The 57,671-nt window shown below is 63.3% G+C and carries 53 protein-coding genes and 1 tRNA gene (2 of these 54 running past the window's edge); 17 read left to right on the top strand and 37 right to left on the bottom strand.

Translation table 11 applies throughout. From position 1 onward, the window contains the following. The 7 genes from F8R15_RS11080 to F8R15_RS11050 all read left to right on the top strand — a co-directional run. Nucleotides 1-165, top strand: partial view of a 3-deoxy-manno-octulosonate cytidylyltransferase gene (locus F8R15_RS11080; protein ID WP_152844608.1) — the end only. It extends 636 nt beyond the left edge of the window; 165 of the gene's 801 nt are visible here — the last part of the coding sequence; its start codon lies beyond the left edge, outside the window; it ends in the stop codon at nt 163-165. 194 nt (nt 166-359) lie between these two features. Then, complete coding sequence (gene galU / locus F8R15_RS11075) at nt 360-1,253, top strand: UTP--glucose-1-phosphate uridylyltransferase GalU (RefSeq protein ID WP_078522198.1); 894 nt, start codon at nt 360-362, stop codon at nt 1,251-1,253. 3 nt (nt 1,254-1,256) lie between these two features. Further along, nucleotides 1,257-2,240 (top strand): UDP-glucose 4-epimerase GalE, encoded by a 984-nt coding sequence (gene galE, locus F8R15_RS11070; protein WP_152844607.1) that lies wholly within the window; start codon nt 1,257-1,259, stop codon nt 2,238-2,240. Nucleotides 2,241-2,265: 25 nt separating this feature from the next. Continuing rightward, entirely contained in the window at nt 2,266-3,288 is a 1,023-nt protein-coding gene (locus tag F8R15_RS11065) for a glycosyltransferase family 2 protein (protein ID WP_152844606.1), read from the top strand. A 212-nt stretch (nt 3,289-3,500) separates the two neighbouring features. Beyond that, the gene (locus tag F8R15_RS11060) at nt 3,501-4,511 is read left to right on the top strand and encodes a glycosyltransferase family 2 protein (protein WP_152844605.1); all 1,011 of its coding nucleotides are present in this window, start codon (nt 3,501-3,503) and stop codon (nt 4,509-4,511) included. A gap of 13 nt (nt 4,512-4,524) precedes the next feature. Next, complete coding sequence (locus F8R15_RS11055; RefSeq protein ID WP_368731038.1) at nt 4,525-6,225, top strand: beta-1,6-N-acetylglucosaminyltransferase; 1,701 nt, start codon at nt 4,525-4,527, stop codon at nt 6,223-6,225. Nucleotides 6,226-6,228: 3 nt separating this feature from the next. After that, nucleotides 6,229-7,620 (top strand): nodulation protein NodH, encoded by a 1,392-nt coding sequence (locus F8R15_RS11050; protein WP_152844604.1) that lies wholly within the window; start codon nt 6,229-6,231, stop codon nt 7,618-7,620. Between the two features lie 67 nt (nt 7,621-7,687). Here the strand turns inward: F8R15_RS11050 and F8R15_RS11045 are convergent, their stop codons facing one another. The 20 genes from F8R15_RS11045 to F8R15_RS10950 form a co-directional block, all read right to left on the bottom strand. Then, a complete protein-coding gene (locus tag F8R15_RS11045) occupies nt 7,688-8,152 on the bottom strand; it encodes a PTS sugar transporter subunit IIA (RefSeq protein WP_078522192.1) in 465 nt (154 codons plus the stop codon). 33 nt (nt 8,153-8,185) lie between these two features. Further along, nucleotides 8,186-8,761, bottom strand: coding sequence for a ribosome-associated translation inhibitor RaiA (gene raiA / locus F8R15_RS11040; protein ID WP_078522191.1), 576 nt, complete (start codon nt 8,759-8,761; stop codon nt 8,186-8,188). A gap of 296 nt (nt 8,762-9,057) precedes the next feature. Then, complete coding sequence (gene lptB / locus F8R15_RS11035; protein WP_152844603.1) at nt 9,058-9,834, bottom strand: LPS export ABC transporter ATP-binding protein; 777 nt, start codon at nt 9,832-9,834, stop codon at nt 9,058-9,060. Further along, on the bottom strand, nt 9,834-10,325 hold the full coding sequence (gene lptA, locus F8R15_RS11030) for a lipopolysaccharide transport periplasmic protein LptA (RefSeq protein WP_078570664.1): 492 nt from the start codon (nt 10,323-10,325) through the stop codon (nt 9,834-9,836). The genes lptB and lptA overlap by 1 nt, the downstream gene beginning before the upstream one ends. 8 nt (nt 10,326-10,333) lie before the next feature. Then, nucleotides 10,334-10,936, bottom strand: a complete 603-nt coding sequence (gene lptC / locus F8R15_RS11025) for an LPS export ABC transporter periplasmic protein LptC (RefSeq protein WP_143594779.1) — start codon at nt 10,934-10,936, stop codon at nt 10,334-10,336. Beyond that, nucleotides 10,936-11,892: an SIS domain-containing protein gene (locus tag F8R15_RS11020; protein ID WP_098409572.1), complete on the bottom strand. Its 957-nt coding sequence runs from the start codon at nt 11,890-11,892 to the stop codon at nt 10,936-10,938. The genes lptC and F8R15_RS11020 overlap by 1 nt, the downstream gene beginning before the upstream one ends. Next, the gene (locus tag F8R15_RS11015) at nt 11,873-12,487 is read right to left on the bottom strand and encodes a ribonuclease D (RefSeq protein WP_078522186.1); all 615 of its coding nucleotides are present in this window, start codon (nt 12,485-12,487) and stop codon (nt 11,873-11,875) included. Before F8R15_RS11015 ends, F8R15_RS11020 begins: the two co-directional genes overlap by 20 nt. 105 nt (nt 12,488-12,592) lie before the next feature. Continuing rightward, a complete protein-coding gene (locus tag F8R15_RS11010) occupies nt 12,593-13,234 on the bottom strand; it encodes a DedA family protein (protein ID WP_078550970.1) in 642 nt (213 codons plus the stop codon). Nucleotides 13,235-13,308: 74 nt separating this feature from the next. After that, entirely contained in the window at nt 13,309-14,052 is a 744-nt protein-coding gene (locus F8R15_RS11005) for a hypothetical protein (RefSeq protein ID WP_152844601.1), read from the bottom strand. Nucleotides 14,053-14,162: 110 nt separating this feature from the next. Next, nucleotides 14,163-15,221: an ABC transporter ATP-binding protein gene (locus F8R15_RS11000; RefSeq protein WP_078522183.1), complete on the bottom strand. Its 1,059-nt coding sequence runs from the start codon at nt 15,219-15,221 to the stop codon at nt 14,163-14,165. 3 nt (nt 15,222-15,224) lie between these two features. Continuing rightward, complete coding sequence (locus tag F8R15_RS10995; RefSeq protein ID WP_078541553.1) at nt 15,225-16,013, bottom strand: ABC transporter permease; 789 nt, start codon at nt 16,011-16,013, stop codon at nt 15,225-15,227. Continuing rightward, nucleotides 16,010-16,864, bottom strand: a complete 855-nt coding sequence (locus F8R15_RS10990; protein ID WP_078522181.1) for an ABC transporter permease subunit — start codon at nt 16,862-16,864, stop codon at nt 16,010-16,012. The genes F8R15_RS10995 and F8R15_RS10990 overlap by 4 nt, the downstream gene beginning before the upstream one ends. 77 nt (nt 16,865-16,941) lie before the next feature. After that, a complete protein-coding gene (locus F8R15_RS10985; protein WP_078541552.1) occupies nt 16,942-18,048 on the bottom strand; it encodes an ABC transporter substrate-binding protein in 1,107 nt (368 codons plus the stop codon). Nucleotides 18,049-18,287: 239 nt separating this feature from the next. Continuing rightward, nucleotides 18,288-19,442 carry an iron-containing alcohol dehydrogenase gene (locus F8R15_RS10980; protein WP_152844600.1) on the bottom strand — a complete coding sequence of 385 codons (1,155 nt, stop codon included), beginning with the start codon at nt 19,440-19,442 and terminating at the stop codon, nt 18,288-18,290. Continuing rightward, nucleotides 19,439-20,827, bottom strand: coding sequence for an aldehyde dehydrogenase family protein (locus F8R15_RS10975; protein WP_152844599.1), 1,389 nt, complete (start codon nt 20,825-20,827; stop codon nt 19,439-19,441). The genes F8R15_RS10980 and F8R15_RS10975 overlap by 4 nt, the downstream gene beginning before the upstream one ends. A gap of 44 nt (nt 20,828-20,871) precedes the next feature. Further along, nucleotides 20,872-22,236: a glutamine synthetase family protein gene (locus F8R15_RS10970; RefSeq protein ID WP_152844598.1), complete on the bottom strand. Its 1,365-nt coding sequence runs from the start codon at nt 22,234-22,236 to the stop codon at nt 20,872-20,874. 110 nt (nt 22,237-22,346) lie between these two features. Next, nucleotides 22,347-23,384 (bottom strand): TRAP transporter substrate-binding protein, encoded by a 1,038-nt coding sequence (locus F8R15_RS10965; RefSeq protein WP_078522177.1) that lies wholly within the window; start codon nt 23,382-23,384, stop codon nt 22,347-22,349. Nucleotides 23,385-23,427: 43 nt separating this feature from the next. Then, on the bottom strand, nt 23,428-24,753 hold the full coding sequence (locus F8R15_RS10960; protein WP_152844597.1) for a TRAP transporter large permease subunit: 1,326 nt from the start codon (nt 24,751-24,753) through the stop codon (nt 23,428-23,430). After that, nucleotides 24,753-25,259, bottom strand: a complete 507-nt coding sequence (locus F8R15_RS10955; protein WP_078522175.1) for a TRAP transporter small permease subunit — start codon at nt 25,257-25,259, stop codon at nt 24,753-24,755. Before F8R15_RS10955 ends, F8R15_RS10960 begins: the two co-directional genes overlap by 1 nt. After that, nucleotides 25,259-26,029, bottom strand: coding sequence for an N-formylglutamate amidohydrolase (locus F8R15_RS10950; RefSeq protein ID WP_152844596.1), 771 nt, complete (start codon nt 26,027-26,029; stop codon nt 25,259-25,261). The genes F8R15_RS10955 and F8R15_RS10950 overlap by 1 nt, the downstream gene beginning before the upstream one ends. Nucleotides 26,030-26,175: 146 nt before the next feature. Between F8R15_RS10950 and F8R15_RS10945 the strand changes: the two genes are divergently transcribed. Together F8R15_RS10945 and F8R15_RS22100 are read left to right on the top strand one after the other, a co-directional pair. After that, entirely contained in the window at nt 26,176-27,045 is an 870-nt protein-coding gene (locus F8R15_RS10945) for a MurR/RpiR family transcriptional regulator (RefSeq protein WP_078602509.1), read from the top strand. A 194-nt stretch (nt 27,046-27,239) separates the two neighbouring features. Further along, nucleotides 27,240-27,368 carry a DUF6538 domain-containing protein gene (locus F8R15_RS22100; RefSeq protein WP_368731037.1) on the top strand — a complete coding sequence of 43 codons (129 nt, stop codon included), beginning with the start codon at nt 27,240-27,242 and terminating at the stop codon, nt 27,366-27,368. Between the two features lie 485 nt (nt 27,369-27,853). On the opposite strand, the gene F8R15_RS10940 is transcribed toward F8R15_RS22100, so the two are convergent. The 15 genes from F8R15_RS10940 to F8R15_RS10870 all read right to left on the bottom strand — a co-directional run bounded on the left by F8R15_RS10940 (nt 27,854) and on the right by F8R15_RS10870 (nt 45,587). Then, nucleotides 27,854-28,792, bottom strand: a complete 939-nt coding sequence (locus F8R15_RS10940) for a sugar kinase (protein ID WP_152844595.1) — start codon at nt 28,790-28,792, stop codon at nt 27,854-27,856. Continuing rightward, a complete protein-coding gene (locus F8R15_RS10935; protein WP_152844594.1) occupies nt 28,789-30,879 on the bottom strand; it encodes an FAD-binding protein in 2,091 nt (696 codons plus the stop codon). Before F8R15_RS10935 ends, F8R15_RS10940 begins: the two co-directional genes overlap by 4 nt. Before the next feature lie 24 nt (nt 30,880-30,903). Next, entirely contained in the window at nt 30,904-32,073 is a 1,170-nt protein-coding gene (locus F8R15_RS10930) for a Gfo/Idh/MocA family protein (RefSeq protein ID WP_152844593.1), read from the bottom strand. 93 nt (nt 32,074-32,166) lie between these two features. After that, nucleotides 32,167-33,192 carry a LacI family DNA-binding transcriptional regulator gene (locus F8R15_RS10925; RefSeq protein WP_152844592.1) on the bottom strand — a complete coding sequence of 342 codons (1,026 nt, stop codon included), beginning with the start codon at nt 33,190-33,192 and terminating at the stop codon, nt 32,167-32,169. Nucleotide 33,193: 1 nt separating this feature from the next. Continuing rightward, on the bottom strand, nt 33,194-33,526 hold the full coding sequence (locus F8R15_RS10920) for a Dabb family protein (RefSeq protein ID WP_152844591.1): 333 nt from the start codon (nt 33,524-33,526) through the stop codon (nt 33,194-33,196). Nucleotide 33,527: 1 nt separating this feature from the next. After that, a complete protein-coding gene (locus F8R15_RS10915) occupies nt 33,528-35,114 on the bottom strand; it encodes a GMC family oxidoreductase (protein ID WP_152844590.1) in 1,587 nt (528 codons plus the stop codon). A gap of 43 nt (nt 35,115-35,157) precedes the next feature. After that, a complete protein-coding gene (locus tag F8R15_RS10910; RefSeq protein ID WP_152844589.1) occupies nt 35,158-36,657 on the bottom strand; it encodes an FAD-dependent oxidoreductase in 1,500 nt (499 codons plus the stop codon). Next, entirely contained in the window at nt 36,654-37,766 is a 1,113-nt protein-coding gene (locus tag F8R15_RS10905) for an ABC transporter ATP-binding protein (protein WP_152844588.1), read from the bottom strand. Before F8R15_RS10905 ends, F8R15_RS10910 begins: the two co-directional genes overlap by 4 nt. Nucleotides 37,767-37,771: 5 nt before the next feature. Further along, nucleotides 37,772-38,656: a carbohydrate ABC transporter permease gene (locus tag F8R15_RS10900; protein ID WP_078541537.1), complete on the bottom strand. Its 885-nt coding sequence runs from the start codon at nt 38,654-38,656 to the stop codon at nt 37,772-37,774. Beyond that, on the bottom strand, nt 38,656-39,549 hold the full coding sequence (locus F8R15_RS10895; RefSeq protein WP_078522163.1) for a carbohydrate ABC transporter permease: 894 nt from the start codon (nt 39,547-39,549) through the stop codon (nt 38,656-38,658). Before F8R15_RS10895 ends, F8R15_RS10900 begins: the two co-directional genes overlap by 1 nt. A 74-nt stretch (nt 39,550-39,623) precedes the next feature. Further along, the gene (locus F8R15_RS10890) at nt 39,624-40,874 is read right to left on the bottom strand and encodes an ABC transporter substrate-binding protein (protein WP_152844587.1); all 1,251 of its coding nucleotides are present in this window, start codon (nt 40,872-40,874) and stop codon (nt 39,624-39,626) included. A 54-nt stretch (nt 40,875-40,928) separates the two neighbouring features. Next, the gene (locus tag F8R15_RS10885; protein WP_152844586.1) at nt 40,929-42,455 is read right to left on the bottom strand and encodes an aldehyde dehydrogenase family protein; all 1,527 of its coding nucleotides are present in this window, start codon (nt 42,453-42,455) and stop codon (nt 40,929-40,931) included. A gap of 2 nt (nt 42,456-42,457) precedes the next feature. Next, nucleotides 42,458-43,225: an enoyl-CoA hydratase/isomerase family protein gene (locus tag F8R15_RS10880; RefSeq protein ID WP_152844585.1), complete on the bottom strand. Its 768-nt coding sequence runs from the start codon at nt 43,223-43,225 to the stop codon at nt 42,458-42,460. Then, entirely contained in the window at nt 43,222-44,793 is a 1,572-nt protein-coding gene (locus F8R15_RS10875; protein WP_152844584.1) for an acyl CoA:acetate/3-ketoacid CoA transferase, read from the bottom strand. The genes F8R15_RS10880 and F8R15_RS10875 overlap by 4 nt, the downstream gene beginning before the upstream one ends. 709 nt (nt 44,794-45,502) lie before the next feature. Next, nucleotides 45,503-45,587: transfer RNA gene (locus tag F8R15_RS10870), tRNA-Leu, on the bottom strand. A gap of 160 nt (nt 45,588-45,747) precedes the next feature. Here F8R15_RS10870 and F8R15_RS10865 point away from each other — a divergent pair. The 8 genes from F8R15_RS10865 (at nt 45,748) to mtgA (ending at nt 57,043) form a co-directional block, all read left to right on the top strand. After that, nucleotides 45,748-46,734 (top strand): complex I NDUFA9 subunit family protein, encoded by a 987-nt coding sequence (locus F8R15_RS10865; protein ID WP_152844583.1) that lies wholly within the window; start codon nt 45,748-45,750, stop codon nt 46,732-46,734. A 57-nt stretch (nt 46,735-46,791) separates the two neighbouring features. After that, nucleotides 46,792-47,589 carry an undecaprenyl-diphosphate phosphatase gene (locus tag F8R15_RS10860; protein ID WP_078523332.1) on the top strand — a complete coding sequence of 266 codons (798 nt, stop codon included), beginning with the start codon at nt 46,792-46,794 and terminating at the stop codon, nt 47,587-47,589. A 217-nt stretch (nt 47,590-47,806) separates the two neighbouring features. Further along, nucleotides 47,807-49,240: an NAD(P)-dependent oxidoreductase gene (locus tag F8R15_RS10855; RefSeq protein ID WP_078541530.1), complete on the top strand. Its 1,434-nt coding sequence runs from the start codon at nt 47,807-47,809 to the stop codon at nt 49,238-49,240. 35 nt (nt 49,241-49,275) lie between these two features. Continuing rightward, nucleotides 49,276-50,031, top strand: a complete 756-nt coding sequence (locus F8R15_RS10850; RefSeq protein WP_216644121.1) for a hypothetical protein — start codon at nt 49,276-49,278, stop codon at nt 50,029-50,031. Beyond that, entirely contained in the window at nt 50,028-54,566 is a 4,539-nt protein-coding gene (gltB, locus tag F8R15_RS10845; RefSeq protein WP_152844582.1) for a glutamate synthase large subunit, read from the top strand. The genes F8R15_RS10850 and gltB overlap by 4 nt, the downstream gene beginning before the upstream one ends. A gap of 76 nt (nt 54,567-54,642) precedes the next feature. Continuing rightward, on the top strand, nt 54,643-55,218 hold the full coding sequence (locus F8R15_RS10840) for a DUF1269 domain-containing protein (protein WP_172976209.1): 576 nt from the start codon (nt 54,643-54,645) through the stop codon (nt 55,216-55,218). Between the two features lie 129 nt (nt 55,219-55,347). Continuing rightward, complete coding sequence (locus F8R15_RS10835) at nt 55,348-56,265, top strand: Hint domain-containing protein (protein WP_152844580.1); 918 nt, start codon at nt 55,348-55,350, stop codon at nt 56,263-56,265. A 31-nt stretch (nt 56,266-56,296) separates the two neighbouring features. Continuing rightward, complete coding sequence (gene mtgA / locus F8R15_RS10830) at nt 56,297-57,043, top strand: monofunctional biosynthetic peptidoglycan transglycosylase (protein ID WP_152844579.1); 747 nt, start codon at nt 56,297-56,299, stop codon at nt 57,041-57,043. Here mtgA and F8R15_RS10825 read toward each other — a convergent pair whose 3' ends face one another. Then, entirely contained in the window at nt 57,044-57,610 is a 567-nt protein-coding gene (locus F8R15_RS10825) for a DUF3833 domain-containing protein (protein ID WP_152844578.1), read from the bottom strand. A gap of 1 nt (nt 57,611) precedes the next feature. Then, nucleotides 57,612-57,671, bottom strand: partial view of a cyclopropane-fatty-acyl-phospholipid synthase family protein gene (locus F8R15_RS10820; RefSeq protein ID WP_152844759.1) — the final stretch only. It continues 1,104 nt past the right edge of the window; 60 of the gene's 1,164 nt are visible here — the last part of the coding sequence; its start codon lies off the right edge, out of view — the gene reads right to left on this strand; its stop codon occupies nt 57,612-57,614.

Below are 57,671 nucleotides of genomic sequence, written 5' to 3'. Positions count from 1 at the left end.
CCTCTGGAAACCCTCGAAGGGCTGGAGCAGCTGCGCTTTCTCGAAAACGGTCGCGCAGTGCTCTGCGCAGAGGTCGAGTCGCGCGGACGGCAGTTCTGGGAACTCAACAATCCGTCAGATGTGGCCCGGATCGAATCCATGATGCTGCAGATGCAGCTTCCCTGAACGCACGCAGTTTCTCGCCTATCGCATTAAAAATGCGGTTTTTCACGGCATTGCAGGAAACAATTTTCGCATTTGCAGCATTTCTTCCTTCGGGAGTGCTCAACGCCAGAACCGGTCCCTTGTTGGATCACGGCTTTGGGGACACAATGAACCAACTTTTGACGATTTAATCGTAGCAACCCTATAGGTGACGAATGAAAAGCAAGGTGACGAAGGCGATCTTCCCGGTGGCCGGCCTCGGAACCCGCTTCCTCCCCGCAACGAAGTCGATCCCGAAAGAGATCCTCACGTTGGTGGACCGCCCGCTTATCCAATACGCCATCGACGAGGCGCGTGCGGCAGGTATCGAGGAATTCATCTTCGTCACCTCGCGCGGCAAATCGGCACTTGAGGATTATTTCGACAACGCCCCCGAACTGGAAAGCGCATTGGCGCAAAAGGGCAAGACCGAAATCCTCGACGAGCTGCAGCAGACAAATATGGACAGCGGCGCGATCGCCTATGTCCGCCAGAACCAGCCGCTGGGTCTGGGCCACGCGGTCTGGTGCGCGCGTCGTCTCGTGCATGACGAAGCCTTCGCCGTGATCCTGACCGATGACGTCATCGCCGCCGACAAGCCGTGTCTGCAGCAGATGATGGAAGCCTATAACGAGACCGGCGGGAACTATGTCGCGGCGATGGAAGTCCCCGCCGACAAGACCGCTTCCTACGGGGTTCTGGATGTCGCCCCGGGCGACGGTCCGCGTCTGCAGGTCAACGGCATGGTCGAAAAGCCCAAGCCCGAGGATGCCCCCTCGAACCTCGCGGTGATCGGGCGCTACATCCTCACTCCGCGCATCATGTGGAACCTCGATGCGCGCAAGGCGGGGGCTGGCGGTGAGATTCAGCTGACCGACGCGATCGCGCAGGAAATCCATGGCGGCAACTCGGTCTATGGCTATCGCTTCGACGGTCAGCGTTACGATTGCGGCTCGAAAGCGGGCTTCCTGCAGGCGACGGTGGCTTTCGGCCTCCAGCGCCCGGATCTGAAGGACGAGTTCGGCGAATATCTCTCCGATCTTTCAGCGATGCGGCAGGCGGCTGAGTAAGCGATGCAGCATGTGTTGGTAACAGGTGGTGCGGGCTATATCGGCTCGCACGCCTGCAAAGCGCTGGCCGCGGCGGGTTACGTCCCGGTCTGCTTCGACAATTTCTCCACCGGCTGGAAAGAAGCGGTGAAGTTCGGCCCGGCCGAGGAGGGCGATCTTGCCGATCGCGCGCGCCTCGACGAGGTTTTCGCGAAATATCAGCCCATCGCGGTGATGCATTTCGCGGCGCTGAGCCTTGTCGGCGAGTCGATGCAGAACCCGTCGAAATACTGGCGCACCAACGTGAATTGCGCGCTGAATCTGATTGAGGCGGCCGTCGATGCGGGCTGCCGCAACTTCGTCTTCTCCTCGACCTGCGCGACCTATGGCGATCAGGACGGGGTGGTGCTGAACGAGGACACCGAACAGCGCCCGATCAACGCCTATGGCGGCTCGAAACGGGCCATCGAAGACATGCTGCGCGATTTCGGCGCGAGCCACGGGCTGAACTCGGTGATCTTCCGCTACTTCAACGTGGCGGGCGCGGATCCCGATGCCGAGGTCGGCGAGCAGCACATCCCCGAGACGCATCTGATCCCGCTGATGTTGGATGCCATCGCGGGCAAACGCCCGGCGCTCACCGTGTTCGGTTCGGATTACGCGACGCGCGACGGCACTTGCATCCGCGATTACGTCCATGTCTCCGATCTGGTCGATGCGCATGTGCTGGGCCTGAAATGGCTCGAAGACGGTAAACCCTCGCGGGTCTTCTGCCTCGGCTCGGGCAACGGGTTCTCGGTACGCGAAGTGATCGACGCCTCGCGCGCGGTGACCAATCAAGACGTCCCGATTGTCGAGGGCGACCGTCGCCCCGGCGATGCGGCGGCGCTGGTGTCGGGCTCGAAACGGGCGACCGAGGAGCTGGGCTGGCAGCCGAAGCGGTCGGACCTTTCCACCATGATTTCCGATGCATGGCGTTGGCATCAGGCGGCAGAGTATGAATACTGACCCCGAGGTAGGGTCAGGAGAATGAATGCCATCGCGCCGTGAGCTTTGGGAGGGCTACAGGCTGCGCCTCAAGCGCAAGCATTTCTTGTGGCGCGCCCTGCGCAAACGGCACCAGCTTGACCGCGTCACCAACCGCACCGGCAAGATAAAGCCCGGCGCGATCCTCGCCTTCGCGGTGATGCGCAACGAGGCGCGGCGACTGCCGTTTTTTCTCAAGCATTACCGCAAGCTCGGCGTGGATCACTTCCTGATCGTCGACAATGACAGCACGGATGGCACCGCCGCGCTGCTGGCCGAGGCGCGCGATGTCTCTCTGTGGCAGACGTCGGGCAGCTACCGGGCGTCGCGCTTCGGGCTCGATTGGGTGACATGGCTGATGCTGCGCTACGGGCATGATCACTGGTGCCTGACCGTCGATGCCGATGAGCTGCTGATCTACCCTTATCACGACAGCCGCCCCCTGCCCGCGCTGACCGACTGGCTCGACCGGTCGGAGCAATGCAGTTTCCCGGCCATGATGCTCGACCTCTACCCGAAAGGGCCGCTTGGCGCGCAGCGCTATGAGGCGGGGCAGGACCCGTGCAAGATCCTGAGCTGGTTCGACGCCGGGAATTACATGATCACCCAGCAGGCGCGGACTGATGCGCTATGGATCCAAGGCGGGCCACGGGCGCGGGCGTTTTTCCCCGACAGTCCGCGCCAATCGCCGACCCTGTCGAAGATCCCGCTGGTGCGCTGGCACAGGCGGTGGGCCTATCTGAACTCGACCCATGCGCTGCTGCCGCGCCACCTGAACCAGACCTACGACACGGAGGGCGGCGAGGCGATTTCGGGGCTGCTGCTGCACACGAAGTTTCTCGACGAGATCGTGGACAAGTCGAAAGAGGAGAAATCGCGCGGCGAGCATTTCGGCCAGCCCGCGGAATTCGACCAGTATTACGACGCGCTGGCCGCCGATCCGGAGCTCTGGACGCCGCATTCGACGCGGCTCGGCGACTGGCGGCAACTGGAGGCGCAGGGGCTGATGTCGCGCGGCGGCTGGATGTGAACGTGTTGACTTGGAGGCAACATTGCTGACGCAAGCGTTAGGCATGGCCTTCTCAGCTGCGCGCAAACCGGGTAAGTATCGGAAGATATTGATAAGCCGTTGAAAACTTGCCGATTTGAACAGGGCGACCTTTAACGATTTGAGAACTACGCTGCGAGTAGCAAGGGACCAGTGCGGCACGAAATGACCGCGACGTCGGAAAGGGACGGGTATTGGGACTGAGAGAGATCGCCAGGCTGCGCCGTAAACGCAGAATTCGGCAGATTCGGGCTTTCCGCAAAAGCCGCGAACTCTCTCTCTATTCCGACCGCACCGGCGACATCCGCCCCGAGGATATCCTCGTGTTCGTCACCGCCCGTAACGAACGCATCCGCCTGCCCTATTTCCTGCGCTACTACCGCGAGATGGGCGTCGGGCACTTCCTGTTTGTCGACAATGGCAGCGACGATGGCAGCGCCGAGTATCTCGCGCAGCAGGAGGATTGCTCGGTCTGGCACACGGACGCCTCTTACAAGGCGTCGAATTTCGGCATCGACTGGATGAACTGGCTGCTGCGCAAATACGGCACCGGGCATTGGACGCTGACGCTCGATCCGGACGAGTTCTTCGTCTACCCGTTCTGCGACACGCGGCCCATTCAGGCGCTGACCGACTGGCTCGACACTTATGGCATCCGGTCTTTTCCGGCGATGCTGCTGGATATGTATCCCAAAGGGCCGATCGACGCGCAGCCCTATCGCGAGGGGCAGAACCCGTTCGATCTGGCCTGCTGGTTCGATGCGGGCAATTACATGATCTCGCAGAATTCCGAGACCAACAATCTGTGGATTCAAGGCGGACCGCGGGCGCGCATCTTCTTTCCCGACGCGCCCAAGAAGGCCCCCTCGCTCAACAAGATACCGCTCGTCAAATGGGAGCGTGGGAACGTCTATATCTCCTCGACCCATGCGTTGCTGCCGCGTGGCCTGAATCAGGTCTACGACACGATCGGCGGCGAGATGGTCTCGGGCTGCCTGCTCCATGCGAAGTTCCTCTCGCCCCTCGCGGACAAGGTCGAAGAGGAACTGGAGCGCAAACAGCATTACGCGGGATCGCGCGAATATCACGCCTATGCCCGCACGATCTCAAAAGAGCCCGATTTGTGGTGCAAATGGTCTGAGAAATATATCAACTGGCGCCAGCTCGAGATCCTCGGGCTGATGTCGAAGGGCAATTGGGCGTGAGGAAATTAGGCGCGTGACAGTCGGATTCATCATGATGTGCCACACCGCGCTCGACCGGGCCGCGCAGGTCGCGCGGTTCTGGTCGGAGGGCGGATCGCCCGTGGTGATCCATGTCGATGCCCGTGTGACCGCGCATGACTATAACGGCTTCAAGAAGATGCTCGCCGATCTGGAGAATGTCTCCTTCTCGCGGCGCTACAAATGCGACTGGGGCACGTGGTCGCTGGTCGCCGCCAGCCAAGCTGCGGCCGAGCAGATGCTGGCGCTGCATGACGACGTGCGCCACGTCTATCTGGCGTCGGGCTCCTGCCTGCCGCTGCGCCCGCTGCATGAGCTGACCGACTATCTCGACGCGCGGCCCTATACCGATTTCATCGAAAGCGTGACCACAACGGAAGTCGGCTGGACCGTGGGCGGGATCGACATCGAACGCTTTACGCTGCGCTTCCCGTTTTCGTGGAAAAAGCAGCGGCGCATGTTCGACCGCTATGTCGAATTTCAGCGCCGAGTGGGCTTCAAACGGCGCATCCCCGACGGGCTGGTGCCGCATCTGGGCAGCCAATGGTGGTGCCTGACGCGGCAGACCCTGTCAGCCATTCTGGAAGACCCCGATCGCGCGCTCTATGACCGCTATTTCAAGCGCGTCTGGATCCCGGATGAGAGCTATTTCCAGACCCTCGCAAGGCTCTATTCCACCTCGATCGAGAGCCGGTCGCTGACGCTGACCAAGTTCGATTTTCAGGGCAAGCCGCATATCTTCTACGACGATCACCTGCAGCTTCTGCGGCGGTCGGACTGTTTCGTGGCGCGGAAAATCTGGCCCAAGGCGGATAAGCTCTACCGGACCTTCCTCGACAAAAGCCCCGGGCGCTCCGTCATGGCGGAGCCGAACCCGGCCAAGATCGACCGGCTGTTTTCCAAGTCGATCGAGCGGCGGACGCGCGGGCGGCCGGGCCTCTACATGCAGAGCCGTTTTCCCAAGAAGGACCACGAGAACGGCAAGACCTCGGCGCCCTATTCGATCTTCCACGGCTTCTCGGATCTCTTCAAGAATTTCGACGGCTGGCTCGCGAAATACGTGGGCGCGCGGGTGCATGGCCATCTCTACGCGCCCGAGCGCGCCGAATTCGCGGGCAATGAGCGGATGTTCAACGGCTGCCTGACCGACGACGCGGCGCTGCGCGACTACAACCCGCGTGCTTTTCTCACGAACCTGATCTGGAACTCGCGCGGCGAACGTCAGTGCTACATGTTCTCGCCGCGCGACAATCAGGCGAATAACTGGTTCACCGCGACCGACCCGAATGCGCAAATCTCGGTCATTACCGGCGCCTGGGCGCTGCCTCTGTCGCGCAAGAACGAGAATTTCGCGACGATCCGGCGCGAGGCCGCGATGCTGCAAAAACGCGAGTTGGAGCATCTGGAGATTCTGCGCTCGATGTATGTGAAGGCGCGCGTGCGAATCTGGACCGTCGCGGATTTCATCGAGAACCCGATGGAGCCCCTGCAGACCATCATCGACGAGATCAGCCCCCGCGCGACTCGCCGCCTGACCGAAGCGCCGCAGATGGTCGATCTGTCGGGGTTCAACCAATTCCTGCAAAATCTCAAGAACCAGGGGATGCAGCCGCTCGTGATGGGGGATTTCCCGCTCGAGCAAAGCGGGCAGCGCGATGCCGCCACCCGCCGCGGTCGCCCCTATCTGGTGAAATAACCTATGCCCAAGTTTGACAGTTTCGTCGTCTTTGCCGAGATGCGCACCGGCTCCAATCTGCTGGAAGCTGCGCTGAACGATCTGGACGGCGTGACCTGCCATGGCGAGGCGTTCAACCCGGCGCTGATCGGCTATCCGAACCGCAAGGAACTGGTGGGCGTCACCAAGGCGCAGCGCGATGACGACCCGCTGACGCTATGGGGCGCGATCAAATCGCGGGACGGGCTGAACGGCTGCCGCTATTTCCACGATCACGACCCCCGGATGCTGGCCGTCTTCGTGAACGATCCGAAATGCGCGAAGATCGTGCTGACCCGCAATCCGATCGAGAGCTATGTCAGCCTGATGATCGCGCGCGCCACCGGCCAGTGGAAGCTGGGCGATGCGAAGCACCGCAAGGCCACGAAGGCGCGCTTCGATGCCGAGGAGTTCGAGGCGCATCTGGAAGGGCTGCAGGATTTTCAGGTGACTTTGCTGAACGCGCTGCAACGCTCGGGGCAGACGGCCTTCTATATCGATTACGAGGATGCCCAGTCGGTCGAGGTGCTCAACGGTCTCGCGAATTGGCTGGGCGTCGCGGGGCGGCTCGACAAGCTGCCCGAGACCCTGAAAGTGCAGAACCCCGAGCCGCTCGAGGCGAAGGTCGCGAATTTCCCAGGGATGGAGGCGTCGCTGGCGCGGCTCGACCGGTTCAACCTGTCGAAGACCCCGAATTTCGAGCCCCGGCGCGGTCCCGGCGTGCCCGGTTTCATCGCTAGCGAGGCGGGGCTGCTTTATATGCCGCTCCGGCCGGCGATGGATGCGCCCATCCGCGACTGGCTGGCGGCGACAGGCGAACTGGTCGAAGGGTTCAGCCAGAAGACCCTGCGCCAGTGGAAACGTCGCCATCCCGACCATCGCAGCTTCACTGTGCTGCGTCACCCGCTGATGCGCGCGCATCTCGCGTTCAACGCGGTGCTCAACTGGGACAATATGGACGAGACCCGCGCCGTCCTGCGTCAGAGCTACAAGCTGCCGATCCCGAAGGAAGGCGAGAGCATCGCGCAAGGCGACTATGCCGAGGCGCTGATCGCTTTCCTCGGCTGGCTCAAATCCAATCTCGCGAACCAGACGAGCCTGCCGGTGAACACGCTCTGGGCCACGCAATCCGCGGCGCTTCAGGGGATCGGCCAGTTTGCCCTGCCCGACCTTCTGGTGCGCGAGGAGCGGATGGCCGAGGATTTCGCCTATATCGCCAGCATGGCCAGGGTGGACGCCCCTGCCTTCGCGCCGGGCGAGACAGACACCGCGCCGATCAAGCTCACCGATATCTGGACGCCCGACCTCGAGGCAGCCGCGCGCGAGACCTATACGCGCGACATGATGCAGTTCGGCTTCGGCAACTGGCGCGACTGAGCCTGCGCCACGAAAAAAGCGCGCCGGGCGGACCGACGCGCTTTTTCGATTTTCATTCGAGACCGGTTCAGGCCGCCTGACGGCTCTGCGCCTCCGTCAGCACTGCGTGCAGCGTCGACGGATCGGTATTCGCCCGCAGCTTCTCGCAGGTTTCCGGATCGCGCATCGTGCGCGACACGAGGGCCAGCGCCTTGAGATGCTCGACCCCGGAATCCTTCGGCGCGAAGAGCGCGAAGACCAGATCGACCGGCAGCCGGTCGACCGCGTCGAAATCGAGCGGCTTTTCCAGACGCAGGAAGACACCCACGACTTCGCTCAGCCCGTCGAGCCGCGCATGCGGAAGCGCAACGCCATGACCGACACCGGTCGGCCCGAGGCTTTCACGCTCCTGCAGCGCATCGACAGTCTCCGCGGCGTCGATCTTGTAGCACGCCGCCGCGATGTCACCGAGATCCTGAAACAGGCGTTTCTTGCTCGTGACATTCGACAGCACTTTGACCGCGCCAGGCACGAGAAGTTTAGATAGGTCCATGAACTCGTCTACTCCGCGCCCGTTCCGGGCCGCTCATTTGCTGTTGCGCGGGTCGATCCAGCCGACATTGCCGTCTTCACGCCGATGAACGACGTTGACCCCGCCATGTTTCTCGTTGCGGAAGACGAGTAACGACGCATCAGACAGCTCCATCTGCATGACCGCTTCACCGACCGAGAGAGTGGGAACCTTGGTTTCCATCTCGGCTACGATCATCGGAGCACCTTCGTGCGTCTCGCCGGTATCGTCATCCTCTTCCGAGGCGAGCACATATAGACCTGCGGCTTCGAATTCAACTGGTTCAGCACGGTCGCGGTGATGATCTTTCAATCTGCGCTTGTGACGCCGCAGCTGCTTGTCCATCTTTTCGCGCGCCGCATCGAAGGCGGCATAGATTTCCGTGGCATGGCCCTTGGCCGAGGCGGTGAGCCCGGTGGACAGGTGCACCGTCGCCTCGCAGATAAACTCATGCGCATCGCGCGAGAAGGTGATCTGCGCATCGGTGGGACGCTGCATGTATTTCTCGGCGACCTCGCCCAGCTCCGACTTCACATGAGATTGCAGGGCCTCTCCGACATCGATTTGTTTGCCGGTGATTTGGTAACGCATGGATTTCCTCCTTCACGCATTGGGCCAGTGACCCCAGCCTCCTCGGCAGGGGTTTCGGGCCGGTTAATCTCTTGGAAAGTCGCGTTGAGTCTGAATTCGCCCGGGCCCTCTTTCGGGGACCTTCCGCGCGCCGGACCCCTCTCGGGGGCCGCAAGCGCGCCCGGGGAGTGGGGGCGAACATTACGCATCTCTTATGTATTTGGGGATGGATCGTGGGGGGTGTCAACGGGTCTCCCTCGCTGCAGTGCAAAACTGCCGGTAGGCGGAGGCGCCCGGCAGGGATCCGCGGATCACGATCAGAGGATGCGGAAGTGCTGGCCGAGATAGACGCGGCGCACGTTTTCGTCCTGCACAACCTCTTCCGCGGTGCCCGACATCAGCACCGTGCCGTCATGCAGAATATAGGCCCGATCCACGATCTCGAGCGTTTCGCGCACATTGTGATCGGTGATCAAAACCCCGATACCCCGATCTTTCAGCTGTGCGACGAGCGCGCGAATCTCCGACACGGCGATCGGATCGACGCCCGCGAAGGGTTCGTCCAGCAACAGATATTTCGGATCGGCAGCCAGACAGCGCGCGATTTCGCAGCGTCTACGCTCGCCCCCGGACAGCGCCAGCGCGGGCGCCTGGCGCAGATGGCCGATCGAGAAATCGCCCAGAAGTTCTTCCAGACGCTCGCGGCGGGTATGGGGATCGGATTCCGCCACCTCCAGCACCGCCATGATGTTGTCTTCGACCGAAAGCCCGCGGAAAATCGAGGCTTCCTGCGGCAGATAGCCGATCCCGAGCCGCGCGCGGCGATACATCGGCAGGCCCGTCACATCGCGCCCGTCGATCAGAACCTCGCCCGCATCGGGGCGGATCAGGCCCGCGATATTGTAAAAACAGGTGGTTTTCCCCGAACCGTTCGGCCCCAGAAGCGCCACGACCTCGCCGCGCGACAGGTCGAGCGAGACGTCGCGAATCACAGGGCGGCGCTTGTAGCTCTTGCGCAGACCCCGGACCTGCAAGCCGCCCTGGCCCGCGACCGGGGCCAGCCCGGTGTCGCTTTTGACGGCATCCTCGGTCATCACTTGCTCCCGGCGGGCTTCAGAAGCGTGCGCACACGCCCGTCCATCGTGCCGGCGCCGGTGCTCAGATCGACGTTGAGCTTGTTGCCCGACATCACGTTGTCGCCTTGGGTCAGCAGCACGTTGCCGGTCATCACGACAGTGCCCGCTTTCACATCGTAGACGGCTTCCTCGGCCTCTGCCGCCTCGGTGGGCGAAACCAGCGTGACGCCGCCCGTCGCATGCAGCCGGGTGATCTCGGAGCGTTTGTCGCTGGCGTAGAACACCTCAAGCTCGGCGGCTTTCATGTGCATATCGCCCTGCGTGACCTCCACGTTGCCGGAGAACACCGCCTGGCCGCTTTCCTGATTGACGTTGAGCGAGTCGGCCGTGACTTCGACCGGGGCGGTCTTGTCGGCGCGCAGCCCGCCGAAATCGACGCTTTGCGCCATTACGAGAACCGGGAACGAAACCGCCATCGCACAGGCGGTGAAAAAACGCGCTCGAAACATCCACACCCTCATTGTTGCGGCTGATATACCAGCTTCACACCCTGTTTGAAAACAAGATCGTGACTGCTGCCATCCGCCGTCGGGACCATCTGCATATAGCCCGCATCGAGCGTTCCGAAAGGGGACGTCCCATGGATCGGGCCTGGCGAGGTCAGGATACTGCTATCGGTCTGCAACTCGACCTTATCGGAGTTCACCCGGTAGCCATCGGAGGTCTGCATCGCGACCTTGCCGGTCAGGTCGATCCGGTTCGAATTGGGCTGGAATAGACCCTCATTCGCGCTCAGATCGGTCACATGGCCATCGGGCGCGGTCAGTTTTGCCGCGACCTGATCGGCACTCGCACCCTGATCCTGCGAGGGCTGGGTGCGCGCCATTGCTGCGGTCACCGAGAGCGTCGCGCCGGTATCGGTCACGCCGGAATATTCGGGCCGGGTGACCGCATTTTCGCGCGCGAGTTTCTCGACATCGACCTTGGCATAGGGAATCGCGGCGCTCGGATCGATCCGGCGCGAGACGAGAAAGATCGTCGACAAAAGCGCCAGCGCGAGCAGCGGCAGGACGATCTTCGCCCAGGTCACCAGTCGCGTGTGGCTGTTGTCGTACATCATCAGACGATCCCGGCCCTCAGGCAGTCATGAATCTGCAGGAAGCCCACGGGTTTCTCGTCTTCGACCACGAAAAGCGCGGTGATCTTGCGCTCGTTCATCTGCGCCACGGCGGCCTCGGCCAGTTGTCCGGGCGCGATGGTGCGCGGATTGGCGGTCATCACCTCCGAGACCTTATGCTCCAGCAACCCCTGCATGTGGCGCCGCAAATCGCCGTCGGTGACGATCCCGGTCAGACGCCCGGCCTCATCGGTGACACCGACCACGCCAAAGCCCTTCTGGCTCATCATCAAGAGCGCATCGGGCATCGGCGTGTCTTCCGCCACCAGCGGCATATCGCGATGCATCAGGTCAGAGACCTTGGACAGACGCGCGCCCAGCTTTCCGCCCGGATGGAAGGTGCGGAAATGCTCGGCGGTGAATTCGCGATGCTCCATCAGGGCGACGGCCAACGCATCGCCCAGCGCGAGCGTCATCGTCGTCGAGGTGGTGGGCACGACGCCCGTCCCGCAGGCTTCCTCCGCCTTGGGCAGCACCAGCGCCAGATCGGCCTGCCGCAGCAGGGTCGAGTCCGGGCGGCTCGCGACACCGATCAGCGGGATCTGAAAGCGCCGCGTATGGGCGATCATATCGGCCAGCTCCGGCGTCTCCCCGGAATTCGACAGCACCAGCGCCAGATCGTGCCGGGTGACCATGCCCAGATCGCCGTGGCTCGCCTCCGCCGGATGCACGAAATGCGCAGGCGTCCCGGTGGAGGCCAGCGTCGCCGCGATCTTGCGCCCGATATGGCCCGATTTCCCCATGCCGGAGACGATCACGCGCCCCTCGGTCTTGAGGATCATCGCCACCGCGCGCGAGAACTCGCCATCGAGGCTCGCCGCCAATGCTTCCAGCCCGGCGACCTCGATGCCGATCACGCGACGGGCGATGTCGGAATAATCAGTGGTGGAAGATGTCATTGGGTTCATCCCAGCCCAGCAGATCGAGCTTCGCACGCGTCGGCAGGAAATCGAAACAGGCCTGCGCCAGCCCGAGCCGGTTCTCGCGCTCCAGCCGTGCCACGAGTTCGGCCTTGATCTGGTGCAGGTAGAGCACGTCCGAGGCCGCATATTCCATCTGCGCGTCGGTCAGCTCCGCCGCGCCCCAGTCCGAGCTTTGCTGCTGCTTGGAGATGTCGACGCCGACAAGCTCCTGCACCAGCACTTTCAGCCCATGGCGATCGGTAAAGGTCCGCACCATCTTCGAGGCGATCTTGGTGCAGAAGACCGGCTTCGTCTCCACCCCGAAGGCGTTGTAGAGCGCGGCCACGTCGAACCGCGCGAAGTGGAACAGCTTCTCCACCGACGGATCGGCCAGCATGCGGCACAGGTTCGGCGCTTCGGTCTGACCTTGGGCGATCTTCACCAGATGCGCGTCGCCGTCGCCCGCCGAAAGCTGCACGAGGCAGAGCCGGTCGCGGCGCGGGTCGAGGCCCATCGTTTCGGAGTCGATGGCCACGACGGGACCGAGATCGAGCCCGTCGGGAAGGTCGTTTTGATGCAGGTGGATTGCCACGGCGTGTCCTTCTTTAACGTCTTGCCGGGCATATAAGCCTTTTGCCGCGTTCTTGCCAACGCGAGATGGCAAAACCCGGCTTAGGTGTCGCGTGTGCTCAGCAGTTCAGCTCTCGCGCGCGGGCGTGGCGCCGCTGGGTTCGTCGTCATCTCTCAGCGGCTTCCAGGTAATCACCCGATAGGCGTAGAGCAGGACGAGCACCACGATCACGCCGGTCGAGACCGGGTTCACCCAGCTTGCGACTTCGCTGTACTGCTTGCCAAGCAGGTAGCCCGCGACGGTCAGCAGCGCGGTCCAGAGCGCGCTGCCCAGCGTCGTGTAGGCAAGGAACGGGACGAAAGGCATCCGCGCCATGCCCGCCGGCACCGAGATCAGCGTGCGGACGCCGGGCAGCATCCGCCCGAAGAACACGCCGACCCAGCCGTGCTTGTCGAACCATTTCTTGGTCCGGGTGATGTCGCGCGGGGTGATGCCGATCCAGCGGCCATGGCGGCTCGACAGGTGGCACAGGCGCTTGATCCCGATCTTGAGGCCGATCCAGTACCAAAGGAGCGCGCCCAGCACCGAACCGATGGTGCCCGCGACGATCAGCCCGATCAGCGAGAATTTCCCCTGCGCCGCCATATAGCCTGCGAGTGGCATGATCAGCTCGGACGGGATCGGAGGAAACACGTTCTCCAACAGCATCAGCCCCGCGATACCGAAATAGCCGAAGGACGCGATGACGCCGGTGATCCAGTTGAACATGTTTTCTCCTTTGGCGACTGAGGCCGGAACGGCGTGCCATGGTCGGTTGAATTAGCTGAAGTTCCCGCGGTGCTTCATTCGGCGGCCTCCTGCGGAGAGCCCGCCTGCTGATCCTGCCGGCGTTGTTCTTGCCGCTGTCGGAGCAGTTTCAGCTCTGCGCCCCGTGCTCGACGCTCGCCGTCCTCGCTGGTCAGGAAGGCACGCGCCTCCTGCTCCAGCATTTCCTCCAGCCGCGACGCCAATTCCCGACGCTTGCGGAAACTGCGCAGCTGAACCGTCGAAGAGGTCTGCGGCAGGAAGCGCTGATGCTCCCCTGCGTGATAGACGTCGAAACATAGCCGTCCCGCGGTCAGGATATTGTCGCGGCTGCTTTCCGCGAGAACGGTGAAAACCACCGACTCCACCTCTTTTGCGTCGTCGGGCAAGCTCGAGAAGTCCAGCGCGACGTCCACAAGATCGGAGATGCGGCCGAGATCGCGATAATCCGCGGTTTTCAGCGGGCCCTTGATCGACTCGTTGGGGCCGGAATCCGCGAACGGGGCGAAGCCGCCGGAATCGCTGGCGATCGAGTGATAGGTTTTTCCGTCGATCACGAGATCGGCCAGAAGCGCTTTCACGAAGATCGGCTCGGCGCCCATATTGCCGAGCATCAGATGCCCGCGTTCATGGCCGCCCGCGACCCGGGTAAGCAGCAGTTTCGAGCGGCGCTCACGCCGAAAGTTATGCAACAGAAGCTGCAAATAGATCAGCCAGACGAACGCGGTGACGATCTGCACCGCGATACTCACCACTTGATTATGATCGACCAGCCACTCCATCTTGATCCTTCTGCACCTGTCATACGTAACGTTCTATCGGCAACGCAGCAGAAGGGACTCCGGGTCCGAAAACCCGGAGAAAAGAGGGGTGCGGGCCCGTTTTCGCGTCGTCAGTCGGCCAGAACGAGCAGGTCGCGGCTCGCCACGCTGACCTCGGCCTCGGTGCCGACCTTGGGCGGCGGATTGCCGGGGCGGTTGAACGTGTCGAGCGCGATAAGCTGCCCTTCCACCTCCATTCGCACCCGCAGGATCGAGCCGAGGAAATGCGTCTCGACGATCCGCCCCGTGAACACCGTGTCATTGCCCTCGCGGCGACCCAGCGCCAGAACTTCGGGCCGCGCGGCCAGCGTGACCGGAGTGCCTTGGCCCGCGGTGACGGGTTCGGACAGGATCACTTCGGTATTGCCGACGCGCAGAGCGCCGCGCGCCGGATCGGCCACTTCGGCCTCGAGCGCGTTCAGCGTGCCCACGAATTGCGCGACGAAGCGGGTCTTCGGCTGGTTGTAGATCTCGAAAGGCGCGCCGATCTGCTCGGCCACACCGCCATTCATCACCACCACCCGATCCGAGATCGACAGGGCCTCTTCCTGATCGTGGGTCACGAAGATCGTGGTGATGCCGAGGCGGCGCTGAATGTCGCGGATTTCTTCGCGCAGACTCACGCGGATCTTCGCATCAAGCGCGGAAAGCGGCTCATCGAGCAGCAGTACGCGCGGCTGGATCGCGAGCGCGCGGGCCAGCGCCACGCGCTGCTGTTGCCCGCCCGACAGCTGGAACGGGTAGCGATTGCCCAGATCGGGCAGGCCGATCAGCTCCAGCATCTCGGTCACACGGGCCTTGATCTCGGCGCGCGGACGTTTCGCCACGCGCAGCCCGAAGCCCACGTTCTGCGCGACCGTCAGGTTGGGAAACAGCGCGTAGGCCTGGAACACCATGCCGATATTGCGCTGGTTCGCCCCCAGATGCGTGACGTCCTGCCCACCGATGCGAATCGCGCCACCCGAAGGGCTCTCGAAGCCCGCCACCATCCGCAGCACGGTCGTCTTGCCGCAGCCCGACGGGCCGAGCAGCGAGATAAATTCACCCTCTTCGATGGAGAGGTTGAAATCCTTCACAACGCGGTTCGCGCCGAAGGATTTTTCCAGATGTTCGATCTCGAGAGAGGCCATGGGTTACCGCTTTGCGTTCGTATGTTTGGAAAACCGGGTGACGAGTTGGATCAGCCCCATGCAGATCCAGGTGATCGAGAAGGCGATCACCGCAAGCGCGGCAGGCTCGTAAGCCTTGTTCGCGCCGGTCAGCTGCATGTAGGGGCCGAATGCCGGCCGGTTGAGGAGCGAGGCGAGGACGAACTCGCCGATGACGATGGCGAAGGTGATGAAGGCGCCCGAGAGCACCGCGACCAGCACGTTCGGCAGGATGACGCGGGCGAGGATCGTGCTCCACCCGGCGCCGAGGCTCTGCGCGGCTTCGGTCAGCGTCCCGACATCGATGGTGCGCAGTCCGGTATCGACCGCACGATACATGTAAGGCAGCGAGAGCGTGGCATAGCCCAGCATCAGCAGGAGGTTGGTGCCCGTCGTCGTGCCGGTCAGCGGCAGGATCGACGAGGTGTTATACAGCCGGATATAGCCGAAGACGATCACGATCGGCGGGATCACCAGCGGCAGAAGCGTGATGAACTCCACCACCGGGCGCCAATGCGGCAACTTCAGACGCACCCAATAGGCGGTCGGCACCACGATCAGCGCGCCCACGAGGATCGTGAAGATCGCCATCACGACGGAGTAGCTGAAGGTCTCGCGGAATTGCGGATCGGCCAGCACCGAGCGGTAAGCGTCGAGCGAATAGACCCCGCGCCGCGCCCGCAGCGAGAATTCAAGCGTGCCAAGCAGCGGCAGCGCGAAATAGAGCGCCCCGAACGCCAGCGCGAGCCAGGACCAGAGTTTCTTGGATTTCATCGCATCCACCTTTCGGAGCGTACGCGCAGCCAGACATAGGCGAGGTTGGCGAGGCCGGTGATGACAATCATCCCGAAGGCCAGCGCGTAGCCCAGATGCGGATCCTGCAGCACGTCGCCGCGGATTTGCGCGTAAAGCATGATCGGCACGATCGACATCGACGAGCCGGTGAGCGCATAGGCCGTCGCCACCGCGCCGAAGCTATTGGCGAATAGCAGCGCCAGCGTGCCGAGCAGCGAGGGCCAGAGGATCGGCAGCGCGACAATGCGCCAGTACTGGAAGCCGGTCGCGCCGAGGATGCTCGCCGCCTCTTTCCATTCGCGCTTCAGACCGTCCAGCGCCGGGGTGATGATCAGCACCATCAGCGGAATCTGGAAGAACAGATAGGTGATCGTCAGACCGAAGAAGCTGAGCAGGTTGAAGCCATGCGTGTAGATGTTGAAGCCGAACCACGACTTCAGCAGCACGGTCACGAGACCCAGACGTCCCAGCGTCGCGAGGAAGGCGAAGGCCAGCGGCACGCCCGCGAAGTTCGACGCCACGCCCGAGAAGGTCATCACCGGACCGCGCAGCCAGTTCGGCAGGCCGCCCAGCGTCACGGCGGCGGCCAGCGCGAAGCCGATCAGGCAGCCTACAAGCGCGGTGGCGAGGCTGATCTTGATCGAGATCCAGTAGCTCGCGAGGATCGTCGGTTGAAACAGGTTCACGAGGTTCGACAGCGTGAAGCCCCCGTCGCTCGTCCTAAACGCGCCCACCACGATATACATCGTCGGCGCGATCAGGAACAAAAGCGCGAAGAGCGTGAAGGGAACCATCCCCACCCAAGTCAGCGGCAGCTTGCGGCTTTGCATCGGGCCTCGCTTTGCAGAATTTTCAATAAAGTCGCCCCGCGCGATCAGGCGCGGGGCGTGTGCTTATGCGGGTTCGGTTACTGGACGTTCGCGCCGACGACGCTATCCCAGCCGCCGGTCACGACTTCCTTGTTCGCAGCCTGCGCGTCGAGCGACGGGAAAACAGCCTTGGCATAGCCCTCGGCGGGCGGCATCGCGTCGAGCATCTTCTGCGGAACCTTGCCGTTGGCCGACAGATCGTTGAAGCGGATCGGGTGGCAATAGCCTTCCAGCCAGCCGAGCTGACCTTCGTCCGAATAGAGGTATTCCATCCAGAGTTTGGCTGCGTTCGGGTGCGGCGCGTAGGCCGAGATCGCCTGAACGTAGACACCGGCGACGACGCCCGATTTCGGCACGACGACGTCGACCGGCGGGTTGCCGTTCAGCGTGTCGCGACCGGCCAGAGCGTTATAGTCCCACTCGACGACGATCGGGGTCGCGCCCTGTGCGAGCGTCCCGGTCTTGCCGATGACGGGCACGAAGTTGCCGTTCTTGTTCATCTCGGCGAAGTATTTCAGGCCGGCTTCACCCGAGGCTTTGCCCGGCTCGCCGCCTGCTGCGACGCCCGCGGCCAGAACGCCGAGGATCGCCTGGTTCGAGGCGCGCGGATCGCCCGCGAGAGCCACCGAGTTCGCGTATTCCGGCTTGAGCAGGTCCGACCAGTCCTGCGGCACGTTGTCGACGATGTCCTTGTTCACCGCGAACGACAGCACGCCGTAATAGTCGCCATACCAGTAGCCTTCAGCATCCTTGGCGCTGTCCGGGATCGTGTCCCAGGTCGAGACCTTGTAGGGCTGGATCAGACCCTCGTCCTTGGCCGCCGGGCCGAAGGAAAGGCCCACGTCGATCACGTCGGGCGCCTGCGGACCCTTGTTGTCCTTGTTGGCGCGGATCGCTTCGAGTTCGTCGGCCGAGCCCGCATCGGGGTTCAGTTCGTTCACGGTGATCCCGGGATACTTCTTCTTGAAGCCGTCGATCACGCCCGCGTAGTTGCACCACGAATGCGGCAGCGCGATCGTGGTCAGGCTGCCTTCTTCTTTCGCGGCGGCGTAGAGGTCATCCATGCTGTCGGCGAAGCTGACGCCGGTGCTGGCAGCAAGGGCCATGGCGCTGGCCGCTGCAAGATAACGGAACTTGAAGGTCATTTTCAGGTCTCTCCCCGTTGATGGAGGGCGGTGCCGCCTCATGCGGTCCTGTCTCCCCCGAGCTATTGTCTTTCGACGGTTGTGCCGTCCGGTTGGCTCCGGCATCGGCGACCCTTTATGCGGGCGTTGTAACAGATTTTTGGCAGTACAGATGTTGAAGCAAAATTCCTCATCAACACTAGTTACAGACGCGTGAGCCGCGCCAACGAGCGAGGGCGCAGCCCCCGCTCGCGCCGATGTCAAAGGCACGCCTCATAAAGCGCGCGGGTATTCTCGGCCGTCATCTCGACCGGGTTGCCGCCACAGGACGGATCTTCCAGCGCCATCTCGACCAGCATGTCGAGATCTTCGCGCTTCACGCCCATCTCGGTCAGGTTCGCCGGGATGGACAATTCGGTGCGCAGGCTCTCGATCCGGGCCTTGAAGCCCTCGAAGCCGCCCGCGATGCCCAGATACGCCGCCGCGCGGTTGATCCGCTCCTCGATGGTGGCGCGGTTGAAGTCGAGCACCATCGGCATCACGCAGGCATTGGTCGTGCCGTGATGGGTGCCGTAGACCGCGCCGACCGGGTGGCTGAGCGAGTGGATCGCGCCGAGGCCCTTCTGGAACGCCACCGCCCCCATCGCCGCTGCCGACATCATGTTGGCGCGCGCCTCCAGATCGTCCGGCGTCGTATAGGCGCGCGGCAGGTTCTCGAACACCAGCCGCATCCCTTCGAGCGCGATCCCCTGGCTCATCGGGTGGTAATGCGGGCTACAGAACGCCTCGAGGCAATGCGCCAGCGCATCCATCCCAGTGCCCGCCGTGATGAAGGGCGGCATGCCGACCGTCAGCTCCGGATCGCAGATCGTGATCGCGGGCATCAGTTTGGGATGGAAGATGATCTTCTTCTTGTGGGTCTCGGAATTGGTCAAAACGCCTGCGCGCCCGACCTCCGAGCCGGTCCCGGCCGTCGTCGGCACCGCGATGATCGGCGCGATCACATCGCCATTGGCACGCGTCCACCAGTCGCCGATATCCTCCAGATCCCAGACGCTCAGCGAAGCGTCCTGCCCGGCCATCAGCGCGATCATTTTGCCCAGATCGAGCGCGGAGCCGCCGCCGAAGCAGATCACTCCGTCATGACCGCCCGCCTTATAGACCTCGATCCCGGCGGCCATGTTGCCCTCGTTCGGGTTCGGGTCGACCTCGGAGAACACAGCGCGGCCAAGGCCCGCGCCGTCCAGCACGTCGAGCGCCCCGGCGGTGATCGGCAGCGCCGCCAGCGCCTTGTCGGTCACCAGAAGCGGCTTCGCGATACCCACGGATTTGCAGTGATCGGCCAGTTCCGAAATCCGGCCGGGGCCGAATTTGATCGTGGTCGGATAGGACCAGTTTGCGGTGGGGGCAGTCATTTCGTCACCTTCTTGAGATGGTAGGATTTCGGACGCGTCAGCGCGTGATAGCCCAGCACCGAAAGCGAGCCGCCACGGCCCGTTTCCTTGCAGCCGGTCCAGCACAGCGCCGGGTCGAGATAGTCGCAGCGATTCATGAAGACAGTGCCGGTCTGCAGCCGCTTGCCCATCGCCTCGGCGCGGGCGGGATCGGCGGTCCAGATCGAGCAGGTCAGCCCGTAGTCGCAATCGTTCATCGCGGCGATGGCTTCCTCGTCATCCTTCACCGGCATGATGCCGACGACAGGACCGAAGCTTTCTTCGCGCATCACGCGCATCTCGTGGTTCACATCGACGAGGATCTGCGGCGCGAGATAGGCGCCACCGTCGTCCGCCGGGAACCGCTCGGGGTCGAGCAGCGGCTTGGCGCCATCGGTGATCGCATCCTCGATCTGGCCGCGCACCACTTCGGCGAAGCGCTTATTGGCCATCGGGCCGAGCGTCGTTTCCGGCTCGAACGGATTGCCGAGGGTCAGCTTGCTCGCCCAGGCTGCGGCCTTTTCGACGAAGGCGTCGTAGAGGCTCGCATGGACGTAGATCCGCTCGATCCCGCAGCAGCACTGGCCCGCGTTGAACAGCGCGCCGTCCATCAGCCCGTCGACCGCCGCGTCCAGATCGGCATCCGCCGCGACATAGCCCGGATCCTTGCCGCCCAGCTCGAGGCCCAGCCCGGTGAAGGTGCCCGCCAGCGCGCGCTCCACCGCGCGACCGCCACCGACCGAGCCGGTGAAGTTGACGAAATCGAACGCCTTCGCGCCCATCAGCTCTTCCGAGGTCTCATGCGTGAGGTAGACGTTCTGGAACACGTCCTGCGGCACGCCCGCCGCGTGGAAGGCTTCGGCGATACGTTCGCCCACCAGCATCGTCTGCGTGGCGTGCTTCAGCATCACCGTGTTGCCCGCGATCAGGGCCGGGACCAGCGAGTTGATCACCGTCATATAGGGGTAGTTCCACGGCGCGATGATGAAGACGACGCCGACAGGCTCGCGCGCGATCTGGCGCAGGAAGCTGTCGCTCTGCTCGACCACCATCGGGGCGAGCGCCTCTTCAGCGATCGAGGCCATGTAGCCCGCGCGCTCGTTCATGCCGCCGAATTCACCGCCATAGCGGGTCGGCCGGCCCATCTGCCACGCAAGCTCCTCGACCACGAGATCCTTCATCTCGTTGAGCTTGGTGATGCCCGCCTCGACGAGCGCGATACGCTCCGACAGCGGACGTTCGGCCCATGCGGGCTGCGCGGCGCGAAGGCTCGCGGCCAGCGCCTGCGCGTCGGAGGCGCTCAGCGCCTCGCGTTCGGCATAGACCTGCCCGTCGACGGGCGAGATACATTTCAGGGTCTTGGTCATCATGTCTCCTTGCGGGGTGTAGGGCCCCGCGGGTCTGTCAAAACTCAGGCGCGTTCGAAACCGCGCATCCGCTCCCAGTCGGTCACAACTCGGTTCTGCTCTTCGATTTCCCAGCGGGCGGCGCGCACGTAATGGGCCATCACGTCCTCACCGAAGGCGGATTTGAGCATGTCCGAACCTTCCAGAGCGCCCAACGCCTCGGTCAGCGATTTCGGCACCTCGGTCACTTCGCCCGCCTTGTAGATGTCGCCTGCGGCTTCCGGCCCCGGGTCCATCTCGCCCTCGATCCCGGCCAGCCCCGCCGCGAGAAGCGACGCGCAGGCCAGATAGGGGTTCAGGTCCGCCCCGCCGATGCGGCATTCGACGCGGATGGATTTCGTGCCCTCGCCGCAGATGCGGAAGCCCGCCGTGCGGTTGTCCAGAGACCAGACCGCTTTCGTCGGCGCGAAAAGCCCCTCGCAGAAGCGCTTGTAGCTGTTGGTGTAGGGCGCGAGGAAATAGGTGATCTCGCGCGCATGGGTCAGCTGCCCGGCGAGGAACTGATGCATCAGCTCGGACATGCCATTCGGCGCGTCCTTGTCGAAGAAGGCAGGCTTTCCGCCCTTCCAGAGCGACTGGTGCACGTGGCTCGACGAGCCCGCCTTGTCGGTGTGGTATTTCGCCATGAAGGTCGCCGAGAGCCCGTGGGACTGGGCGACTTCCTTGGCGCATTGCTTGACGAGCACATGCATGTCAGCGGTCTGAAGCCCGCCCGCATATTTCACGTTCAGCTCTTCCTGACCGCATTCGGCCTCGCCCTTGGAGCATTCGACCGGCACGCCCGCCGCATAGAGCGCGTTGCGCATCGCCCGCATCGCCGGTTCGGCGCGCGAATTGCCCATCAGCGAATAGTCGACATTGTAGCGCGCGACCGGGGTCGGATCGGGATAGCCCGCATCAAAGAGCTGCGGATAGCTTTCCTCGAACAGGAAGAATTCCAGCTCGGTCGCCATCATCACGTCATAGCCCATGTCCTTGGCGCGTTTGAGCTGCGATTTCAGCATCTGGCGCGGCGCATGGGGGATCGGCTCGTGGCTATGATGATCGAGCAGATCGCAGATCACCAGCGCCGTGCCCGGAACCCACGGGATCAGCCGCAACGTCTCCATGTCGGGTTTCATCACGTAATCGCCGTAGCCGCGCTCCCAGCTGGACGCGTCATAGCCCGGCACGGTGACCATCTCCATGTCGGTCGCCAGCAGGTAGTTGCAGCAATGGGTCTCTTCCCATGCGCTGTCGATGAAATGCGCCGCGTGGAACCGCTTGCCCTGAAGCCGTCCCTGCATATCCACAAGGGCTGCGATGACCGTATCGACCTCGCCTGCATTGACCGATTTCTTGAGCGCGTCGAACGATAATTTACGCGACATGAGTTCCTCCGGGATCAAGATCACCGCGCGAGATTGCCGCGCGGTGCGGGGCCCCACAAGAGGGCAAATGTTGCGTCGTAGGGGCAGCGTTTCCGCCGCCCCCGCTTTGCTTAGCCGCAGCGATAGGGCGGGCCTGCCTTCGCCATCGTCGCGTTGTATTTCTTGAAGATGTCGACGACCTTGGCCTTCAACTCGCTCTCGGCCGCGATCTCGTCCCAGAACTTGTGGGCGGCGTCTTCGACCTTCTGCCATTCGGCGTCCGGAATGGTCGTCAGCTCCATATCGGTGCCTTCGACGCGCAGCTTCGCCTCGCCCGACCAGTACCAGTACTGGCGGTGGTAATGCGATTGATCGAAGCAGGTCTTCATCAGCGTCTTCAGACGATCCGGCACTTCATTCCAACGATCCATGTTGGCGAAGAAGTGGCCGATCCAGGCGCCCGAGATGTTGTTGGTCAGGAAGTAGGGCGCGTTCTTGCCCCAGCCCGAGGTGTAATCCTCGGTGATGCCCGACCATGCGACGCCGTCCAGCTCGCCGGTCTGCAGCGCGACTTCCACGTCTTCCCACGGGATCGTCACCGGCACGACGCCGAACTGCGCAAGGAAGCGCCCGGCGGTCGGGAAGGTGAAGACCCGCTTGCCGTTGAGATCGTCGAGCGACTTCACCGGCTCTTTCATGGCGAAGTTGCACGGGTCCCACGAGCCCGCCGAGATGTGCTTCACGCCAACGGCCGAATACTGCTCGTCCCAGATCTCGTTGAGGCCCCATTCGTTGAACAGCGTCGGCACATCGAGCGAGTAGCGCAGGCCGAAGGGGAAATAGCCGCCGAAGACGGTGACTTCGGTGGGCGAGGCCATCGAGTCATCGTCGGATTGCACGGCGTCGATCGTGCCCGACTGCATCGCGCGGAACAGCTCGGAGGTCGGTACCAGCTGGTCGGCGTAGTAAAGTTCGATCTCCATCTCGCCATCGGCGATTTCGTTGAAGGTCTTGATGCAATTGTCCACGACCTGTTCGGCCAGCGCGGGGCCGGCATAGGTCTGCATACGCCACTTGATCGGTGTGGTCTGCGCGACGGCCGGGGCCGCAAGGCCCGCCGCAGCCGCACCCACCGCACCGGTGGTGAGGAACTGTCTTCTTGTCGTCATCACTCTCTCCTTGTTGGTTGATCCCGGTTTTTCCGGGTTATGGTTATCTTCCGAGCACCGCATGCGGCAGCCAGAGCGCCAGCTGCGGAAAGATCATTACGAGGATCAGCGTCAGGACCATCACGCCCACGAAGGGGATCACCGAGGCGTAGATCACCGGCAGGGTGAATTCCTTGGGCGCCATCGCCTTCATCAGGAACAGGTTATAGCCGAAGGGCGGCGTGAGATAGGCAACCTGACAGGTGATGGTATAAAGGACACCGTACCAGATCATGTCGAAGCCCAGATGCCGGGCGAGCGAGACATAGACCGGGGCCACGATCACCAGCATCGCCGTGTCGTCGAGAAACATCCCCATCACGAGGAAGCTCAGCTGCATCAGGATCAGGATCTGCCACGGGCCGAGGCCGAGGCTGTCGGTGAAGAAATCCTCGATCGCGCGGCCCGCGCCGAGACCGTCGAACACCGCCCCGAAGGAGAGCGCCGCGGTGATGATCAGCATGAACATCACGGTGATCTTGAGCGTGTTCTCGGTCGCGACCTGGAACACCTGCCAAGTGAAGCGCCGCTTGATCGCCGCCGCGAAGACAGCCGCCAGCGCGCCGATCACCGAGGCTTCGGTCAGGCTCGCCCAGCCCTTCAGGAAAGGCACCATCATCGCAACGAAGATGAAGACCGGCATCAGCCCCGCGCGCAGCAGGCGCAGCTTCTCGCGCATGGTGATCATGGCGCGCTCTTCCGCATCCATCGGCGGCGCGAGGTCCGGGTTCATTTTGCAGCGGATCACGATATAGGCGACGAAAAGCGTGGCCATCAGCAGCCCCGGCACCGCGCCTGCCAGCCAGAGTTCCGACACCGGCTGCCGCGCGATCAGCGAGAACAGCACCAGCACGACCGAGGGCGGGATCAGGATGCCCAAGGACGAGCCCGCCTGAATCACGCCCGAAATCATCAGCTTGTCGTAGTTCCGGCGCAGCAGTTCCGGCAGCGCGATCGTCGCCCCGATCGCCATGCCCGCGACCGACAGCCCGTTCATCACCGAGATCATCACCATCAGCATGATCGTCCCGATGGCGAGGCCCCCCGGTAATGGCCCGAACCAGACGTGGAACATGCGGTAGAGGTCTTCGGCCAGACGGCTCTCGGACATCACGTAGCCCATGTAGACGAACATCGGCAGCGTCAGCAGCGGCGTCCATTTCATCAGCTTCATGACCGAGCCGAAGCCCATCTGCGTGCCGCCCGGCCCCCAGAGCCAGAACGCCGCGACGACGGCGACGAAGCCGATGGCACCGAAGACGCGCTGACCGGTCAGCATCATCAGCAGCATCGTCGAGAACATCAAAAGGGCGATGGTGTTGTGATCCATCAGATTTCCTCTCCGCGAATAGTCGCGACATCGCGGATCAGAAGTGCCACGGCCTGCAGGAACAGAAGCGCGAAGCCCGTGGTGATGATGACCTTGATCGGCCACAGCACCGGGCGCCACGCGGTCGGGTTTCGCTCGTTATATTCGAAGGAATAGACCGTGGAATCGAAGGCCGAGTAGACCATGATCCCGAGGTAGAACATCAGTGCAAAAACGGTGAAGGCATCCCACCAGGCCTGCCCTTTCGGCGACCAGCGGGAATACAGCAGGTCCATCCGGACGTTGGTGTCGCCCTGCAGGGTCCACGGCGCGCCGAGCATGTAATAGGCGACCAGCGTGAACTGGGCCATCTCGAGCGTCCAGAGCGCGGGGATTTCGAAGATCTTCGTCAGCGATGAGAACAGCATAATCGCCATCATCACGTAGAGAAGGTACATCGCGACCTTGCCGAGCTTGCGGTTGAACCCGTCGATCAGGCGAACATAGGCGACACTCCAGCGTGGCATCAGGCGGCCTCCCCGTTATTTGCGGTGATCTGCGACAGCGCGGCTTGCAGCACCGGGGCAAGCGTCGCGGCCATCGCCTCTTGCGCGGTAGGATCGGCGATCAGATCGTTGCGCAGTTCCAGCATGACATTCCGCAGTCCCATCGGCGTGGCCTGCAGCGCCAGCGTATGACAGACGCCATCCGCGCCGGAGTAAGGTTCGTTAAGACGCGCATCGAGTTCGGTGACACGGCGGGCTTCCTCGAGAACCGCCTGCGCCAGGCTCGGATCGTCATCGTGGATCACGCCAAGCTCGACCTCGCGGGGCTTCCCGAACCAGATCGGCGTGAAGGAATGGACCGTCACCAGCGCCGTCGGCCGCCCGCGGGCCAACCGCTCGGCGATCAGACTGCGTAGGGCTGCGTGGAACGGCTCGTATAGCGCCTCGGTGCGCGCACTACGGTCGTCCGGCGAAAGCGCCGCATTACCGGGAATGTCGTGAATTTCGGAGGTCACAGGCATCGCACCCGGATGATGCGGCGGACGATTGAGATCGTAGATCAGCCGCGACTGGCGGGCGGCGACCAGCGGTGCCTGCAGTTTCGCAGCCAGACCGCGCGCAAGGCCCAGCGCGCCGGGATCCCAAGCGATATGCGCCTCGCGCTGCTCGGGGGTCAGACCCAGATCGCCCCAAGGCTCAGGAAAAACATTCGACGCATGTTCGCAGACCAGAACGACCTCACCCGGTCGATCCGCGCCTTCGATTTCCACCGCTACATGCGCGCTGTTCAAATCGGTCCCTCTCTGTTGAGCGGAGCGATTCTACGTCGCGTCCTAGGGTCAGGCTCGCCCCGCCAAGCCGCATCTGTCAAGAAAATTTCAGAGAAGAAAATTCTGTTACAATCATTTCTAACTTGATTCGCACGGGGGTGCCCGATTTGTCAGCAGCGACGCAAAGCATCGAAGACAGGCTCCGGACGGGCATCGAAGAGATGACCCGGACCGAGAAACAACTCGCCGGACATATCCTGCGCCACTATCCGATGGCGCTTCTGGGGTCGGTGGCGCAGCTGGCGCGGGCCGCCGAAGTCTCCTCTCCCACCGTGGTGCGATTGGCGCAGAAGATGGGCTATGGTGGCTATCCGGGGCTGCAGCAGGCGGTGCGCGACGAGTTGGAGGCGCAGCTTGTCTCGCCGCTGGTCAAACACGATCGCTGGGCGGGGGATGCGCCCGACACCCATATGATCAACCGCTTCGCCGATACGGTTCTGGGCAATCTGCAGGCGACGCTGAAGCAGATCGACCATGCCGAGTTCGACGCCGCTGCCGCGTTGATGGCCGATCCGAAACGCCGCATCTTCGCGACCGGGGGCCGGATCACCGGCCCGATCGCGGCTTATTTCGTGGCGCATATGAAGGTGATCCGCCCCGGCGTCGAACTGCTCGAGCCGCTCTCGAACAGCTGGCCGCCCGCGCTTCTCGAGATGCAGAAGGGCGACGTGCTCTTGGTTTTCGACATTCGCCGCTACGAATCGAGCGTGCTGCAACTGGTGGAAATGGCGGTCGAGCAGGGCGCGGAAGTCGTGCTGATCACCGACCCTTGGGTCTCGCCCGCCGCAACCCATGCGCGGTACCGCTTCTCGGCGCAGATCGAAGCGCCCTCGGCGTGGGATTCGACGGTCGCGATTCAGGTTCTGGTCGAAACGCTTATGGCCGCGATCCAGTCGCTGACCTGGGAAGAAACCTCGGCCCGCATGGCGCGGCTCGAAGCGCTTTACGACCGCGCGCGCTTTTTCCGTAGGAAATAAGGCCCAGCGCGCGTCCCTGCGCGAAAACGCTCAGCCCAGAAACGAAAAAGTCGTGCAACCCGGATGAGTTGCGCGACTTTTTGAGTAATGGTGCCCAGGAGATGCAGGCTCGAGGGAGAAAGCAATTTTTCTCTCGGGCGGTGGAAGTTCCCAGTTTCTTTGGAGAAGTCGCCCCACCCAACTGCGGGTAGAATTTGCGAGAACTGCACCCGGATGGGGCAACGGGCAAGGCCTACTACTTCCGCATGCGCGTCCCGAATGAGTTTACGGACGTCGAACCTCTTCGTGAAATTAACAGGTCTCTTAAAACGAAGGACTTCTAGAGGGCGAGGCACGCTGTGCGAACGTCAGGCTTGCTCTCTCCACCGAGTGGACGGCTCGTCGCGCCGGGCGTGCCGCAGACACACGAGCTATGTTCGACGCCTCGGTCGAAATACTGAAGGCCTGGGGCATGAGCTTCAGCCCGATGGAAGACCTGATTACGGGACCTCTCAGCGACCTCCATTCCCGAATCGAGGCCATCGCCAATGTGGATCCTCTGTCGCCCGCAGTCCCGGCAGCACGCGCAGCCATAGGCCCCCCGACATGTCTCTCTTTGAGATAGCCAAAAGCACGCCCATCCTGAAGGCGAATGAGATTCGCGCTAAGAACACACGTCAACGCTTACCTATTTTCGGATGCCAGAGTGGTTTGGCGTGGGTGGAAGACCCGCGCCCGAGACGGCAGCCTGACAGGTTTGAAGCGTCACGGCGCGGCGGAATGACGACCACTGCATAGGCATGAGGTCACGCGATGATCCGTAACCGCCTTATTCCAGCGACGCCGCGAGGGCGCGCGCTGCGTCCTTGCCCAGCCGCGCGCCCGGCTCGCCCAAGACCGCGCCGCCGACTGTCTGCCCCATGCCGATCGCATGTTCGACCGGATGCCCAAGAAGACGGGAGGCAAGATAGCCCGCATTGAACGCATCGCCCGCGCCGGTGGTATCGCGCAGCTCTGTCAGAACCGGGGTGTCGCACCGACCGGTGCGCCCCTCGGCAAGATACCAGACGGGTTGCGCACCGTCCTTCACGGCGATCTCCGCAACCCCCTGCCCGCTCAACCGCTCCAAGGTCTGCTTCGGCGTCGCATCGCCCCACAAGGCGGCCTCGTCGTCAAAACTCGGCAGCGCGATATCGGTATGGGAGAGCATGCGCAGACACGTGTCACGCGCCTCCTCCGGCGATTGCCAGAGCCGTGGCCGATAGTTCGGATCGAAGGAAATTCGCGCGCCATCGCTGCGCGCTCTGGCAATCGCATCGAACAGCGTCTCGCGCGCCTCCGGCGAGAGAATGGCAAGGGTGATGCCCGACACATGGACGAGATCCGCGCCGGACAAGGCGCGCCCGAGGGTATCGGGATCATCCGCGAGCCGACGCGCCGCAGAGAGCTGGCGCCAATAATGAAAACTGCGCTCCGCCCCCTCGAGCTCGATCATGTAGAGGCCCATCTCGCGCTCGGCATCGCGCTGAACGGTGGAGATGTCCAAGCCATCCGCCTCCATCTCGGCGAGGAAACGACCGGACAGCTTATCCTCGCCGATGCGCGTGACGAAGCCCGCCCGGGCACGCGACCCAAGCAATTGCGCCGCATGCCACAGCGTGTTGAACGTATCGCCCGCATAGCCGAGGCGGAACGTGCCGCCCTCGACCGGGGCGAGTTCCAGCATCGCCTCCCCGATGGCGACCATCTTCTTCAGGTTCTCACTCATTCGCGCAGGCCTTCCGCGTCGAGGTCAAAGATGCGACCGGTCAACCAATCGGGCCAGTCCCGCTCGAAGAACGCGCGTGCGCTCTCGTCGAAGCTGCGGTTTTCACGGCTGTCGATTTTCAAACCTTCCCCCTCCAGACGGACGAGGATTTGCGTCTGCTTGTCGATGTCGCGCTCCGTCTTGAAGCGGAACGCGCCCAGATCCGTGTCGCGCGCCATCGGGATCGCTTCGCCCTCGTCGGAACAGATCGCGCGCGCGCCGCGGCTGCCACCGCCTTGCGAGATATACTGGTCGAGCGCAGCAAGGACGGCCTCGGAGGCAAGCGCCATCTGCTGCCACTGGATCGCGCGACCGCCATCGCCCGCGCGCTCCGGGGCGATCCCGCCGCTCCGCAAGCTCCGGTTCAACTGGCGCGCCGCTGCAAGCGCTTCGGCCACGTCCGCGCCGTTGCAGATCATCCCGGCATGGTCGCTCATCCGGGCCTGAACTTCGTCGCGGACCGACTTCACGGAATGCGCGCTGTCCGTGTTCAACCGTGCAAGCAGATCCGTCACCGCCGCAGTGAGGGCCTCCGATCCGACAGCATCCGGCGCATGGGCCGTGCGGCTCGCGCCGATATGCTCGCCAACGCGGGTGCCGAAAACCTGACCGGCGTTCAGGGCCGATCCGCCCGGGCGCGTCACGCCATGCGTGCCCGCCGCCTCGCCCGCGGCATAGACACCGCGCAGGTTGGAACGTCCCCAGGGATCGACCGCGATCCCACCATTCATATGCTGGTTGTTCACCGCGAATTCGAGCGGCGCGGCGGCGATATCGACCTTGTAGCGACGGTACAGTTCGATCGCGAGCGGGTTCATGTGGCGCAGCCGGTCGATCGGCAACTCCTGATCCGCCCCGGCGGTGCCCAGATAGGTCCGCACATCCTCGTCGAGGCGGGCAAGATCGAAGGGCTGATCGCCGGGCACCGGCAGCGGGTTTCGATTGAAGTCCATGAAGACCCGGCGCCCCGCAGCGCTCTCGCGCCAGATCGCCAGATCGACGAGGCTCGACGCGAAGTCCAGCATCCGCGTCGCGTGGAACGGCCATTGATAGCCCTTGCGGAACACGTTGGAGGCCAACTCCTGCGTCGTCCGGTAATATTGCGCGAGGAAATGATGCTCGCGCCCTTCGGCATCGACCGAATAGATATGCGGCAGGGATTGCACGTAGGTCCCCGAAAGGTTCCACGGGAACCCCTCACGGCGCGTGCCAATGCCGAACTGGCTTTCGGTGAGGTTCACCAGTTCGATCCCCGCTTCGAGCGCGAGACCCAGCGTTCCGAAACAGCCATTGGGATAGACGCTGTCGCGATAAAGCTCGCCCGGCCCGCCCGCCGCCAGCACGACATTCGGCGCGGCAAACAGCACGAGACCATAGGGATTGGCCTCGCTGCGGTCGGATTTGCGGAACGCCAGCGCCCCGGTGACCCGGCGGCCATCGCCCTCCCCTTCGGTAAGCAGTTGCACGACCGTCGTGTGGTTGAAGATCGGCACGTGGAGCCGCAGCGCCTCTTCCGCCAGCACCTTGACCATCAGCCGCGAGGTTCGGGGGCCGCAGCTTGTCGCGCGGCCGGTCTCGTCATGGTCGGTCTTGTAGCGCAACGTCGCGCCGAACCGGTCCTGCGGGAGCGGCAGGCCGAGATATTGCAGCGAGGCCATCATGCGCGGCGAGCCGACCGCCTCGATATAGGCCGTGTCCTCGTCCATCGCGCCGCCAGCCCGGATCGCCCGCGCCATCGCCTGAAAATCGTCGCCGTGATCGGCGGTATTCGCGGTGTGCAGCGTCTGCTTGTCGGAGCCCGAGCAGGCGGAGGTCCCGCCCCAGGCGCTCTGGCTCGCGACGACAACCTCGCCGCCGCGCCGCTTGAGTTCGACGGCAGCGCGAAGGCCCGCCGCCCCGCTGCCGACAACGAGGCAGCCGGTGCGATAGACCGGCAGGGTGAGGCCCGCGATCTCGAGCATCTCCGGGACCGCCTCGTCGGCCCGCAGCCGTGGCATCTCGATATCGGTCAGGGCGTCGAGGATTTCCTGAGGGATTGCACTGTCCATGTCTTGGCTCCGTTTGCGGTCCGGTCAGCTTTGCGGAATGTCGACCCAGGCGCGTTGCCGGGACGAGCTCATGCAGGCGTCGACGATCTGGGTGATGTGATGGCCTGTCTCGAAGGTCGGCCACATCGCCTTGCCGGAGACGATGGAGCGGATGACCTCCGCCGCTTCGATGATCTTGGTCTCATTATAGCCGAGCGCGAAATTCGGCAGCGGCAGGAAGGCCGCGTAGGTCGGATGCTCCGGCCCGACATCGATCTCGCGGTAGCCGCGGCGCCCGATCGGATCGGCATTGGTGTAGAAGCGCAGCCGGTTCACCTCGTCGAACGTATAGGCGAGGCTGCCTTTCGTGCCGTAGATCTCGTAGGTCTGCATGAACTTGCGCCCGGTCGCGACACGGCTGAAATCCACGATCCCGTTCGCACCGTTCTCGAAGGTGCACAGAATCTGGCTCGCGTCGGGATTGGTGATATCGGCCCATTCCTCGCTGCCGGTCAGCTCCGCCGTCTCACCGAGCCCCAGCCCTTCGATCTTGGGGCGGCGCGGGGTGACGATGATGTTGTTGGCAATCAGAGACGAAACCCGCCCGACGAGGAATTCCATGAAGCTGAAGACGTGGCTGCCGGTATCCCCGACGATCCCGGTCGGCGCGAGCGACCCGTCGGCGCGCCACATGTAGGGCACCATCGGATCGCCATACATGTCGACATGCTGGCACCCTTTGAACATCGTGATCTCGCCGATCTCGCCCGCATCGATGATCTCCTTCGCAAGATCATGGACGGGGTTGCGCGGGAAGCCGTGGCCGACGCGGGTGATCAGGCCGCGCGCCTTCGCGATATCGGCAAGCTCGCGCGCCTCCTCGGCGGACTCGGCAAGGGGCTTTTCGCAAAAGACATGCTTGCCCGCTTCGAGCGCGGCTTTCGCGACCTCGTAATGCAGGTTGTCGGGCAGGCAGATATCCACGAGATCGACCTCGGGATCGGCGATCACCTCGCGCCAGTCCTGAACGATCCGCGCACCGGGTACCCGCGCGGCAAGTTCCTGCGCCCGCGCAGGATTACGATCGACGAGGGTGACGACGCGCGCCGTGCCACCTTCGGTGCCGAAGAAATGCGGAAAGGTCTCGTAGGCCATCGTATGGACTTTGCCCATCCACCCCGAAGCGCCGAGCACGGCAACGCGGATCTCTGTCATTTGAACACTCCTCTCCTGTTCGCGCCGGTGTCTCTCCGCGCGGTCTCGTCTTTGTTTCGTCCGAACGGGCGGGCCTCCCGTCTCCCTGTCGTCTCAGCCCGCGGGCGTCTCGCCACTCGATCCACGAATGGCCAGCGAGACCGGCGTGCGGATTTCCGGCGCCGGCACCTTGTCATTCTCGAGCCAGGCCAGGATCGTTTCGGCGACAAGCTTCCCGAAGCCGTCAATGTCGCAGCGCACCGAGCTGAGCGGCGGCCAGGAATGGGCCGCCTCCTCGATGTCATCGAAGCCCACGATGCGCAGATCGCGGCCGACATTGCGCCCGATCTCGGCGCAGCCGGAGATCATCCCGAGCGCGACCTGATCGTTGAAGCAGACCGCGGCATCGACCTCCGGATGATCCTTTGCCAACGCGTGCGCCGCTTCCCTGCCGAAAGCGCGGCTCGCGCTGCCGGTCAGAACATGGGGCTCGAGCCCGGCCATCTCGATCGCACTCAAATAGCCCGCCATACGTTCCTGCGTGACGGCCCGGCCTTCCAGTCCACCCACGAAAGCGATCCGCTTCGCGCCTTGTTCAAGGAGATGCTCGGTCGCGATGCGCGTCCCGTTCGGATAATCCGGCGCGGCGAAGGGGAAAAGCTCGGTCCGCATCTCGACTTTGCGCAGCACCTGCATCGCCGGAATGCCCGCCCGCTGAAGCGCCTCGAAGCTCAGCGCCTCGTCGCCATAGGCGGGCGACAGGATCATCGCGGAGACGCCGTGCTCGATCATCGCCTCGACCACCTGCGCCTGCAGTTGGGGGTCTTCGTCGGTATTGGCCACGACCGCCGCATAGCCACGGCTCGACAGCGCCATTTGGACGGATGTCGCGAATTCGGTGAAGAACGGGTTGCGAAGGTCGTTGATCACGAGACCGACGAGCCCGGCCCCGGCGCTGCGCAGATTGGCCGCCGCCCGGTTATAGACATAGCCGATCTCGGTCATCGCAGCCTGCACCTGCTCGCGCGTTTTCTGCTTCACCAGGGGGCTGTTCTGGATCACGAGGCTGACGGTCGATTTCGAGACCCCGGCCTTGCGGGCCACGTCGATGATCGTCGGTCTGCGGTCGCTCGGCGCCATGTCACGCCCCCTGCGGCTGAGCCGCGATCTCGAGATCGAAGACAAGGATGCCGTCGATCCCGCCTTGGGCGTTGTCGACGAGCTTCGCACCGAGCGCCCGGTGATCGGGATGTTCCTGATAGGCGGCGAGCGCCTCCCAGTCGCGGAAATCGACCGTGAAGCCGTGCATGTAGCCGCGCTCGATCTTCTCGGGGCTCTCGGAGCGGCCCGCGCAGATCGCGCCAAGCCCGTCCACCTTGCCCTCGATCGCGTGCAGCTCCTCCCAGAGCGGCGCGATCTCTTCCTCGCTCAGCTCGGGTTTGAATTTGACGAGAACGATGTGGCGCACTGTCATGTCAGCCTCCATGTGCCGCGCGGATCATATCGGCGGCTTTCTCGCCGATCATGATCGCCGCGGCGTTGGTGTTGGACGAGATCACGCGCGGCATGATCGAGTTATCGACGACGCGCAGCCCCTCGATCCCGTTGAACCGCAATGTCGGGTCTACGACAGCTCCCGGATCGGCGCCCATGCGACATGTCCCCGCGCAGTGATGCGACGTTTTCGAATGGGTGCAGATGAAATCGAAGTAATCCTCATCGGTTCGGACATCGGGCCCCGGAAGGCGCTCGGCGAGGATATATTTGCGCAAGGGAGATTGCGACAGGATTTCCTGCGTCAGCTTCAGCCCCCGGATCGACATTTCGCGATCGAGCGGGTCCTGCAGGTAATTCGGATCGATCAACGGTGCCTTCGCCGGATCGTCGCTTTGCAGACGGACGCTGCCGCGCGAGCGCGGGCGCAGGTAACAGGAATTGAGCGTGATACCGCCCTGCGGCATCGAGACGACGCCGTGTTCGATGCCGGTCCCGAGCCCGAGGTGGAACTGCAGATCCGGGGACCGCGCCTCGGGATCGGCATACCAGAAGCCGCCGGTTTCGAACAAAGACGACGCCACCGGCCCCTTGCGTCCGAACAGATATTGCAGCCCCGCCAGCGCCGCCCAATGCGGCTTCGCATAACGGTCGTAGCTATAGGGGCCCGACAGTTCGCTGATGCAATAAAGGTCGAGGTGGTCTTGCAGATTGGACCCCACTTCCGGCTGGTCGAAGACGACATCGATCCCGAGCGAGGCCAGCTCGTCCGCCGGCCCGATGCCCGACAGCTGCAAGAGCCGCGGCGAGCCGATCGCCCCCGAACAGAGCAGCACTTCGCTTTCCGCCCGCAGGCGCGTGCCATCGACAAGCTCGACCCCGGTCGCGCGGCCATTCTCGACCACGATCCGGCGCACCTGCGCGCCCAACTTCACCGTGAGGTTCTCGCGGTGACGATTGGGCGCGACATAGGCCATCGCAGCCGAGGAGCGGCGCACATTTCGCTGGGTCAGCTGGTAATAGGCGACCCCGTCCTGCTTCTCGCCGTTCACGTCGTAATTGCGCGGAATGCCAAGCTCGGCGGCCGCTTCGAAATAGGCCTCGCAGACCGGCAGGGGCGCGCGCGGATCGCTCACGCCGAGCGGGCCGCCCTTCCCGTGATACCGGTTCTCGAGGCTCGCGTTATCCTCGGCCTTGCGGAAATAGGGCAGCACGTCCTCATAGCCCCAGCCGGTGCATCCCATCTGACGCCATTCGTCGTAATCGCGCGCATTGCCACGGGTATAGACCTGCGCGTTGATCGCGGAGCCGCCGCCGATCACCTTGGCCTGAGTGTAGCGAAAGACCTTGTTCTGCATGTGGCGCTGCGGAACCGTTTCCCAGCCCCAGCTGCCGATGCCCTTGGTCATCTTCGCGAAGCCCGCGGGCAGGTGATAGAACGGGTGGCGATCGCTGCCGCCCGCCTCGAGCAGCAACACGTCAGCCGACGGGTCCTCGGAGAGACGCCCGGCCAGCACCGAGCCCGCCGAACCGCCGCCGATAATGATGAAATCGTAAGTCGTCTTCATGCTGGCCTCCTTTGGCCAAGTCTCTCGCCGCAGCCCGGGTGGCTCAGGCGGCAAGCTCTGTCTGTGCGAGATGCTCGGCGGCGCGCAGGGCGAGCGCCGCGACGGTAAGGGCGGGGTTCACGGCAGCCGAAGTCGGCAGGACGGACGCATCGGCGATGAACAGGTTCGGGTGATCGTGGCTGCGGCAGAACGTGTCGACGACGCTCGACGCCGGATCGTTACCCATCCGCGCCGTCCCGCACTGATGCGACGGGGTCTGCCGGTCGAACGGCCGCGCGAGCACGATCGGGTAGCCCGCAGCGCGCAGCTTTCTGCGCAGCATGGCAACGAGTTCGAGATGGGTTTCCCAGTTGGACCGCTTCCAGTCGAGCCGGATCTTGCCGTTCTTGAGGGTCACGCGACTCTCGGGATTGGGAAGGTCCTCGGACATCGCGTAGAGATCGACCGAACGGTTGGCGATCCAGCTTGCCACCGGTCGCGGCAGCGGCGAGGCCGAGGCGAGGATCGGACCGGAGATTTTGCCGAGCAGTTGGATATTGCCCAGCGGCGCGCCGTTCGCCCCGCCCGACAGGTAGAAATCGTTGATCGCCAGTGTCTTCTGGTAAATCGCCCGGTTCCGGCGCAGCGGGTGCAGCGCCAGAACGGCCGAGCAATTGTGGTTCATGAAATTGCGCCCGACCTGATCGGAGCCGTTCGCCAGCCCGGTCGGATGGCGCTCATTCGCAGAAGCCAGCAAGAGGGCCGCGCTTTGCACCGCGCCGGCGGCGAGCACCACGACCGGCGCCGTGAGCGTCCGGACCTGCCCGTCTTTTTCGACCTCGACCCCGCTGATGCGGTTCTCGGCATCAACGATCAGACGCTGCGCCCGCGTGCCCGTCATCAACTCCACATTCGGGGATTTCAGCGCCGTCGCCAGACCGACGCTTTCCGCATCCATCTTGCCGCCGCAGGTATCGGGGAACGCATCCCAAGGCGTCTGCCCATGCGCGAGCCAACGGTCGATATCGACCCCGAGCGGCAGGGAGGACGGGTGGAGCCCGACCGATTTCAGCCGCCGCCGAAGGGCTACGATATCGGGTTCGTCCGGGACCGGCGCATGGGCGTAGGGGCCGGAATGGCGCGGCTCCGTCGGGTCCTCTCCAAGCTGACCGCGCACCTGATAGAGCGCCTCGGCCTTCTGGTAGAAGGGCTCGATCTCGTCATAGGCGATCGGCCAACCCGGCGTGGTGCCACCCTGATGCGCGACAGGCGAGAAATCCGCCTTGCGGTAGCGCATCAGAACGGCGCCGTAGAATTTCGAATTGCCGCCGACATTGTAGTAGTTGCCGGGGTTGAACGGCACGTCATCGCCATCGAGCCAGGTTTCCTCGGGCCGGTAATGACCGCGCGCGAAGATCGCGTCCGGGTCGCGCGCGTCCGGCGTGTCGGGCAGGCGTTCGCCACGCTCGAGCACCAGCACGCGCCGCCCCGTCCGGGCCAGTGCCGCCGCCGTGGTGGCACCGCCCATGCCCGAGCCGATGATGATGACGTCGGCATCGCTCATGGCTGGATGCGCTCCTCCGTCTTGGGATCGAAGGCCACCGCCTTGTCCATGTTGACGGCGAAATCGAAGACCTCGCCCGCCCGCACGGTCACATCGGCCCGCATCCGGGCGATGGCGTCACGCCCGCCCAGCGTCATCGTCACGAACGTGTCCGACCCTGCGGGTTCGGTGACGCCGATATGGTTGCGCAGCGACGCGATATGGTCGGCGTTGCGATCGGCCCCCTCCGGATCGGTGATCGTCTCCGGCCGGATCCCGAGAAGGATTTCGCGCCCGTCCCACGCGGCGAGATTGGGCTGCGGGAAGCGGAGCAGTTGCTCCACCCCGTCATGGCCCGTCACCGCCGCATGGGGCGCACCGTCCTTCACCACGATCCGCGACGGGAACACGTTCATCGCGGGGCTGCCCATGAAGGTCGCCACGAAAACATTCGACGGCGTGTCGTAGATTTCCTTCGGCGTACCGAGCTGCTGCACATAGCCCTTGTTCATCACCGCGATCCGGGTCGAGAGCGTCATCGCCTCGATCTGGTCGTGGGTGACGTAGACGATGGTGGTGCCAAGGCTCTGGTGCAGCTTCTTGATCTCGGTGCGCATGTCGACGCGCAGTTTCGCGTCGAGGTTCGACAGCGGCTCGTCGAACAGGAACACATCCGGGTCGCGCACCAGCGCACGGCCCATCGCGACGCGCTGACGCTGACCGCCCGAAAGCTGCCCCGGTTTGCGCGAGAGCAGATTGTCGATCTGCAGCATCTCCGCCACCCGGTTCATCGCGTCCTCGCGTTCGGGCTTGGGCGTGCCATGCATCTCGAGACCGAAAGTGATGTTCTGGCCGACGGTCATGTTAGGATAGAGCGCGTAGGACTGGAACACCATCGCGATGTTGCGCTTCGACGGGTGCACACCGTTCATGGTGCGCCCTTTGATCGAAATCTCGCCGGAGGTGATCCCTTCCAGCCCCGCGATCATGCTCAAGAGCGTGGACTTGCCGCAGCCGGACGGGCCGACCAGCACGAGGAATTCACCTTCATCGACCGAGATGTCGACGCTGTGTAGCACTTCGACCGCGCCGTAGGACTTGGTGACGTTTGAAATATCGAGGAGACCCATTGGCATTACCCCTTGACTGAGCCCGCCATCAGGCCGCGCACGAAGAAGCGCCCCGAGACGATGTAGACGATGAGAGTGGGCAGCGCCGCAAGGATCGCACCCGCGAAGTGAACGTTGTAGGCCTTCACGCCGGTCGAGCTTTGAACGAGGTTGTTCAAGGCGACGGTCATCGGCTGGCTGGCCTGCCCGGCGAAGGACGACCCGAACAGGAAGTCGTTCCAGATATTGGTGAACTGCCAGATGATCGTGACCACGATGATCGGCCCCGACAGTGGCAGAAGGATGCGGTAGAAGATCCGGAAGAACCCGGCCCCGTCGATCTGCGCCGCGCGCACCAGCTCGGTCGGGAAGGCCGAGTAGTAGTTGCGGAAATAAAGCGTCGTGAAGCCGAGCCCGTAGACGACGTGGACGAGGATCAGCCCCGGCACCGAGCCTGCGAGCCCGATCATGCCCAGCACCCGCGCCATCGGGATCAGCACGATCTGGAACGGAATGAAGCACGAAAACAGCAGCATCCCGAAAAGGATCGTGTCGCCGCGGAACCGCCACTTGGTCAGAACGTAGCCGTTGAGCGCGCCCATGATGGTCGAGATCGCCACCGCCGGAACCACGATCAGGATCGAGTTGATGAAGTAAGGGCGCAGGCCGGTCGGCTGAACGCCGATCTGGGCCGAGGACCAGGCTTCGCGCCAGGGCTCGAAGGTCCAGACATCGGGCAGCGCCATCATGTTGCCGCCCGTGATCTCGCTCAGAGGTTTGACCGAGTTGATCAGCATCACCGCAAGCGGCAGCAGGTAGAACAGCGCGAACAGCAGCAGGAAAAGATAGATGAAGGTGCGGGTCACGCGATTTGTGCGGATCGCGACCCCGGTATCGACGGCGCCGGACATTACTTCGGCTCCTTCAGTTCAGCGTAGAGATAGGGGATCATGATCGCGGCGATGGTCATCAGCATGATAACCGCCGACGCTGCGCCCACGCCCATCTCGTTGCGGGTGAAAGTGTAGGAATACATGAAGGTCGCAGGCAGTTCGGTTGCCCGGCCCGGGCCGCCACCGGTCAGCGCGATGACGAGGTCATAGGATTTGACCGCGAGGTGCGCGAGGATGACGAAGGCCGACAGGAAGGCGGGCCGAAGCTGCGGAATGATGATGCGGCGATAGAGGTTCCAGTTCGAGGCGCCATCCATCTGTGCCGCTTTCAGGATTTCGTTATCGATGCCGCGCAGCCCGGCGAGGAACATCGCCATGACGAAACCCGAGCTTTGCCAGACCGCGGCGATCACCACCGTGTAGATCGCCATGGACGAGCTCTTGATCCAGCCGAAATGGAAGCTCTCCCATCCCCAGAGATGAAGGGTATGTTCGATCCCGATGCCCGGATCGAGAAGCCATTTCCACGCCGTGCCCGTCACGATAAACGACAGCGCCATCGGATAGAGGAAGATCGGGCGCAACATCCCCTCGCCGCGGATTTTCTGATCCAGAAAGATCGCGAGGGTGAGCCCGATCGCGATACAGATCGCGATGTAGAGCGAGGCGAAGATCGCAAGGTTCTGAACCGCGATCGTCCAGGTCGGCAATTGGAAAAGCCGCCAGTAATTGTGCCAGCCGACAAGGTCGAAGCTCGGCAGGATCCGGCTGTTTGTGAACGACAGGTACCCGGTGAACACGATGAAGCCGTAGACGAAGATCAACATGGACGCGACAGAGGGCGCGAGGACGATCTTGGGAATCCATTCCTGAAGCCGGGTACGCAAGTCTGACTGGACCGGACGGGCCATTGCTCTCTCCTTTGGGGAAATGAGACGGATGGGTGGGGATACGGGCCGGTCAGATCGACCGGCCCGAGGGCCTGTTACTGAGCCAGCGACACGGCCTTGACGAGTTCCTTGGCGGCGGTCTCGGCGTCATAGTCGCCGTTGAAATTCGCCGTCACCACATCATAGATCGCGTTCTTCACCGAAGCCGGGTCAGCATGGCCATGCGCCATGGAACCCAGCAGCGTGCCGTTCTCGCTCGCCGATTTCAGCTGAGCCATCGCCTTCTTGCCGCAGGCGTCGAACTCTTCGTCCGACACGTCCGTGCGCGAGGGAACAGAGCCTTTCACCGTGTTGAAGGCGATCTGGAACGAGGGCGACATCACGGCTTTCGCCATCGCGTCCTGCGCGGCCTGCGCATCCTCGCCGACCTTGAACATCGCGAACTGGTCGGAGTTGAAGGTCACATCGCCTGCGGTCCCCGGGGTGCGGAAGCAGCCGAAATCGACCTCGGCTTCTTTGCCGGCCCGCAGGAATTCACCCTTGGCCCAGTCGCCCATCATCTGGAACGCGGCTTCGCCATTGATGACCATCGCGGTCGCGAGGTTCCAGTCGCGGCCCGAGAAGTTCGGGTCGACGAAGCTGTGAAGCTGCTCCATACGCTTGAAGGATTCGACCATCTGCGGACCGCCGAGCGCGTCGGGATCGAGATCGACGAAGGCCTTCTTGTAGAACTCGGGGCCACCGACCGACAGCACGACGCCATCGAACATCGTGGCTTCCTGCCAGGGCTGGCCGCCCGCGGCGAGCGCGATCTTCCCGGAATCCTTCACCTTCTGCATCGCGGCGATGAACTCGTCCCAGGTCTTCGGCTCTTCGATGCCGAGATCGGCGAGCATCTTCTTGTTCGACCAGACCCAGTTGGTCGAGTGCACGTTCACCGGAACCGCGACCCAATGGCCGTCATATTTCGAGAACTTCTGCAGCGCCGCAGGCACCACGGCATCCCAGTTGCCATCGGCCGCGACCTTGTCGAGATCGGCCAGCGCACCTTGCTGCGCCCAGTCCGAGATGTCGAAGCCGAGCATCTGAACCGCGGTCGGCGGATCACCCGAGGTGACACGCGCACGCAGCACGGTCATCGCACTTTGGCCACCGCCACCTGCGACGGGCATATCCTTCCAGCCGATGCCTTCTTTCTGCAGATCGTCCTTGAGAACGTTGAGCGCGGCTGCTTCGCCGCCCGAAGTCCACCAGTGAAGGACCTCCACATCCTCCGCCTGTGCCGACCCTGCCACGAGCGCCAGAACGCTCGCCATTTTCAGTGTCCGTCCGATGTAACTACGCATGATTTTCCTCCCTCTTGCGTTGTCGTCACACTCCCTCCCGTGCGACCGATCAGGTCATTCGGGTCTCACCCAAGGCTCTCGCGTGCGACCGATGCGCATCACGAGCGTCTTGATCTCGAAGAACTCCTCCAGGCCATAGCGTCCGATCTCTCTCCCTTGACCGGACTGCTTGACCCCACCGAAGCTCAATTCCGGGAAGCCGTCCATCCAGGTATTCGTCCAGACGGTCCCAGCCTGCGCCCGCGTCGAGAACTCGAGGCAGGTGTGGACGTTCTCGCTCCAAACGCCCGCAGACAAACCGTAGCTTGCATCATTCGTTAGCGCTACCGCTTCGTCCATCGTGCGGAAGGTCAGAACCGAGAGCACCGGACCGAAGACCTCCTCGCGGGCGATCGCCATCTCGGGCGAGACGCCGCGCACGACGGTGGGTTGATAGAATTGCCCCTCGAGGCCCGGCACGGTCATCGGCCCGCCACCCAGCGCAATCTCGGCGCCTTCGGTGACGGCCGCGCGAACGTAGTCGTCGATCTTGCCCTGATGCTGGACGGAAATGATCGCCCCGACCTGCGTGCGCGGATCGAGCGGGTCGCCGAAAGCCACGCGCTTCGACAGTTCCACCACGCGCTCGACCACCTCATCCACGATATCTTCATGGACGATGATCCGGCTGCTCGAGTTGCAGCATTGCCCGGTGTTGAAATAGACGCCGAAGGTAATCGCATCGGCTGCGCTCTCGATATCGGCATCGGAGAACACGACTTGCGGGTTCTTCCCGCCAAGCTCCAGCGCGACCTTCTTCAACGTGCTCGACGCGGCCGCCGAGATCGCCTTGCCGACCACGGTCGAGCCGGTGAAGGTCACCATATCCACGGCCTCATGCGTCGTCATCACGCTGCCTACGGAAGCTCCATAGCCCAGAACGATATTCACGACGCCCGCGGGCATCCCCGCCTCGAACAACAGCTCCCCGAGCATCACCGTCGTCGATGGCGTCAGCTCGGACGGCTTGATGACCGTGGTGCAGCCGGCGGCAAGCGCGAAGGGCAGCTTCTGGCTCAGGATCCAGAACGGGAAATTCCAGGGCGTGATCATCGAGACGACGCCGATCGGGTCTTTCACGACGACGCCGAGCATGTCCGGCCCCAACGTATTGTGGCTGTCCCCATGCATGGTGCGCGCCAGCGAGGCCGCATAGCGCCACAGGTCCGCAGCGCCCGACACTTCGGCCCGCGACTGCGAGATCGGCTTGCCGCTTTCGAGCGTCTCCAGCAGCGCCATGCGCTCGACATTGCCCTCGATCAGATCGGCGACGCGCAGCAGGATCGTGGCGCGCTCCTTGCCCGAGACCCGGCTCCAGATGCCACTGTCGAACGCCTCGCGCGCCGCAACGATCGCGGCTTCCGCATCGGCTTCGGCGCCCAGCGCGGCGCGGCTCACGAGGCAGCCATGCGCCGGGGACATCCGATCGTAAGTCTCGCCAGAGGCACTGTCGCGCCACTCGCCTGCGATCAGGTGACGACAGATGAAGGGCTCGGCGGGGATCGCCGCATCGACGGCGGAGATCAGGTTCAGCTCGGTCATGTTCAAAGTCCCGAAAAATTAGGTTTGCGTTTCTCGCGGAAAGCCGTGACCCCTTCGGCGCGATCTTCGCTGGCCGAAATGGCGGCACTTCCGAGCGCCTCAGCCATGGCGCCGCGATCTTCACCCGCCGCGACATGGATCATTGATTTCGTGATTTCGACGGCGCGGGGCGACAGCCCGAGCGCACGGTCGATCAGGGTCTGCGCTGCCACGCGCGGGTCGTCGGAGATCGCGGCCACGAAGCCGACCGCCAAAGCCCGCTCGGCTTTCACCCGGTGACCGAAAAGCGCCATCTCCTTCACCATCGGTTCGGGCAGCAGACGCATCAGCCGCTGCGTGCCCGACCAACCGGGAACGATCCCGACGCCAGCTTCCGGGAGGGCAAGGCTGGCGCCGGGTGCCATGACCCGAAGGTCGCAGGCTGCGGCAAGTTCGAGACCGCCCCCGAAGGCGTGCCCGTTCAGCGCCGCAATCGTCGGCTTCGAGAGGCGCGCGAGCCGGTCGAAGATCCGGTGTCCGTCCCGGACCCAATGCCGCGCGAACTGGGCCGGGCTCAGATCGCCCCAACCGTTGATATCCGCCCCGGTGCAGAAGGCTCGGTCGCCTTCGGCGCTCACCAGCACGCAACGGATATCTGTGTCGCGTTCGATCCGGTCGAGATGCGCCTCGAGCGCGCTCAGCATCTCGACCGTCAGGGCGTTCATCTTCGCCGGGTTGTCGAGGCGCAGCTCTGCCACCGCGCCGTCGATGATCAGGTGAATATCGCTCATGGCGTCCACCCCATCGGGGCATCGGCGAGAAGCTTCGTGGACATGGTGACGGCATTCTCCGCCACACGCACCCGCCCCTCGGAGGCGCCGACGATATCCCGCTCGGGATCGATCCCCGGCATGATTTCGGTCGCGATAAGCCCCTTGTCATCGAGCCGCATCACGCAGCGCTCGGTGATATAGAGCACTTCCTGCCCCTGCTCGCGCGCACGCTCCCCGGAGAAGGTGACATGCTCGACCCGGTCCACCATCTTGGTGAACTTGCCCGGCGCACGGACGCGGATGCCGGTGTCATCCATCTCCATCTGCGCCCCGGCTTCGAACCAGCCCGAGAAGACGATCTTGCGCGCATGTGCGGTGATATCGACGAAGCCGCCGCATCCAGCGGTCAAGTAGGGTTTCTTGCCGAGCTTGGAGACATTCACATTCCCCTCCACATCGACTTCGAGGAAGGACAGGAAGGACATGTCGAACCCGGCGCCCTGGAAATAGATGAATTGCTGCGGCGAGGGCACGTAGCCATCGGCGTTCGATGCGCAGCCGAAGGCGAAGCCGGTCAGGGGCATACCGCCCACCGCGCCTTGTTCGATCGCCCAGGTGACCGCGTCGGGATGGCCTTCCTCGAGCAGGATGCGCGGCACCATCGCCGAAATCCCAAAGCCGAGATTGGCCGTCATGCCTCCGCGCAGCTCCATTGCCGCACGCCGTGCGATCACCTTCTCGATGCCGTGCTCGGCCAGTTCGAAGCTCGACCACGGACGCATTACCTGCCCCGAGATCGCCGGATCGTAGGGAGTCTCGCAGGTCTGCTTCTGATCCTCGTCCACGACCACGTAATCCACGAGATGGCCCGGCACGCGCACGTCATGCGGACGCAGGGAGCCCGCCGCAGTGACTCGCTCCACCTGCGCGATCACCAGCCCGCCATTGTTGCGCACCGCAATCGCCTGCTCGAGCCCGCCGAGATAGGCGCCCTCGTGCTCATAGGTCAGATTGCCGCGCTCATCGGCGGTGGTCGCGCGCAGGATGCAGACATCGGGGTAAATATTCGGAAAATGGAGCCAGGTGTCGCCATCGAATTCCACGCGGCGCACGATGGGCGCGCTTGCTGCGCGATCGTTCATCGCACAGCCCTCGCGCTCGGGATCGACGAAGGTCTTCAGGCCGACCTTGGTCATCACCCCCGGACGCCGCGCGGCCGCTTCGCGATGCATGTCGAACAGGATGCCGGAGGGCACGTTATAGGCAGTCACCCGATCCTCGACGACCATCTTCCAGATTTCCGGCATCGGCAGGCTGGAAGGACCCGACGGATAGGACCCGGCCAGAACCGCGTCGAGCAGACCATCCTTGGCGATGTGGTCGATGCCCTTCACACCGTACATGTCCCCCGCGGCGATCGGATGGATCATGGTCAGGTTCTGCGGATGTTGCTCCTGATCGAAGCGCTCGCCGATCGCCTTGAGCACGGAATCGGGGCAGCCCAACGCCGAAGACGAGGACACCGTGATGATAGCGCCATCCGCGATTTTCCCCACTGCTTCCGATGCACTGACGATCGTGCCCATAGTTCGCTTCTCCCAATCCAAATTGCCGACCCCAGACAAGATTTCAGTCGACGCGCCCCAAAAAGACTCAGCAAATAGGAACGTTCCAAATACGTATAGGAACGTTCCAAATTTGTGTCAAACGTTTTTAGCTGAGCGAATTCATTCGATAGGACATGGAAACGAGACGATCGCGCGAAGAGGCCCCTTCTTGCCGTGCTAAGGAGGTCGACGCCCCGCGCAGAGCCTTGACGATGAGGAGCAACTGTCAACGGCGGGGTAAAATCCTGCCATTGGGCGGCGCAAAAACCGGCGACTTCGGGGTATGGGCGCGACGCGCACTATGAGACAGCGACCGGTCAACCGCGCTCCCCAGGTAGCGGGCAGTTGACTGGCCGCCTTGGCCCGTGAAGGCCAAGCCTTCATCGGCTGGATCAGGCGGCGTCGGTGGACTTGCGTGCGCGGCTTTAGGCGAGCCGGAAATCGCGCTGAAGAGATGGCGAGCTAATGCTCATCTGGGCGCGCCACCAAATCCTTTCCGCATTTGCTCCACTGAACCGGAACCGGTGCGCCCGAATCTTATCGTTACGCCTCAGGGTCGAGCCTCACGAACGATATTCATAACCCGCCTCATGAAATTCACATGCGGGACAGTTTTTGAGGCAAGATCAGGCCCAAAACAGAGAAAAGCTCGGAAAACCGAAGTTTTCCGAGCTTTTCGCTTGGTTTATGGTGCCCAGGAGAGGACTCGAACCTCCACGCCTTGCGGCACACGGACCTGAACCGTGCGCGTCTACCAATTCCGCCACCTGGGCAGGTGTCGTGGAGCGCGAGATACATAGCGGCGCTGGGACTGTCAACGGGGATCGACACGAAAAATTCGCAAGCTTCGACTCTTCGGGTCTTTGGCCTTGTTCCCGCGGGGGCGAGGCGGTAATCAAAGAACGAAATTCTTGCAAGGAAAGGCCTCTGCCCATGTCCAAGCTGGTTACGATCTACGGCGGTTCGGGGTTCGTCGGGCGCTATATCGCGCAGCGCATGGCAAAGGACGGTTGGCGGATTCGCGTTGCGGTCCGGCGTCCGAACGAGGCGCTCTTCGTCAAACCCTATGGTGCGGTCGGGCAAGTCGAGCCGGTCTTCTGCAACATTCGCGACGATGCCAGCGTGCGCGCGGCAATGCAGGGCGCGGATGCGGTGATCAACTGCGTCGGTATTCTCGTCAATGAAGGCAAGAACAAGTTCGGCGCCGTGCAGGCCGAAGGTGCGGGCCGCGTGGCGCGTATCGCCGCAGAGATGGGTGTGCCGAAACTGGTGCAGATCTCGGCCATCGGCGCCAATCCCGACAGCGAGAGCGAATACGCCCGCACAAAGGCCGCAGGCGAGAAAGCGGTGCTGGATGCCTATCCGCAAGCCGTGATCCTGCGTCCCTCCATTATTTTCGGCAACGAGGACGGGTTCTTCAACAAATTCGCCTCGATGTCGCGCTTCAGCCCGATCCTTCCGATCACCGGCGGTCACACGAAATTCCAGCCGGTCTTCGTCGACGACGTGGCGAAGGTCGCGGTGATGGCAGCGGACGGGAAAGTCTCGCCCGGCACCTATGAACTCGGCGGGCCGGATGTGGAGACGTTCCACGACCTGATGAAGCAGATGCTGACGGTGATTCACCGTCGTCGTCTCGTGCTGTCGCTGCCCCGCTGGGTCGCGAGCATCCTCGGCGGCGTCTTCGATCTGGGGCAAGTCGTCACCGGCGGCCTGTTCACGAACCGCATTCTCACGCGCGATCAAGTGAAGAACCTGCAAGCTGACAATGTCGTGTCCGAGGGCGCGAAAGGCTTCTCCGATCTCGGAATCCAGCCTATGGCAATGGAAGCGGTGATGCCCGGCTACCTGTGGCGCTTCCGCCCCGGTGGGCAATATGACGACATCAAAGCTTCGGCGAAGAACCTTCGCAAGACATAACCCCCTCCTTCCTCCCCGGTGCCGCTTGCGGCGCCTCTCTGACCTAGGCGGTATTTCTTGAGCTATCTGAACGACGTTCTGCTCGGTGTGATCGAAGGGATCACCGAGTTCCTCCCGATTTCGAGCACTGGCCACCTGATCCTGGCCGAACATTGGCTTGGCACGCGCTCGGATACCTACAATATCGTCATTCAGGCCGGGGCGATCCTTGCCGTAACGCTGATCTATTGGCGTCGCCTGATGGAGCTTCTGTTCAACTGGCGCAATCCAGAGAACCGCGACTATCTCGCGAAGCTGACCGTCGCCTTCCTGATCACCGCCGTTCTGGGCCTGATCGTGAAGAAGATGGGCTTCGAGTTGCCGACAACGATCCAGCCCGTCGCCTGGGCCTTGGTGATTGGCGGTTTCTGGATGCTCTTTGCGGAACGCGTCGCGGATCGGCAGGCCGATAACAGCCAGATTTTCTGGCGCGTCGCGATTGCGGTCGGGATTGCGCAGATCGTGGCCGGGGTCTTTCCGGGCACTTCGCGCTCGGCCACGACGATTTTCGTGGCGATGCTCCTGGGCACCTCGAACCGCGCGGCGGCGACCGAATTCGCCTTCCTCGTCGGCATTCCCACCATGTACGCGGCGAGCGGTTACGAATTGCTCAAGCAGCTCAAGGACGGGACCGGCGGCAACGAGGATTGGGCCGGGCTCGGCATCGCTTTCGTCGTTTCGACCGTCACGGCCTTCGTCGCGGTGAAATGGCTCCTTGGCTATATTCAGGGGCACCGTTTCACCATCTTCGCGATCTACCGGATCATCTTCGGCGGGCTCCTGCTGAGCCTTGCAGCGGTCGGTGTGCTAGGCTGACGAAGGCGAATCGCTTTTCGGCAGCGCGCCATCCTCAAGAAAATCAGGGCAAAGCAGCGATAAAGTAAACGAAGCTGACCTATTTTGAGCGAATTTGAGATGCCTTCTCGTGCGCCTCTCGCAAAAAATGCACATTTAGGTCAGCCTTGCTTACTTTTATTGCTGTGGCAGGCAGTGTAGTCATGCGCACCCACCGGTTTTCTAGGGAGGCGCCACAATGGCCAAGCAACCGATGCTCAAGTTCGTCAAGACGGCGAAAGAGATGCCTCAGAAGCGCGACGCGAACGTGCGCTCCCATGATTTCAACGAAATCTATCGCGAATACGCGGCTGAGAAGGCCGCCGAGCAGGCGAGCCGCTGCAGCCAGTGCGGCGTGCCCTATTGCCACACGCATTGCCCGCTCCATAACAACATCCCCGACTGGCTCCGCCTGACCGCCGAAGGCCGTCTACAGGAAGCCTACGAGATGTCGCAGGCCACCAACACTTTCCCGGAAATCTGCGGCCGCATCTGCCCGCAGGACCGTCTGTGCGAAGGCAACTGCGTGATCGAACAGTCGGGCCACGGCACCGTCACCATCGGCGCAGTCGAGAAATACATCACCGACACCGCCTTCGACATGGGCTGGGTGAAGCCGATCAAACCGGCGACCGAGCGTGCCGAAAGCGTCGGCATCATCGGAGCGGGCCCGGGCGGTCTGGCGGCCGCCGACGCGCTGCGCCGTGCCGGCGTGCAGGTCACGGTCTATGACCGTTACGACCGCGCGGGCGGCCTGATGACCTACGGCATCCCCGGCTTCAAGCTGGAGAAAGACATCGTTATGCAGCGCGTGAAGCAGCTGGAAGATGGCGGCGTCGAATTCGTGCTGAACTGCAATGTCGGCACCGATATTTCCTTCGACGCGATCCGCGGCAAGCATGACGCGGTGCTGATCGCGACGGGCGTCTACAAGACCCGCGAGCTGACTGATGAGGGCGCAGACGCTGCGGGCATCGTGCGCGCGATCGACTATCTCACCGCCTCGAACCGCAAGAGCTTCGGCGACGACGTGGCCGAGTTCGAAGACGGCACGCTGAACGCGGAAGGCAAGCGCGTCATCGTCATCGGCGGCGGCGACACCGCGATGGACTGCGTGCGTACCGCGATCCGTCAGGGCGCCAAGTCGGTGAAATGTCTCTATCGCCGTGACCGCGCGAACATGCCGGGCTCGCAGCGCGAAGTGCAAAATGCCGAGGAAGAGGGCGTGGAATTCGTCTGGCTCTCCGCCCCCGCGGCCTTCTCGGGCAACCCGGTCACCAACTGCTCGGTGCAGCAGATGCGTCTGGGCGCGCCGGATGCTTCGGGCCGTCAGAGCCCCGAGAAGATCGAAGGCGGCATCTATGACGAAGAGGCCGATCTGGTGATCAAGGCGCTCGGCTTCGAGCCCGAAGACTTGCCCGGCGCTTGGGAAGCCGACGATCTGGAGACCACCCGCTGGGGCACCGTGAAGGCCGAATTCGGCACCCACGCGACCTCGATCCCGGGTGTCTATGCGGTCGGCGACATCGTGCGCGGCGCAAGCCTCGTCGTCTGGGCGATCCGAGACGGGCGCGAAGCGGCGGGCTCGATCCTGCGCTATCTCGAAAACGTGGCGGCGGTGGCGGCGGAGTGATCCGCGCCCTGCCGATCTGAAAAGGAATGCATGCGATGCGGTCGAATTTTCTCGGCATGGCGATCTGCGGGGGGCTGTTCAGCGCCCTGCCCGCCCATGCCGCCGAATTCAAACCGCCGCAGGGCTGCGAGGTCTTCATGACCGTGCAGATGCATAACTGTCAGGTGGCCAATTACTACCGCTGCGCCGCCGATCCCGAGGGCGATCTCTGGACCGCCTTCGCCGATGGCGAGGGCATCTATTACCTGAGCCATATCGATGCCGAGACGCGCTGGCTTGAAAGCGTGTCGACCGATGACGGCGAGATCGAGATGCTCGATCCGGGCGCGTCGAAGGATGCTCCCTCGTTCTCGGCGCTCCTGTCGGACGGCAAGGACGATTACGATTTCGTCACGCGCTCGAATTACCGGGGTCTGCGCCGCTATGTCGGCAGCGATACCCTCACGGGCAAGTCGGTCAGCATCGACGAGGTCCCGCTCGAGACGATCACCTTTGATCTGCGCGAGGATGACCAGAACGGCCAGACCGTCGCGACCCGCACCGGCACGCAATATATCTCGCGCAAGTATCGCGTGTTTTTCAGCGGCGCGGAGCGGTTCGAGAACGATCAGGGCGACGTCGTGAGCTATGACGACAGCCCCGTGCGCTTCGACTTTCCCGGCGATCCCGGTTTCTCGACCGAGACGCCCGAATATGACTGCGACCTGATGATGACGCAGGCCGATCTTCGGCCCACGCACGTCAGCCTCGCCCCCCTTTCCCGCTCTTTCTCCAAGGAGGCACTGCAATGACCAAATATGACGAAGCCTGGGTGGCCGCCGAGGAAGCGAAACGCCAGTGGATGAACGAGAATTCACTGTGGAAGGAAGAAGACGAGAAGGCGTCCTGCGGCGTCGGCCTCGTGGTGTCGATCGACGGCAAGGCCTCGCGCCGCGTCGTGGAGAACGGCATCGACGCGCTGAAGGCGATCTGGCACCGCGGTGCGGTCGATGCCGACGGCAAGACCGGCGACGGCGCGGGCATCCACGTCCAGATTCCCGCCCCCTTCTTCTATGACCAGATCCGTCGCACCGGCCACGAGCCGGACATGGAGAAAATGGTCGCCGTCGGTCAGGTCTTCCTGCCGCGCACCGATTTCGGCGCGCAGGAGCGCTGCCGTACGATCGTGGAATCCGAAGTTCTGCGGATGGGTCACTACATCTACGGCTGGCGCCACGTTCCGGTGAACACCGAAGTGCTGGGCGAGAAGGCCAATTCGACCCGCCCCGAGATCGAGCAGATCCTGATCCGCAACGACAAGGATATCGACGAGGAGCAGTTCGAACGCGAGCTCTACATCATCCGCCGCCGCATCGAGAAAGCGGCAATCGCGGCGCAGATCAACGGGCTCTACATGTGCTCACTGTCGTGCCGCTCGATCATCTACAAGGGCATGATGCTGGCTGAGCAGGTCGCGGAATTCTATCCCGACCTGAAGGATGAGCGCTTCGAGTCCGCCTTCGCGATCTATCACCAGCGCTATTCCACCAACACCTTCCCGCAATGGTGGCTGGCGCAGCCCTTCCGGATGCTGGCGCATAACGGCGAGATCAACACGATCAAGGGCAACACCAACTGGATGAAGAGCCATGAAATCCGCATGGCCTCCTCGGCCTTTGGCGACAGCGCCGAAGACATCAAGCCGATCATCCCGGCGGGGGCGTCCGACTCCGGCGCGCTCGATGCGGTGTTCGAACTGATGGTCCGCTCGGGCCGCAACGCGCCGATGGTGAAGACGATGCTCGTCCCCGAGCCGTGGTCGAAATCCACCGACACGATGCCGTCCGCGTGGCAGGACATGTATGCCTATTGCAACGCCGTGATGGAGCCGTGGGACGGTCCCGCCGCGCTGGCGATGACCGATGGTCGCTGGGTCTGTGGCGGTCTCGACCGTAACGGTCTGCGCCCGCTGCGCTATGTCATCACTGGCGACGGCGTTCTGATCGCAGGCTCGGAAGCCGGCATGGTGCCGGTCGACGAGGCGAGCGTTGTCGAGAAAGGCGCGCTTGGTCCGGGTCAGATGATCGCGGTCGATATGCGCGAGGGCAAGCTCTACCACGACACCGAAATCAAGGACAAACTGGCCGCCGCCCAGCCCTTCGGCGAATGGGTTGGCAAGGTCACCGATCTGAACGCGATCCTTGTGGACGTGCCGGAGAACCCGAGATTCGCGGGCGGTGAGCTGCGCAAGCGTCAGGTCGCGGCTGGCTATTCGGTCGAAGAGATCGAACAGATCCTCGCGCCGATGGCCGAGGACGGCAAGGAAGCCATCGCTTCGATGGGCGACGACACGCCGCCTGCGGTTCTGTCCAAGCAATACCGCCCGCTGAGCCATTTCTTCCGTCAGAACTTCAGCCAGGTGACCAACCCGCCGATCGACTCGCTTCGCGAAAGCCGGGTGATGTCGCTCAAGACGCGGTTCGGTAACCTCAAGAACGTGCTCGACGAGGATAGCTCGCAGACCGAGATCTGGATTCTCGAAAGCCCGTTCCTCGCGAATTCCGAATTCGATCACATGCTCAACGAATTCGGCGAGCAGGTAACGATCATCGACTGCACCTTCCCGGCCAATGCCGATCAGGAGGCGCTGCGCGAGGGTCTGACCCGGATCCGTCAGGAAGCCGAAGACGCGGTGCGCTCGGGTGCGCTCCATATCGTCCTGAGCGATGAAGAGCAGGACAAGGACAAGGTCGCGATGCCGATGATCCTCGCGACGAGCGCCGTGCATAGCTGGCTGACGCAGAAAGGCCTGCGGACCTTCTGCTCGATCAACGTGCGCTCGGCGGAATGTATCGACCCGCATTACTTCGCGGTGCTGATCGGCTCGGGCGCGACCACGGTGAACGCCTATCTCGCGCAGGACACGCTGGCCGACCGGATCGACCGCGGCCTGCTCGGCGGCACGCTCGTCGACGCGATGCGCAAATATCGCGACGCGATCGATGCGGGCCTGCTGAAGATCATGTCGAAGATGGGGATCTCGGTGATTTCCTCCTATCGCGGCGGTCTGAACTTCGAAGCCGTGGGTCTGTCGCGCGCGATGGTCGCGGAATATTTCCCCGGCATGCACTCGCGTATCTCCGGCATCGGTCTGCACGGCATCCAGCACGCACTGGAAGGTGTGCATGCCAAGGGCTGGAAAGGCGGTCAGGACGTTCTCCCGATCGGCGGCTTCTACAAGGCCCGCCGCACCGGCGAGTCCCATGCGTGGGGCGCGCAGTCGATGCACATGCTGCAATCGGCCTGTAACCGCGCGAGCTACGATCTGTGGAAGCAATACAGCTCGATGATGCGGGCGAACCCGCCGATCCATATCCGCGACATGCTGGATATCAAATCGCTGGGTAAGCCGGTGCCGATCGAAGAGGTCGAGTCGATCACCTCGATCCGCAAGCGCTTCGTGACGCCGGGCATGTCGCTGGGGGCGCTGTCGCCCGAGGCGCACAAGCTGTTGAACGTCGCGATGAACCGGATCGGCGCGAAGTCGGACTCGGGTGAAGGCGGGGAAGACCCGGCGCATTTCGTGCCCGAGCCCAACGGCGACAACCCGTCGGCGAAGATCAAGCAGGTGGCTTCGGGTCGTTTTGGTGTAACCGCCGAATACCTCAACCACTGTGAAGAGCTCGAGATCAAGGTCGCTCAGGGCGCGAAGCCCGGCGAGGGTGGCCAGCTTCCGGGGATGAAGGTCACCGACCTGATCGCGCGTCTGCGGCACTCGACCAAGGGCGTGACCCTGATCTCGCCGCCGCCGCACCACGACATCTACTCGATCGAAGACCTTGCGCAGCTGATCTACGACCTCAAGCAGATCAACCCGAAGGTCAAAGTGACGGTGAAGCTGGTGGCGTCCTCGGGCGTCGGCACGATCGCGGCCGGTGTCGCGAAGGCGAAGGCCGACATCATCCTGATCTCTGGCCACAACGGCGGCACGGGCGCATCGCCCGCGACCTCGATCAAATATGCCGGTCTCCCGTGGGAGATGGGTCTGACCGAGGCGCATCAGGTGCTCGCGATGAACAACCTGCGCGAACGCGTCACCCTGCGGACCGATGGCGGTCTGCGCACAGGCCGCGACATCGTCATGGCCGCGATGATGGGCGCCGAGGAATACGGCATCGGCACCGCCGCGCTGATCGCGATGGGCTGCATCATGGTCCGTCAGTGTCAGTCGAACACCTGCCCGGTGGGCGTCTGCACGCAGGACCCGGAGCTGCGCGCCAAGTTCACCGGCACGGCGGACAAGGTGGTGAACCTCATCACCTTCTACGCTCAGGAAGTACGCGAAATCCTCGCCTCTATCGGGGCACGTTCGCTCGACGAGGTGATCGGTCGCGCCGATCTTCTCAGCCAGGTGAGCCGTGGGTCCGCCCATCTCGACGATCTGGACCTCAATCCGCTCCTGATCACCGTCGATGGCTGGGACAAAATCGTCTACGACCGTTCGAAGCCGCGTAACTGGGTTTCGGACACGCTCGATGCGGAGATCATCAAGGATGGTCATCGCTTCTTCGAGGAGGGCGAGAAGATGCAGCTCTCCTACGCGGTGCGCAACACGCTGCGCACCATCGGGACGCGCGCTTCGAGCCATATCGTGAAGAACTTCGGGATGCGCAACGCGCTGCAGTCAGACCACCTGACGGTGAAGCTGACCGGCTCCTGCGGTCAGTCGCTGGGCGCTTTTGCAGCCCCGGGGCTGAAGATCGAAGTGTCGGGCGATGCCAACGACTATGTCGGCAAGGGTCTCTCGGGCGGCATGATCGTCGTGCGTCCGCCGATGGCCTCGCCGCTGGTGGCGTCGGAGAACACGATCATCGGCAACACCGTGCTTTACGGTGCGACCGAGGGTCATCTGTTCGCGGCGGGCCGCGCAGGCGAACGCTTCGCGGTGCGCAACTCGGGTGCGAAAGTGGTGATAGAGGGCTGCGGCTCCAACGGCTGTGAATACATGACCGGCGGCGTCGCGGTGATCCTCGGCTCGATTGGCCCCAACTTCGGTGCGGGCATGACGGGCGGGATGGCCTATCTCTACGATCCGGACAACACGGCGGAAGAGCTGATCAATCTCGAAAGCCTCGTCACCTGCGGGCTGGGCCACGAGCATTGGGAAGCCGAGCTGAAAGGCCTGATCGAGCGTCACGTCGCCGAGACGGGCTCGCGCAAAGGGGCCGATATTCTCCAGCACTGGGAGACCGAGAAGGCGAACTTCCTGCAGGTCTGCCCGAAGGAGATGCTGGCGCATCTGTCCTACCCGCTCAGCGACGAACCGCAGGCGATGCCGGCGGAATAAGGGAACTCTTTCCCCGACGGAACCGTTTCAGAGGGCGAAGCACATGCTTCGCCCTTTGTTCTGTCTGGAGGTAACGATGTCCGAACTGTTGGTGATGGCGCATGAAACCGAGGCCGCGGGTTTCGCGACGCGCGAGGAACTCAGAGAACTGGAAAGAGAAGGATTTTTCCGGTCGCAGGACATTGTTGTCGTGACCCGCGACGCAAGCGGCGAGATTAACGTTCATGAAAACAGCAACACAATGGCGCTTGGCGCGATCGGTGGCGCTGTCTGGGGCGGGCTGCTTGGGCTCGTCTTCCTGTCGCCGATCGTCGGCGCGGCAATCGGTGCGGGCGCGGGCGCTGTGTCCGGCAAGTTCACCGACCTCGGGCTGAACGACTCTTTCCTGCGCGAAGCGGGCGAGAGCTTGCCGCAAGGCGGCTCGGCTGTGTTCATCTTGCTTAAGAAGGGCACCGCTGCAGAGGTCCTCGACCGGATGAAAACGCTGGGCCATGCAAGCGGTCGCGTGCTGCAGATTCCCTTGCCGGAAGATTTCCACGAACGGCTCGAGTCCGCCCTGTCTTCGGGGGGCACCACAGCCTTCACCGGCGAGGAAATCACCGAAGGTGCCACCGGAAATCTCGCGCGGATGGTGGGCCCCTCTGCCCTCTGAACGCGCTGTGACCGGGATGTCACTCTTTAACCCGTAGTTAACTTTGCGCCCCACAGGCGCCTTTGTGTCGCCCTGATCTCTGCTTACCAGTAACGAATAATTTATAATAACGTTACTCGAGCAGCAAAAATGGCAACCTATTACGACCAGTTCTACATCATGGATCCGGGCAGTCCGCCCGCTGCGGGCACGGCGCTTTCACCGTCGACATATGAAATTGTCGATCGGAATAACGACAATTGGATTTCCAGCAGCAACAGTGCCCGCGACACGATCAACGGCCAACGCGTCGAAGATGTCTGGCGTGGCGACACGATCACCATCGAGCGTCCGAACGGCGTGCAAGAGACGATCACGGGCGACACGTTCTACCTGCGCGACGGGAGTGCCGTGTTCACGCCGTCCGATGGCACGATCCTCCACAACGCGACCTTCATCAGCTCCACCTATGTCACGCAGAGCACCCAAGCGCCGGTCGGCGATCTGGGGCCGGAATGTTTCCTCGCGGGGACGCGGATCGACACGCCCGACGGGCCGCGACTGGTGGAGCGGCTCAACGCCGGCGATCTTGTCATGACCCAGGATGACGGGCCGCAGCCTCTTCTCTGGACGGGTGGTCGGGTCTGTCGCGGCGTCGGGGCCTATGCGCCGATCCGGTTCGCGCCGGGGGCTATGGGAAATCGACGCGCTCTTTACGTGTCTCAACAACATCGGATGTTGCTGCGCGGCTGGCGCGCCGAGATCGCCTGCGCCCATAGCGAAGTTCTGGTCGCCGCCAAGCATCTCGTAAACGGCAATAGCATTCGGGTGGCTCCGCGCCCGCGCGTGCAGTACCGCCATCTGCTTTTCGCGCGTCATCACATCCTCATGGCCGAGGGCGCGCCGACCGAGAGCCTGTTTCCCGGCAACGTCGTCCTCGAAGACGACCACGGTATCGCGCGCGAAATACGCACCGCGTGGAAGCGGGTGTCAGATGCGCCGATCGAAACCATGGTAACCGCGCGACAGGTCGCGCGTGGACCGGAATTGGCGCTGCTTGTCGCTTGACCCTTCGGGGCACGCTGTGACTTATACGCACATGGCTAAGAGCAAGAAAAAACCGGGCCGAAAACCCGCCAAACGCAGCACGAAATCGAGTGTTTCCACCAGCATGCGCGCGCCCTTCCGCACCGCCCTGAAATGGGCGCTGCGGGGCGTGATGGGTCTCGTTGCGCTGGTGCTTGTCCTGATGGTCTTGTTCAAGTTCGTTAATCCGCCGACCACCTGGACGATGTGGAGCGAGCGGCAGCGTCTTGGCGCGGTCGATCAGAAATGGGTGCCGATCGAGGATATCGCGCCCGTGCTCGCTCGATCCGTCGTCGCCGCGGAGGACGCGAATTTCTGCAACCACTGGGGCTTCGACATGCGCGCGATCCGCAAGGCGATCGACGATGGCGCCAATCGCGGCGCTTCGACGATCACTCAGCAGACGGTGAAGAACGTGTTCCTCTGGCAGGGCCGAAACTGGCTGCGCAAGGCGCTGGAAGCGTCGATGACGCCGCTGGCCGAGGCGATCTGGGGCAAGAAGCGGATCCTGGAAATCTATCTTAACGTCGCCGAATTCGACGAAGGCGCGTTTGGTGTCGATGCTGCCGCGCATCGCTATTTCCGCACCACGCCCGACAAGTTGAGCGCCCGCCAATCCGCTTTGATCGCGGGCGTCCTGCCCGACCCGAAGGACCGTTCGGCGGCGAAGCCCGGCAGCTTCCTGTCGCGCCGCGCGCAGTCGATCATGGACGGCGCGGCGACGATCCAGAAGGACGGGCGCGCAAGCTGCTTCGAGTGATCACTCGGCCGGTTCGGTCATCGGGCGCATGACGGCGAACAGCTCCGCCACCTTGATCCCGAATTTGCGCATCTGCGACCGGTTCAGCAGCGTCCCGTCCGGCATCAGGTAAATCCAGTCGGTCACGTCGAGCACGTGGCCGCCCGCATCCTCGGGCAGCCGCAGCCGATAGCGCATCCGCAGCGCATTGCCCGACTGCTCCATCTCGGCGCGCCCTTCGATATCGTCGGCGGTCGAGCTGATCTCGCCATTCGGCCCGAACTGGATATTCCAGGCACGGCTTTGTCGCCGACCGGAGGCATATTCGAACTCCTCCTCGATCACGCCGCCATCATTGGTGAACCGCCCCGTCATCACGGCACGGAAGCGCGAGGTGACCCGACCGTCCGGCCCATAGATCATACCATGCGCCTCGACAGGGCCCTCGAAGGCCCGGCGAATGTCGAATTCCGGGCTCTCCGCCGCATAATCCGCCGACTTTTGCGCCGGGAAGGAGAAGAAGAAGTGCCGGATCAACAGACCCGCCAGGATCAAAACCGCAAGGGTGAAAAGCAATTTTAACAACATATTACGCCCTCGCATGTGCCAGTTGGACCTGCACCACATCGGTATGGCCGACCGCAAAGGC

The organism is Thioclava sp. JE_KL1, assembly GCF_009296265.1.
Lineage (GTDB): Bacteria > Pseudomonadota > Alphaproteobacteria > Rhodobacterales > Rhodobacteraceae > Thioclava.
Note: the sequence above shows the minus strand (reverse complement) of the source record. Positions and strands in the feature narration are given on the sequence as shown.

Bases quoted from the DNA above. Each gene is read 5' to 3' on its own strand.
- galU (WP_078522198.1), top strand. From the start codon at position 360: ATGAAAAGCAAGGTGACGAAGGCGATCTTCCCGGTGGCCGGCCTCGGA.
- galE (WP_152844607.1), top strand. From the start codon at position 1,257: ATGCAGCATGTGTTGGTAACAGGTGGTGCGGGCTATATCGGCTCGCAC.
- F8R15_RS11065 (WP_152844606.1), top strand. From the start codon at position 2,266: ATGCCATCGCGCCGTGAGCTTTGGGAGGGCTACAGGCTGCGCCTCAAG.
- F8R15_RS11050 (WP_152844604.1), top strand. From the start codon at position 6,229: ATGCCCAAGTTTGACAGTTTCGTCGTCTTTGCCGAGATGCGCACCGGC.
- F8R15_RS11045 (WP_078522192.1), bottom strand. From the start codon at position 8,152: ATGGACCTATCTAAACTTCTCGTGCCTGGCGCGGTCAAAGTGCTGTCG.
- raiA (WP_078522191.1), bottom strand. From the start codon at position 8,761: ATGCGTTACCAAATCACCGGCAAACAAATCGATGTCGGAGAGGCCCTG.
- lptB (WP_152844603.1), bottom strand. From the start codon at position 9,834: ATGACCGAGGATGCCGTCAAAAGCGACACCGGGCTGGCCCCGGTCGCG.
- lptA (WP_078570664.1), bottom strand. From the start codon at position 10,325: ATGTTTCGAGCGCGTTTTTTCACCGCCTGTGCGATGGCGGTTTCGTTC.
- lptC (WP_143594779.1), bottom strand. From the start codon at position 10,936: ATGATGTACGACAACAGCCACACGCGACTGGTGACCTGGGCGAAGATC.
- F8R15_RS11020 (WP_098409572.1), bottom strand. From the start codon at position 11,892: ATGACATCTTCCACCACTGATTATTCCGACATCGCCCGTCGCGTGATC.
- F8R15_RS11010 (WP_078550970.1), bottom strand. From the start codon at position 13,234: ATGTTCAACTGGATCACCGGCGTCATCGCGTCCTTCGGCTATTTCGGT.
- F8R15_RS11005 (WP_152844601.1), bottom strand. From the start codon at position 14,052: ATGGAGTGGCTGGTCGATCATAATCAAGTGGTGAGTATCGCGGTGCAG.
- F8R15_RS11000 (WP_078522183.1), bottom strand. From the start codon at position 15,221: ATGGCCTCTCTCGAGATCGAACATCTGGAAAAATCCTTCGGCGCGAAC.
- F8R15_RS10995 (WP_078541553.1), bottom strand. From the start codon at position 16,013: ATGAAATCCAAGAAACTCTGGTCCTGGCTCGCGCTGGCGTTCGGGGCG.
- F8R15_RS10990 (WP_078522181.1), bottom strand. From the start codon at position 16,864: ATGCAAAGCCGCAAGCTGCCGCTGACTTGGGTGGGGATGGTTCCCTTC.
- F8R15_RS10985 (WP_078541552.1), bottom strand. From the start codon at position 18,048: ATGACCTTCAAGTTCCGTTATCTTGCAGCGGCCAGCGCCATGGCCCTT.
- F8R15_RS10980 (WP_152844600.1), bottom strand. From the start codon at position 19,442: ATGACTGCCCCCACCGCAAACTGGTCCTATCCGACCACGATCAAATTC.
- F8R15_RS10975 (WP_152844599.1), bottom strand. From the start codon at position 20,827: ATGACCAAGACCCTGAAATGTATCTCGCCCGTCGACGGGCAGGTCTAT.
- F8R15_RS10970 (WP_152844598.1), bottom strand. From the start codon at position 22,236: ATGTCGCGTAAATTATCGTTCGACGCGCTCAAGAAATCGGTCAATGCA.
- F8R15_RS10965 (WP_078522177.1), bottom strand. From the start codon at position 23,384: ATGACGACAAGAAGACAGTTCCTCACCACCGGTGCGGTGGGTGCGGCT.
- F8R15_RS10960 (WP_152844597.1), bottom strand. From the start codon at position 24,753: ATGGATCACAACACCATCGCCCTTTTGATGTTCTCGACGATGCTGCTG.
- F8R15_RS10955 (WP_078522175.1), bottom strand. From the start codon at position 25,259: ATGCCACGCTGGAGTGTCGCCTATGTTCGCCTGATCGACGGGTTCAAC.
- F8R15_RS10940 (WP_152844595.1), bottom strand. From the start codon at position 28,792: ATGAGTGAGAACCTGAAGAAGATGGTCGCCATCGGGGAGGCGATGCTG.
- F8R15_RS10935 (WP_152844594.1), bottom strand. From the start codon at position 30,879: ATGGACAGTGCAATCCCTCAGGAAATCCTCGACGCCCTGACCGATATC.
- F8R15_RS10930 (WP_152844593.1), bottom strand. From the start codon at position 32,073: ATGACAGAGATCCGCGTTGCCGTGCTCGGCGCTTCGGGGTGGATGGGC.
- F8R15_RS10925 (WP_152844592.1), bottom strand. From the start codon at position 33,192: ATGGCGCCGAGCGACCGCAGACCGACGATCATCGACGTGGCCCGCAAG.
- F8R15_RS10920 (WP_152844591.1), bottom strand. From the start codon at position 33,526: ATGACAGTGCGCCACATCGTTCTCGTCAAATTCAAACCCGAGCTGAGC.
- F8R15_RS10915 (WP_152844590.1), bottom strand. From the start codon at position 35,114: ATGAAGACGACTTACGATTTCATCATTATCGGCGGCGGTTCGGCGGGC.
- F8R15_RS10910 (WP_152844589.1), bottom strand. From the start codon at position 36,657: ATGAGCGATGCCGACGTCATCATCATCGGCTCGGGCATGGGCGGTGCC.
- F8R15_RS10905 (WP_152844588.1), bottom strand. From the start codon at position 37,766: ATGGGTCTCCTCGATATTTCAAACGTCACCAAGTCCTACGGCGCGGTC.
- F8R15_RS10900 (WP_078541537.1), bottom strand. From the start codon at position 38,656: ATGTCCGGCGCCGTCGATACCGGGGTCGCGATCCGCACAAATCGCGTG.
- F8R15_RS10895 (WP_078522163.1), bottom strand. From the start codon at position 39,549: ATGGCCCGTCCGGTCCAGTCAGACTTGCGTACCCGGCTTCAGGAATGG.
- F8R15_RS10890 (WP_152844587.1), bottom strand. From the start codon at position 40,874: ATGCGTAGTTACATCGGACGGACACTGAAAATGGCGAGCGTTCTGGCG.
- F8R15_RS10885 (WP_152844586.1), bottom strand. From the start codon at position 42,455: ATGACCGAGCTGAACCTGATCTCCGCCGTCGATGCGGCGATCCCCGCC.
- F8R15_RS10880 (WP_152844585.1), bottom strand. From the start codon at position 43,225: ATGAGCGATATTCACCTGATCATCGACGGCGCGGTGGCAGAGCTGCGC.
- F8R15_RS10875 (WP_152844584.1), bottom strand. From the start codon at position 44,793: ATGGGCACGATCGTCAGTGCATCGGAAGCAGTGGGGAAAATCGCGGAT.
- F8R15_RS10865 (WP_152844583.1), top strand. From the start codon at position 45,748: ATGTCCAAGCTGGTTACGATCTACGGCGGTTCGGGGTTCGTCGGGCGC.
- F8R15_RS10855 (WP_078541530.1), top strand. From the start codon at position 47,807: ATGGCCAAGCAACCGATGCTCAAGTTCGTCAAGACGGCGAAAGAGATG.
- F8R15_RS10850 (WP_216644121.1), top strand. From the start codon at position 49,276: ATGCGGTCGAATTTTCTCGGCATGGCGATCTGCGGGGGGCTGTTCAGC.
- gltB (WP_152844582.1), top strand. From the start codon at position 50,028: ATGACCAAATATGACGAAGCCTGGGTGGCCGCCGAGGAAGCGAAACGC.
- F8R15_RS10840 (WP_172976209.1), top strand. From the start codon at position 54,643: ATGTCCGAACTGTTGGTGATGGCGCATGAAACCGAGGCCGCGGGTTTC.
- F8R15_RS10835 (WP_152844580.1), top strand. From the start codon at position 55,348: ATGGCAACCTATTACGACCAGTTCTACATCATGGATCCGGGCAGTCCG.
- mtgA (WP_152844579.1), top strand. From the start codon at position 56,297: ATGGCTAAGAGCAAGAAAAAACCGGGCCGAAAACCCGCCAAACGCAGC.
- F8R15_RS10825 (WP_152844578.1), bottom strand. From the start codon at position 57,610: ATGTTGTTAAAATTGCTTTTCACCCTTGCGGTTTTGATCCTGGCGGGT.